The sequence below is a fragment of the Paenibacillus whitsoniae genome (assembly GCF_003955665.1).
In the GTDB taxonomy this organism is placed as follows: domain Bacteria; phylum Bacillota; class Bacilli; order Paenibacillales; family NBRC-103111; genus Paenibacillus_E; species Paenibacillus_E whitsoniae.
Genome location: NZ_RXHU01000040.1, coordinates 1 through 48,996, shown reverse-complemented (window position 1 = coordinate 48,996; position 48,996 = coordinate 1). Strand labels below are relative to the sequence as shown.

The following is a 48,996-nucleotide window of genomic DNA, read 5'->3' as shown; positions in this document are numbered from 1 at the left end:
AGATGTGTATAAGAGACAGTTCCACCAGTCCATCGGAAACTTTTCCGCATAGTAAAAGCCGACCATCGTCAGCGCCGACACCGCCCAGCCCCCAGTATAGATCCAGACGGCCAGCACAGCACTTTTCGCCGCCACTAACGGAACGAAGATGACGACGAAAATCCCGGCTGCGATCATGACCCAGAAGTTGGACTTCGTTTTGCCAATCCCCGCCATAATGCTTCCGCCGAGCCGTCCGACAGAAGAGAACAGCACGCCAAGCGCCATCAAGCGGATGTAAGTCGCCGAATCGCCGGTCGTGTAGCTGTTTCCGAACAGAAAACCGTTGATTTGATCAGGGAACAGGCAGATCAGCGCAGTCAGCGGATACAGGAGCAGGTTGTTATACCGAATGCAGCTCGTGCCGCGCCGTTTGCTTTCTTCCCGGTCTTGTGCGCTTTCGGCAACGAAGGGCAGGGTGACGATCATGAATGCCCAGGTGATGATGCCGATGAATCCGGTAATGCGGAATCCGTTCGCCAAATAGCCGACCGCCAGCACGGAGCTGGACCCCACCATCATGACGAGAAAAGGCTGCTGGAACGCCTTTGCTATATTGCCTGCCCAGGAGGGGAGCCCGTAGGCAAGCATGCTGCGGACCTCTTGCATTGGAAGGGCTCCGAACCATTTCGGTTTATGCACACGTTCAACTTTCAGGCAAATAATAAAGGCTGTCAGCAAAGCGCCTACGCCCATCCAGAGAGAAATATTTTCAAGCAGATTCAACGGACCTGGCGGCAGCAGGACGCCAAGAATCATGCCAAGCGTAGACAGCGCCGTCGTCGTGACCATAAAGAAAGCCTGCGTTCCGAAATCCCGGTTGCCGGAAAAAGAGGCTACACCGATATTGAGCATGGAGTTAAAAATAAACATGATCGCGCTGAGCATAATGGCGCCTCGCAGCGCCGGCAGATGGTAGTAATTGGCTAGCACGGGAGCCAGCGCGCACAGCAGGATACCGAACAACAAGCCGAACATCGTGCTGCCTGCGAACGCCACGCGAAAGTTCATTTGAACCGCTTCCAGCGGCTTTCGCGAGAAGGCGTAAATGAGGGAGGAATTAAAGCCGAAATTGAGAAAAAGAGAGGCCATGCCGAAAATTTGAAGAAGCAAATTGACTTCGCCGAACTTGTCGGGATCGTTCAACTCCCGAGCGAGCACGATGCTGCCTACGGTTTGCAGCATCTGGTTGATAAAGAGTCCAAGTCCGATGATGGACACGTTCCGAAGCAGAAATTGCTGGGTTTCAGTCAGCTTGATACGATTGGTAAGCACGGGGTCGGCCTCTTTTCCATAGGTGAGATCTAGCGTTGTCTTTAATTCACAGGGTATCAGACGCTTATCCGCTTGACAAACCAAGAAAAAAGAGAAAAGCGAAGCATATGAAAGCAATTCCAAGGATGCATGGGACTCCGATTTCATGTAAGAGAAATATGACGATATGCCGCTTACAGGAAAGGCGTAAAGCAAGCCGCAGGGCTTGCTTCTGCTGCGTTTTTTTATTTTTAAAATTTTGGGAGATGCCTTCAAACCGTTTACAAAGGATACGCGTTACCTTAGGTAGACCAATAAAGGAGGCAACTATATATGGGAATGGTTAAACGAGCAGGATATTTGTCGCTGTTTTTGCTTGGCGTTATCGGAGGAATGACAACATCTGCAGCATCTGCCGCCGAACCGCTGAACGTTCAAAGCGATTCGGATGTTGCCGCTCAGTTAGGCATCGTGCAAGGGGAAGGAAACGGAGTAACCGCAGCATATTTGAATAAAGCGGCTACCCGTCTTCAGGGCGCGATCATGTCGCTTCGCTTGCAGGGGCTCGAAAGTGAAGCACTGAGTTATCGCGGTGCGAGCCATTTTCAGGATGCAAGCGGACTGTCCAAGGAGAATCAAGCCATCCTCGGGTACTTGAGCGCGCATCCGGAACTGGGGTGGGAAGGTGCAAGCGGACAGCTGTTTAACCCGCTCGCGGGACTGACTGCCGGAGAGTATGACAAGGTGCTGCTGGAGGCGCTTGGCTACCGGCAAGGCGTGGATTTTGAATTCGCGAATGTGAGAGATTTTGCAGCGAAGATCGGATTAACAAGCCTAGCCAAGCAGTCGGATTTGAAAAATGTACATATCGTCAGCGGAACGCTGGAAGCGCTTCGATTGCCGACGAAGGGCGGCAAGGCAACGCTTGGCAGCTTGCTTGCCGAGAAGGGCAAGCTTGATCCCGCCATTCTTGCCGATCTTCAGAAGCCGACGCTCAGGCTGATGCAAAGCGATGCCACAGGCAGCTATTTGACGGATGAGAAGGGCATGACGTTATATTATTTTAGCAAAGATGTTGCGGATCCAAATGCTTGTACCGGTCAATGCTTGGCGAACTGGCCGGTTTACAGCAGCGATCACTTTATTGTACCAGCTCAATTTCAAGCCTCGGATTTCAGCGGCTTCACCCGGACAAACGGTAAGAAGCAGGTGACGTACAAGGGGTGGCCTCTGTATTTCTTTGTGAAGGATACCAAACCGGGAGATACGCTGGGGAACAACGTAAATCAGGTTTGGTTCACCGTTCAGCCGTCCGGCGGCGGAGTCGCGATCGGGACGAAGCCTGAGCTAGGCAACTATTTGACCGATGCAAACGGTATGACGCTTTATTACTACGAGCAGGATACGAAGGGGGTAAGCAATTGTGAAGGAAAATGTTTGGACAAATGGCCTGTCTTTTACTCTTCGTCCCTTTCAGCTCCGGCTGGTGTTGATCTAGCGGATTTTGGAACTTTGGTTCGTTCGAACGGGACGCTGCAAACGACTTATAAAGGGTTCCCGCTGTACTATTGGGTCGGCGACAAGCTCAGGGGGGATACGACGGGGCAGGATGTCGGGCATGTGTGGTATGTCGTTGAGCCTGCCAAGTTTGCGGGAACGAAAGCCGAGAACGCTGCGGTAAAAACGTCGAAGTAGGATTCGCTCCGAACCTCTGCTTAATCCTCGAAATGTGCTATTGCCAAGCGGATCCGCTGCCGCTAAGGTAGAAGAGAAAACCATGTCATTGTCGATTCGGGGTGTCGGAAACAATGCGCAATCGAACGGATGGGGAGCTTATGAAGCTGGTGATGAATAAGCATCACCCCGCCTTGGAAGAACTTTACGACCGTTATGCGAAGCTGGTGTACTCCTTTGCTCTGAAGTCAGCCAAAGAAGAACAAACGGCTAGAGAAATTGTTCAGCTTGTATTTACGCGGTTATGGACAACACAGAAAGGATATGACCCCGCTAAAGGCGCGTTCGTCAATTGGATCATTACGGTCACACGCAATGTGACGATTGACTGCCTTCGCAAGAAGCGAAAGGAAGATCAAAATCTGCACCTGGACCGCAGCCATTGGGAAGAGGCGTTCGTCTCCACCGCTCCCGAGCCGGATGCTGCGATGTCGAGCAAATGGCTTGGCGAGCAAATTCAGAAAGCTTATGTGCACTTATCTGAAAGTCAAATTCAATTAATCCATTGGATGTATTGGCAGGGTTATACGCTAAGCGAAATCGCCGTCCGTACAAATGAACCGATCGGCACTGTGAAAAGCCGCCTGCATCAAGGCTTGAAAATTCTTCGAAAGCATTTGACAACGTTGAGGGAGGGATGACGTGATGGAAGAACGCGAAATCGTGGATTGCAGCTATCTGATCAATTACTTGACCGGCGAATGCACAGAATGGGAACGTGCCGCCTTCGAACGGCATCTTCGCACGTGTGTCACCTGCCGGGAAGAATTAAAGGAGCTGAGCGAAGTGTGGGAGGCATTGCCGTTCGAGATCGAGAAAGTGGAAGTACCCGCTGATTTGAAAGCGGAGGTCATGGCGGCTACCAGGCCGCAGGCGGAACCTTCCCGCAATGAGCAAAGAGATTGGTCTCAAACCGGACAGATCGGGTCCAACAAGAAGCGAACGTATACCTGGGTGTATACGAGCGCTGCCGCTATTGTCATCGGGTTCGCTGCAGGCATTTGGTGGCATAGCAAGCCGCTTGTGCCGGAAGCGATCAGCAGCGCAGCCTTGAACCAGCCTGCCGAGATCGTCTCCACGTACCAACTGAAATCCGTTGAGGATACGATGCCGACGGCATCCGGGACCGTGTGGGTGCTGCAGAACGGAGATACTCATAATGTTGTCATTAATTTGCAGGGACTAAAGCCAACTGAAGGCGATTGGACCTATCAAGTATGGTACAACCGGAGCGGGAAGCGCTACAATTGCGGCACGCTGCGTGTCGACGGCCAGGGAGCCGGATTGTTGACGTATAGGATTCCAGTCAAAAGCAAGGAGCTTCGCATCGATTCCTTTGGCGTAACGCTGGAACCGGATCCGAATGGAAGCGCGCCACGGGGCAAAAAAATTTTGGGCACATAGCAAAGTTTCATCAAACCGAATTCTTGCTTTCAGCGTTTACTTGGTCGAGAGATCAATTTGACGATCATGAAGGAGGAATTGCAATGAAGAAACACATTGCCGCATGGATCATCGGCAGTAGTTTACTGGCTGCGCTGGCCGTTCCGGCTGCCGCTGCTGATCACAGCATGCCGATGCCGATGGGGGGCAGCCTTATGGCGTCCGCCGAGCAAGTCAAATCGGATATGACCATTACGTTGAACGGCAGTCCGCTGGCGCTCGATGAGTCGTATCTGATCGATGACTCGCTTTTTGTGCCATATCGAGCCTTTGCCGAAGGAATCGGCGCAGAAGTGGGCTACGAAGCGTCATCGCAGACGGTAACCGTTACGAAAGGCGGGAAGACGGTCAAGCTGTCAATCGGCTCCTCTGCTGCCGATGTGGATGGCACGCAGGTGACCATGGTCGGGCCGGCTCAGCTCATCAACAGTACAACGTTTGTGCATTCCCGTTTTCTGGCGGAAGTGTTCGGTGTTACCGTTCAGTACGACAGTGCGACAAGAACTGTGAATCTCGTTACGGGTTCGGATCAATCCGTTGCCAAGACATACTACATTAACATGCAGGGCTTCGCTTTCAGCGACACCGACATCACTGTTGAGGCGGGATCGACGATTGTGTTCACGAATAAAGACGCGGTGAAGCACAATGCGGTAGCTGATGATGGCAGCTTTCACACGGCTCTGCTTGGGGCAGGAGAGTCCGAAAGTGTTACGCTCACGCAGCCTGGCGTGTATACCTACTTCTGCGAGCCCCATAAGGATTTCATGAAGGGGAAAATTACCGTAAAATAAAAACAAATCCCATGGGTCTCCTGGTGAGATACGCCCAGCCTCAAGAAAGCGAAGACGATTCTAGGAGGTTGAACATGAAGGTCAAACGAATTGTCTGCAATATTGAAGCACAGGATACAACCGCAGCAAAACATTTTTATGAGGAAGTGCTCGGCCTTGATGTGTTGATGGATCATGGTTGGATTACCACTTATGGCTCACACGAAACAATGGATGTTCAGATTAGCTTCGCTTCGGAGGGAGGTTCTTCAACACTTGTACCGGATCTATCGATTGAAGTCGACGACCTTGACGAGGCGCATGACAGAATCCGGCGCGCAGGGATTCCGATTGAATACGGGCCGGTGAATGAACCGTGGGGCGTAAGGCGTTTCTATGTCCGCGATCCTTTTGGAAAGCTGATTAACTTGCTTGCTCACTGTTAAAGCGCGAAGGTTTGTGCAAGTTTACAAAAGTGCAGTGGTTCGCTTTCCAAAATGAGCCGTTGTCCGCTATGATACAGAGAGTACTGGAAGTGGAGGCATGCGGAACAATGGACATTAAGAAAGACGATTTGACTGGCGCTGAAGTGATTGCCCTAATAGCGGAACACTTGGAAGGCATGTTCGCCTCATCACCGCCGGAAAGTGTGCATGCCCTGAATCTTGACGGGCTGAAAAAGCCGGAAATTACATTCTGGTCCGTTTGGGAACATGGCGAATTGCTCGGTATTGGCGCGCTGAAAGAGCTGAGCCGGCAAGAGGGCGAAGTAAAGTCGATGCGGACGGCCTCGCAGCATCTGCGCAAAGGCGTAGCCAGATACATGCTCGATCATATCGTGAGCGAAGCGAAAAGTCGCGGCTACAAGCGGTTGAACCTGGAAACCGGTTCCATGGAAGCTTTTGCGCCGGCGGTGAGACTTTACGAGAGCTTCGGCTTTAAGGAATGCGAGCCATTTGCTGATTACAGCGAAGACCCGAACAGCTTGTTTATGACGTTGAACCTGTAGGCGGGAAGAAGAAAACAAGTAGCGGAGCAAGCGCAGAGGCTTGCCCCGCTGTTTTGCGTTCTCAGCGCAACCTACAAGTCATGCCTATGCATGATCAGAGAAAATCTATGAAACTTGTCTATGAACCTATTTTTTTTACCCTGTTATGGTATATAATGGCACGTATGACCGTTTGTCGCATTAACATTACAGGAGGCTTTTTATGAAAATAGGTTTACCTACCAAAGCTGCTTCTATCCTTGCGGCAGTCTTGATCGCCTGCGCCGCATTGCCTGCGTATGCGCAGGCCGGCAGCCTCCCGAGCGCATATCCGGACGTTCCGCCGGACCATTACGCCGCGCAAGCCATCGGCAGCTTGAAGCAGCAGGGCATCGTGGACGATGCCGAAGCGGACGGCGGCTTTCATCCTGATGAAGCCGTTACACGCGGCGATGCTGCCGTGTGGCTTGCCAGTGCGCTGCATGCTGCGAAGCCCAAAGCTTTGAATGGCTTTGCAGATGTGCCGGCTGCAAGCCCATATGCGGAGGCCGTGAACGCCCTGAAAGAGCTGAACATCGTGCAGGGGGACGGCGGCAACTACGAGCCGGACGCGCCGCTGACGCGCGAGCAGATGGCGAGCTTGCTTGTGCGCGCTTTTAAGCTGAACGATAACGGCATCCAGATGTGGCTCAAGGATGAAGCCGAGATCGGTCCGGCGCATCATGCCGATGTTGTCAAATTGAAGCAGCACGCGGTTACGGAGCAGCTGACGTTTATGCCAAAGGAGAAGGTGACTCGGGCGCAGCTCGTGCTCTTTTTATACCGCACCCTCACGCAAAAAGAAGAATTATCGCAAGGCGGCGTTTCGCTGGAGGAGCTTCTGCAGCTGCCGGATAAAATCCAGCTGCGACTCTCGCCGGACGGCACGATGCTGGCGTATTTGCACCCGTGGGAGAATCGAATGAATCTGTACATACAGAAAGTTGGGGAAAACGAAGGCATTCGTTTGACAAGCGCGAAGGTGGATAATATCCAGAGCATCTACTGGGTGACCGATCATGTGTTGGTGTACGGAATCGACAGCGGCGGGTCGGAGAATACTCACATCCACGCAATCCAGGTCGACGGCACGAATGATCGTGATTTGACGCCATTCAAAAATGTCAAGTCCAACTTGCTGGACGTATGGCCTGCAAAAGATGAAAGCAAGTATGAGCTGCTTCTGACGATGAATCGCCGGGATCCGAAAGCGATGGATGTCGTGCGGGTCAATCTGATGACGGGCGAGCCAACGATGTATGTGCAGAATCCGGGCAATGTCGAGCTTTGGACCATCGATAATTGGGGCGAAGTGCGCGCGGCGCTGGCGCAGGACGGAGAGACGACAAGCCTCTTGTATCGGGAGGATGACGGCAAGGAATTTGAGAAGATCGCGACGTTTGCGAAGGACGATACGTTTATCCCGATCATGTTCACTGCTGATAACAAGCAATTGTATGCGGCATCGTCGGTTGGCCGAGACAAGCAAGCGTTGGTTCGCTACGATCCGGTGGCCAAGAAGGAAGCGGAAGTGATCTATGCCAACGAAGACGCCGATGTGAACGATTTGATCTACTCTTATAAAAAGAAAGCGGTCCTCGCGGTCAGTTACGAAACGGAAGCGAAGCAGACGGCCTTTCTGGACCCGGAACTCAAGGTGAAAGCCCAAAAAATCGATGAGCAGCTCCACACCACGCACTGGGGCTTTGTCGGTTCCTTGGACAAAGATCTCGTCCTCTTGTACACGGACAGCGATAAATCGTACGGCAGCTACTATCTCTGGGATCAACGCTCAGACAAGATCGATAAAATCGCGGATATTGCCCCCCATATAAAAGAAGACCGAATGGCCGACATGAAGCCGATTTCATTCCAGAGCCGGGACGGCCTGACGATTCACGGCTACCTCACCCTGCCGAAGGGCGTCGTCGCAAATAAACTGCCGGTCATTGTGAATCCGCACGGCGGACCGTGGGCGCGCGATTCCTGGGGCTTTAACATGGAGGTGCAGCTGCTCGCCAGCCAAGGTTACGCAGTTCTGCAGCTGAACTACCGCGGCTCTGATGGGTACGGCAAGGCGTTCCTGCACGCCGGAGATAAGCAGTGGGGCGCCGCGATGCAGAATGACATCACCGACGGCGTGAACTGGCTCGTACAGCGTGGGATCGCCGATCCTAAGCGGGTCGGCATCTATGGCGCCTCCTACGGCGGGTATGCGACGCTGGCAGGCATGGCCTTCACGCCGGATGTGTACGCGGCGGGTGTTGATGTCGTGGGACCGTCGAGCCTGCTGACGTTCCTGCACACCGTGCCTCCGTATTGGGAGAACGGGCGGCAGCAAATGTATGCGCAGGTCGGCGATCCGGTGAAGGATCGCAAGCTGCTGGAGGCGGCTTCGCCGCTGCTGCATGCGGATCAGATCAAAGCGCCGCTGATGATCGTGCAGGGCGCGAACGATCCGCGTGTGAACAAGGCGGAGTCGGAGCAGATGGTTGCTGCGCTGCGCAAGCTGGATGTGGATGTGCCTTACATGCTGAAAGCCGATGAAGGACACGGCTACCAGAAGCTGGAGAACGAACGAGATTTCTATGAAGCCCTTATTCATTTTCTTAATCAACATGTGAAAAACAAAACGGAATGAGAAGAAAGAGCCGATATCTCCGCAGGTTTGCGGGGAGGATCGGCTCTTTTTTGCTGTGTGTCGCGTTGGGCGCAGGAATCGCGAAGCGGGAGGCGAATTGTGTAAGTCAGCCAAGCAGGTTGCTTCAACTGATTGAGTATACTTCCAAGAAGGCGGCTGAAACCATGCAATTAAGCGGTGCGATGAAAAGATTGCTGCTGATGAACGCGGCGTCGACCATTATTTTTAACTACATCGGCATCTTCGTCAATCTGTTTATTTGGGAAAAAAACAACAAAATCTCCGAGGTCGTCTGGTTCAATCTCGTGCTGTTCGTGATGTGGACGCTGGCATTCGGAGTAGGGTCACGCCTGTTGACCAGCTTTACGACGCGCGCCCTGATTCGCTCGAACGCGATTTGCGGCGGACTCGTATTCTTGCTGCTCTCCACGCTGGAGCTGGACAATCGGCTGCTGTGGATCGCCATTATCGCCATGCCGATCGGCATTATGTGGGGCTTCTACGCCTCCGCGCAAAACATTACGCTCAGCGTCTTCGGCAAAGGGCGCGACTTTGAGCAATACTTCTCGATGTCGAATATCATTAACCAGGTTATTTCAATTGTGAATCCGATTGCATTCGCCTTGATTATCAAGTGGATCGGCTATTCGGGTTCTTTCTTGCTGATGTTTTTGTTTGTGGCGCTGCTTATGGCCGTTTCGTTCTTCATTCCGACGATTACCTTGGCCGGCAGCACGGAGAAGCTGTTTCAAGGCGTTCGGTTTCGGCTCGTATTCTCGACTTCCGCATTGCGCTGGATGGTGCCGTCTTTGCTGGCTGCGGGCGTGTTCTTGCAATTTCAGATGCTGTTCGCGCTGGTGTTCACGTTTTCGGTGTCGGAGGATAAGCTGATTATCGCGCTGTTCAATGTGCTGTACGCTTCGTCGGCAATTGGCGCGATGATGCTGTATCGGCGGTTGCACGTGAAGGAGGGCCTCTGGCTCAAAATCGGCATGACGTTCTTAGCAGTCGGCATTCTACTGCCGCTGCTGCCGAAAGCGCCGATCCTGATCTTGTCGAATCTGTTCACGACGATCGGCATGTTCTATTTCGGAACGGTGTGGAACACGCGACAGTTCCGGATTATTTCGAAGCAGCCTGCGATGCAGCAGGCGCGCATTTTTCTGTGGCGGGAAGGGTTCCTGAACGTCTCCCGGATCGCGCTGCTCGTCGTGGCGCTGTCCGTGCAAGACCTGCACGGCGGCACGTTCTACCTCTTGATCGCGCTCGCGTTGGTGTGCGCTTTCATTGTACCCGTGTTCTCGGGGAAGAGCACTGAGATGTTTGAGCGGCAGGGGGAAGCTGGGAGCGCGGAGTCGAGGTAGTCGTGGGGGCCTAATCAAGACCCAATCCAGATCCAATCCAGATCCAATCTAGACTTAACCCATGCACAAGCATTCTCAGCCCAAGACCCATTCAAACCACATCCAAACCCGATCTAGCCAGTTCCAGACCTGACTCAGCCCCCGCCCCAGATCCGATAACGGTGGTGAACCACTCCTATTTGGGCGGGAGAGGACGACTTCAGCGAAATAGAAGTAGTAAACCACTTTTATTTGGAGCAAAGTTCGCCGAAATCGGGCTTTTTCCATGCGATAAGCGTGGTTTACCACGCTTATTTTCAGACAAAGGAGCGACTCGCGGAGAATAGAAGTGGTTACCCGCTCTTATTTGAAGTGAGACTGGTAGTAGGAGCGAATGGGGGAGGGCTAAGAGGGCCTGGCCCTAGCTAAAGAGACCGTTTTACGGGTATTATGGAAAATAAGAGGGTTTGCAAGCGGTTACGTACACGGAAATGGGCTAGTAGGAGGAAATGTAGCGGTGTTAAGAGGGCCTAGCCCTGGCTAAGGAGGCCTTTTTGCGGGGATTATGGAAAATAAGAGGGTTTGCAAGCGGTTACGTACACGGAAATGGGCTAGTTTGAGGAAATGTAGCAGTGCTAAGAGGGCCTGGCCCTGGCCCTGGCTAAAGAGGCCTTTTTGCGGGTATTATGGAAAATAAGATGGTTTGCAAACGGTTACATAGCAGAAGTGGGGGAAGGAGATTTGAGACGTAAGGAAGAGGTCAAGGTGTCTGGAAGAGAATAGGTGGGCGGTCGCACAATTGTGGGTGCAGCAGATGAAAATGTCGCGGGAGAGAGGAGCAGTTTAAAGTAGCTACTATTGCTGAACTGGCTGCGTTCTCGCAGCTAGTCTCGCCCTTAGAATGCAGAACAAGCCAGCACAGCACTGGCTTGTTCTCAATTTAAAGCATCCGCCCAGCCCTAAGGCAGCTGGATTGAGGCGCGGTACAGCTTGCTGTCCCACGTGACTTTGCTCTTGAGCGACTCCGCGACGAGGCGAAGCGGGACGTACATGCGGCTGTCGCTCATGATCTGCAGCGGCACAGGAACCGCCACGGTTTTGCCGTTCACGGTGGCGGTCGACTTGCCGTCCTGCAGCTGCAGCGTGACGCCGCCGCTGGTGATGGTCGCGGTGCGCGTCGCCGCATTCCACGCAAAGCCCGCGTTCATCGCATCGATGAACGGACGAATCGGCACAACGGTCGTCTCTCCGACAATATAACCTTTGTAGTCGGTCATGTAGCTGCCGTTGATTTCGATTTGCACGAGGGGCTTGTCCAGCTTGCGGACAACCAAGGCATTGCTGAGCTCGCGCCCCGCGTAGGTCATCGTGGTGCCGTTTGCATACAGCGCTGAGCTGGACCCGCCGTCCATGTTCATCGCTTCCTTCAGGCCAAGCGCGACCGCAATGGCGGCAAGCTGGGGCAAGGTTGCACTGGGGACGGTTCCCATCACAAGGCGATCGGAAGCGTCAATACCTACGAAACTGCGCGCAGCAGAGCTTGAAGTTACCTTCGGGTCGCTGAAGCCGTCGCGGCTGTAATTGATGTCCACGGCGCCGCCGCTAACCAGCTTCGGGCCAACGCCGATCGCAGCAAGCCACGACTTGGCGTCCATGCTCCCGTTTTCGCCTTTGGCGAGCAGCGAGGTCGTAACCCGATCTCCGAGGTCGACTTTCGTCAACACGTTGGACTTATTGTTGGCGCTGTTGCCGACAAACAACACGTAGCCATCGTCCGGTACAGGGACGGAATCCTGCGTAATTTTGGTCACGAGACCATCCTGAATGACGACTTTCGTTCCGCCGGGATATCCGATCCAACTGCCAAACTGCGGCGTGTACCATACAATCTGGTCGGTGCTGGCGTCGCCGTAATATTTGTTAATCCCCCAAGGGGAGATCGTATACGTACCGCCGCCCTCGCTTACCTTGACAGAAATATCGAGATCCACAAATTGAATATCCGGCACTTTATTTTTATCCAAAATCAGCGTTTGGTTCTCGCCGGAATGGATCGCTTCGCCTGACTTCACCAAGGAACCGTTGGGAAAGCGAATGTATGGGTTGGATTCATAAGCGTTAAAAAACGTACCATTAATCGCCGCTACAGCGTTCTCACGCTCGACAATGGACGAGAACGAGGCGTCGTGGCCGATACCGCCGTCTGCGAGCGCAGGGGCGAGTTCAAGCGTAGGATCCGTCAGATCGACGGTGACAACATTAACGGTAAAGTTTTTGCCTGCGGCATAAACGAGCTTCGTACTGGCGGTAACAGACGGAGAGTAAGCTGCAAAAGCGGATGTCCCGCCGGTCCATAAAGCTGTAGACAAAAGCAAAGCGGCACCAAGCTTGAATGATGAGCGAATGAACATGGATCGTATCTCCTTTTGTATCGGGTCGATTCGGCCAGCGAAAGGGGTATCTGGGTTGAATTAGGACTTCGGACCTGTTTCTCATATCATTCGAAGATTGGGGTGCTTTTTGTGTCGCTTTATGACGGGCAGGAGGAATTGGCAGGGCTTATTTTTTAGATTTTTTTAAAATTATAGTTTACCTGGCCCCCGTTATCTGATAATATAATCCCAACATTGAATTTGAAAATGCGATGAAGAGACGAGTAGATAAATACATTCTTTCACAGAGAGCTCCGGCAGCTGAAAAGGAGTAAAGCGTTGTTTATTGAAAAAAGACTCAGAGCAGCTCATCGGAACCGCGGGTCGGGGATGGTGTGCCAGGAGCTCCTGTTACAGAGCTAAAGTATAAGCATTGCATGCAATGCCGTACTTGAAGAGGCTGGCATGGCGACATGTTGGCGAATCTAGGGTGGTACCACGAGTCGATCAATCTCGTCCCTGAGACTTAATCAGTCTTGGGGGTGGGATTTTTTTGTTAGCGGATGTCGCAGCTGGCGGCGGGGTACACCAATTGCAGAAGAGCTGAATACGTTTTTAACATAAAGACCTTACATGAAAGGAAATGAAGTTCACATGACACAGAAACTAAAAGCAGGTATCGTTGGCGGCACAGGCATGGTTGGGCAGCGTTTTGTGCAGCTGCTGGATGGACACCCTTGGTTTGAGGTAACGGCGATTGCAGCAAGCGCTGGATCGGCCGGCAAAACATATGAAGAATCCGTGCAAAACAGATGGAAACTCGCGACTCCGATCCCGGAAGCGGTGAAAAAGATCGTCGTGCAGGACGCATCCAAAGTTGAGGTGTTTGCCTCCGAGGTTGATTTTATTTTCTGCGCGGTCGATATGCAAAAAGATCAAATCAAAGCGCTCGAAGAAGCTTATGCCAAAACCGGCACGCCGGTCATTTCCAATAACTCCGCGCATCGCTGGACGCCGGACGTTCCGATGATCGTTCCGGAAATCAATCCCGGCCACATGGACGTCATCGCGGCGCAAAGAAAGCGTCTGAATACAACGACAGGTTTTATCGCGGTGAAACCGAACTGCTCGATCCAAAGCTACGTGCCGGCGCTGAACGCGCTGAAAGAGTTTAACCCGACGACGGTTGTCGCATCGACGTACCAAGCGATTTCCGGTGCGGGCAAAAACTTTACCGACTGGCCGGAAATGCTGGACAACGTGATCCCATACATCGGCGGGGAAGAAGAGAAAAGCGAGCAGGAGCCGCTCCGCATCTGGGGCAGCGTGCAAGACGGTGCAATCGTGAAAGCGAGCTCCCCGCTCATCACCACACAATGTATCCGAGTTCCGGTTACGGACGGTCACTTGGCGACGGTGTTCGCTTCCTTTGAGAAAAAGCCGTCTAAAGAAGAAATTTTGGCGCGTTGGCTGAACTTCAAAGGGCGCCCGCAAGAGTTGGAATTGCCGAGCGCTCCGAAACAGTTCATCACGTATTTTGAAGAAGAAAACAGACCGCAAACGAAGCTGGATCGCGACATCGAGGGCGGCATGGGCGTCTCTGTAGGTCGTCTGCGTGAAGATTCCCTGTACGACTTCAAATTCGTCGGGCTTTCCCACAACACGCTGCGCGGCGCAGCAGGCGGTGCGGTGCTGATCGCGGAATTGCTGAAAGCCGAAGGTTACATTCAAGCCAAATAATGCTTTAACGTAAGACTGCTCCGTTCTGTTACAGGGACGCGAGCGGTCTTTTTTTTTCGCAGGGGGAGGAAATATGCTATGCTAGCAGCAACGCAAGGATGGGAGGAGACGTGAGGATGAAGCAGGTATTGGTTGCGGACGACGACGCGCATATCCGTTCGTTGGTGCGTTATGTGCTGAGCCGCGAAGGCTACGGCGTGCAGGAGGCGCAGGACGGGGAGCAGGCGCTTGAGCTGATGGGGGAAACAGCGATCGATCTGGCGATTCTGGACATTATGATGCCGCGTATGGACGGGCTGGCGGTGTGCGAAACGATTCGGAGCGAGTACGATATTCCGATTATTTTGCTGACGGCCAGGTCGCAACTGACAGATAAAGAGCAGGGCTATCTCAAAGGCACGGACGATTACGTGACAAAGCCGTTTGAGCCGGAGGAGCTGCTGTTTCGGGTAAAAGCGCTGTTTCGCCGCTATCAGCGGACGGCCAGCGACAAGCTGGTCTTGAACCGGATCGTGATCGATCGGAGCAATGTGGAGGTGACAGACGGCGAGAACGTACTGCTTTTGCCGATGAAGGAGTTTGAGCTGCTCTCCCAGCTCGCCCAGTTTCCAGGGCGGTTGTTCGCGCGCGAGGAGCTGATTCGCCTCGTTTGGGGCGCGGATTACGAAGGAGACGACCGCACGGTCGATGTGCATATCAAAAGGCTGCGGCAGCGCTTCGCCGATTATAACGACGATTTCGCCATACAAACCGTGCGCGGCATCGGCTATAAACTCGAGGTGAAGGACCGTTGAAATCCTTGTATGTTCGTGTGCTGTTTATGACGCTCGCCGTCATTTTGCTCAGCAGCATGCTGGGCTTTCTGTTGTCTAACATTTATTATCACGTAAAGCTCAAACCGTTCAATGACACCAAGTTGATTGGCATTGCGACGCAAATGTCGCAGTTTCTCGAACAAAATCCGGCGGAGATGGACCGTTATTTGGACAACGCAGCTGCGCTTGGCTATGAAATTTATGTCACTGACGGCCAGGGAGATCAGCGGTTCTACGGGCGCACTTTCCGGGAGCACGATTTGGCGGCGACGGCTGTGGCTGAGGTGCTGCAAGGCGGCGCGTATCATGGCGTTTCACAGTTTCCGAACAAGCTTTATATTTCAGGATTTTTTGAAAATACGCTGAGCAATACGGTCGGTGTACCTGTCGTACGGGGTGGTCACACCTATGCCTTGTTCGTACGGCCGGACGTTTTGCTGCAATTCGGGGAATTGCGGACATTTTTTGCGTTGATTTTTGCTTTGACGATCGCGATCAGCGTGCTTTGCTTCCTGCTCAGCACGAGGTATTTGGTCAAGCCGATCACGCGGCTGTCGGAGGCTACAAAACGAATAGCACAGGGGAACTACAACCTGAAACTGCCCGACAAGCGCAAGGATGAAATCGGCCAATTAGCGGGGCATTTCATGACGATGAGCCGGGAGCTGGAGCGGATTGAAGAAGCGCGGCAGCAGTTTGTCGCCAACGTTTCGCACGAAATTCAGTCGCCGCTCACGTCGATGCAGGGGTTTGCGCATATTTTGGCGGAGCGTGAGCTGCCGAGCGAAGAGCGTGAGCACTATGCGAAAATCATTGAGACGGAGACGAAGCATCTGTCCATGCTCGGCAAGCAGCTGCTCACACTGTCGTCGCTGGAGCAGGGAATAGAGGCGATGAACAAGGCCGTTTATCCGCTGCGTGCTCAGCTTCGGCAAGCCGTGCAAGTCATGCAGTGGCAGCTCGACGAGAAGGAGCTGTTTCTCAAGCTGGCGGTGCCGGAGACGGTCACGGTTTACGGGGACGAAGTGCTGCTCATGCAAGTATGGATGAATGTCATCGGTAATGCCATTCAGCATATTCCGGCAGGGAGTTCGATCGAAATCAGCGCGGAGAGCGGCAAAGCCGAGATCGTGGTTGAGATTCGCGATACCGGGGAGGGGATTGCCCCTGAGCATGTGCCGTTTCTTTTTGACCGGTTCTATCGGGTCGACCGCGCCAGAGAGCGCGCCTCCGGCCGCACGGGACTTGGACTGGCGATCGTCAAAAAAATCGTAGGGCTTCACGGCGGCGATATTACGGTTCATTCCATCCTTGGCGAGGGAACGACGTTTAGGATCGAGCTTCCGCAATTGTAATCGGCCGTTCATGCGCCGTTCATTTTCGCTTCCTAAACTGGAGATATAGTCAAAGGAGGGAAGCAAGATGTATCTCGCACTTCGTGAAATGAGATTTGCCAAAGCCAGATATTCGCTGATTGCCGTCATTATGCTGCTTGTGGCGTTTCTGGTATTGTTTGTAACAGGTCTCGCCAAAGGGCTCGCTTACGATAACGCAGCTTCGATTCAAAATCAAGCCGCCACGCATTATGTACTGGAACAGGGGGCGGAGCACCGCTTTACTCGCTCTCAGGTGAATGCAAGCTTGCTTGATCAGGCTGCTGCCATTGTCGGGGAAGAACATGCGGAGCCGTTTGGACTTGCGATGACGACCGTTGTTCCCAAAGGGGGGGCGCAAAAACTGGATGTCACGCTGATGGGCGTGAACCCGGCGGGGTGGCTGACGCCGCAGGTGGTGTCGGGCTCGGGGATTACGGCGGAGTCGTCCGGCGCTGTGCTCGTCGATCGGAAGCTGGCGGATGCCGGGGTGAAGCTTGGCACTGTGTTGGTGGATCAGGCGTCGGGCCTCAGCTGGACGGTGAGCGGGTTTGTAAAGGATGAATCATTCAGCCACTCGGCTGTCGTTGCGATGAATTTGCAGGATTGGGCGAAGCTTCAGGCTGCGAAGCCTGCGGTTAGCGGAGCTGGCGGTGAAGGCGTTCGTTATTCTTCTATCGCGCTGCAAGCGACGCATGCGCAAAGCGATCAGCTGGCAGCCGCACTGGGCGGCAAAGCTGAATTTATATCCAAGTCGGATGCGGTGTCCGCTATTTCTGGATACAAAGAGGAGCAGGGATCGCTGCTGATGATGATCGTGTTTTTGTTCGTAATTTCTGCGTTTGTGCTGGCTGTTTTCTTCTACGTCATTACGATCCAAAAAACGGGCCAATTCGGCATCCTGAAAGCGATTGGCACAAGGACACGCTATTTGATCCAAAGCGTAACGCTGCAAGTGCTTGTGCTGGCGATTGGCAGCCTGGCGATCAGTTGTGCCGCGGTGCTGGCGCTGGCGACGATTTTGCCTAGCGGTATGCCGTTTCAACTGACAGGGGCAACGCTGACGTTTACTTGCTTGGCTTTTATCCTGATGTCTGTGCTGGGCTCGCTGCTCTCTGTGTGGCAAGTCGTCCGCATTGATGCGCTTGATGCGATTGGGAGGGCTGCAGCATGATTAATCGACTGGAGATGAAAGGGATTTCCCGGAGCTTTGAAGATGGCGGCGTGCAGCGCATGATTTTGTGCGACCTTGAATTGCAGGTGAGAGCCGGAGAGTTTGTGGCGGTCATGGGGCCTTCGGGATCGGGAAAAAGCACGTTCCTATCGATCGCAGGCGCCTTGCTGGCTCCGACCGGAGGATCGATTGCAGTCGACGGGAAGCCGATTGTCGGCCTGGATCAGACCGGACTAGCCGATTTGCGGCTGCGCAAGCTGGGCTTTATTTTCCAAGGCTCGAATCTGATTCCATATCTGAAAGTTGCTGAGCAATTGGAGCTTGTCGCCAAGCTTGCCGGTGTGAAGGGTCGCGAAGCGGATGAGCGCACCGAAGATTTGTTGGGGCGGCTCGGAATGCAGCATCGCCGTGAGGCGTACCCGGAGAAGCTGTCCGGCGGCGAACGCCAGCGGGTGGCGATCGCAAGGGCGTTGATGAACGATCCGGCCGTTATCCTCGCAGACGAACCGACGGCAAGTCTCGATGGACTCCGCGGGCTTGCGGTCGTCGAGATGATTGCGCGGGAGGTGCGGACACAGGGGAAAAGCGCGGTGATGGTAACGCACGATGAGCGCGTGCTGCCGGCTTGCGACCGCGTGTTGTGGCTGGAGAACGGGCGGCTGGTAGCGCGTTAAGGATGATATTACTGTAAAGCGATTTTGACAAAAAGTTAAACTGTTTTGCCATACAACATCCCATTTCCGTTATGTTACGCTTATCGAAACAGACATGAAAAATTCGATAAGCGAAAGGGATGGGATGCATGCGTTCATGGGGATGGTGCAGCGGGATTGAGGATGCGGGTCAACTTCGGACTCTGGGCTTTGATTACATCGAATGTGCGGTCGTTTCGTTGAGCTTGGAAAATGAAAGCGAATACAAGGAGAGGCTTTCGCTGTTCCTTGAGAGTCCGCTGCCGGTGCGGGCGATGAACATCTTTTTCCCCGGCGACTTGAAGGTCGTGGGGCCGGATGTGGACGATGCGCGGATCGCACGCTATGTGGACAAAGCAGCGGAGGCTCTGCACCGGATTGGCGTGGAGACAGTTGTACTCGGCAGCGGCAAAGCGCGCCATAGCCCTGACGGCTGGGAGCCTCTGCGCGCTGCTGACCAGTTCCTCCGGCTGGTCAACCGCATGGCCGACGCGTTCGCGGGAACAGGCACAGTGCTGGCGATCGAGCCGCTGAACCGAAAAGAAACGAATCTGGTGACGACGATTGCGGAGGCCGTCTCGTTTGCTGAGCAAGTGAATCGGCCGGAGGTTCGAGTGTTGGCGGACTTTTATCATATGCAGGAAGAAGGAGATCCGTTGACGTCGCTGGTTGCGCACAGCAAGTGGTTGCGGCATGTTCATCTGGCGGATACGGGAAGGTTTAGCCCAGGCACGGGAACTTATCCGTATGCGGATTTTGCGGCGGCACTCAACCAGGCGGGGTATACCGGCACGATTTCGGCTGAATGTACGGTAAAAGATAAGGAGCAGGAGTTGCCGGTGAGCTTGGATTTTATGAGGAGGGTGTTTGAACGCTGATGGGAGTATCGTACCGGATCGGTTGCAGCGCTGCTCGTATGGTTGGTTGCGATCGCCTATGGAGGGGAAATAAGGCCTCCACGCGCCTGTTGATCTCACGTAGAAAAGGGTATAATAGTTGGCAGAACTTAACTTATCCCTCTAAAAAGGACTAATCCTTATGACAAATCACTCCTTATCGCATGAAATGGGCTGGAACTTCGATAACACGTACACGAAGCTGCCGTCTTCGCTGTATACCCCCTGCAAGCCGACGCGCGTGGAAGCCCCGGAGCTTGTGGTCTTGAACCGCGCCTTGGCGGTGGAATTGGGGCTTGACGCAGATGCGCTGGAAAGCGAAAAAGGCGCGTCGATTTTCGCCGGCAATCGGCTGCCCGACGGCGCGGAGCCGCTGGCGCAGGCATACGCTGGCCATCAGTTCGGGCACTTGAACCTGCTTGGAGATGGCCGCGCGATTCTGCTGGGCGAACACCTGACGCCACAAGGCGACCGCGTGGACGTCCAGCTCAAAGGCGCCGGGCAGACGCCGTACTCGCGGCGCGGCGACGGCCGGGCAGCGCTCGGCCCGATGCTGCGCGAGTACATCATCAGCGAGGCGATGCACGGCCTGCGCATCCCGACGACGCGCAGCCTGGCGGTGGCCGCCACCGGCGAGCCGATCTACCGCGAGACGGTGCTGCCCGGCGCGGTACTGACGCGCATCGCGGCGAGTCACCTGCGCGTAGGCACGTTCCAGTACGCCGCGCACTGGAAAACGGAGGCCGAGCTCCGCGCGTTGGCCGACTACACCTTGCAGCGCCATTACCCGGCGCTGGCCGAAGACGAGCAGCCATACCTCAGGCTGCTGGAAGCGGTTATCCAGCGACAAGCCGAGCTGATCGCCCGCTGGATGCTCGTCGGCTTTATCCACGGCGTCATGAATACGGACAACGTGGCGCTCAGCGGCGAGACGATCGATTATGGGCCGTGTGCGTTTATGGATGCCTATGATCCGGCGACCGTGTTCAGCTCCATCGATACGCAAGGCCGCTACGCCTACGGCAATCAGCCGTATATCGGCGGATGGAATCTGGCGCGCTTTGCGGAAGCACTGCTGCCGCTTCTCCACGAGGACGAGGAGCAAGCCGTGCAGATCGCGCAGGACGCGATTGCGACGTACTCCCCGCACTACCAACAGGCGTGGCTGTCAGGCATGCGGGCGAAGCTCGGCTTGTTTGGCGAGGAGTCAGAGGACAGCGCGCTTGTGCATGATTTGCTGGAGGCGATGAAAAGGCATCAGGCGGATTTTACGAACACATTTGTCTCGTTGACGTTTGACAGACCGGAGGATACGCCGATGCATGGCTCGGAGGATTTTGCCGGTTGGTTGAAGCGCTGGGAGGAGCGCCGTTCCCGCCAAGCGGAGACACGGGAAGCGTCGCAGCTCCTCATGCGCAGCAGCAATCCGGCGATCATCCCGCGGAATCACCGTGTGGAGGAAGCGCTGGATGCGGCTGCACAGCACGGCGATTATTCCATCATGGAGCGGCTGGTGGCCGCGCTCAAGGAACCGTATGCACACCGTCCCGAGCAGGCGGAATATGCGGAGCTGCCGCCGAAGTCGGCTTGCGGATACAAGACGTTTTGCGGGACATAGGCAACATCGGCGGATTAATCGCTTCGCTGTGCTGAGCAATCACGCAGGGTGAATGCGCAGCGGATGAAGCGTCAGGCGGCATGATGCTGTAGATGAGGCCCGGGGGATCGGTCGATCCTTCGGGTTTTGTTCGTTTGTGGAAGGAATCGCTTTCCTGGACGGCGAATGAATAAGCCAAATACAACCGAAAGAATGTGACGACATGACGACGATTCGCCGAAATTGGGCAGGCAATTACACGTATCACGCACAGCAAGTGGAAGTTCCCGAATCGATAGAGCAGCTTCAATCCATCGTGGCGGCCAGTGCCTCGGTGAAAGTTGTGGGGACGCGGCACTCTTTTAACGGAATTGCAGATACCACAGGGACCCACATCTCGTTGGAAAAATTGAACCGCGTTCTCTCGCTGGATCGGGTGAACCGTCAAGTGACGGTTGAAGGCGGCATCCGCTATGGCGAGCTGTGCCAGTATTTGCACGAGCAGGGCTATGCGCTGCACAATCTCGCTTCGCTGCCGCACATCACGGTCGCTGGCGCTTGCGCGACCGCGACGCACGGCTCCGGTGACCGCAACGGCAACCTTTCGACGGCTGTGGCCGCGTTAGAAATCGTGCAAGCAGATGGGCAAAAAGTTGTTTATACCCGCGAGCATCCAGATTTTGTCGGGGCGGTGGTCGGTATTGGCGCGCTTGGCGTGGTGTCGCAATTGACCCTCGACGTAGAGCCTGCATTCGAAATGCGACAGCATGTGTACGACCGACTGCCGCTTGCTGAACTGGCGGGCAATTTTGATGCGATTTATGGCGCGGCATACAGCGTCAGTTTGTTTACGGATTGGCGGAGCGCCTCGTTCAATCAAGTATGGGTGAAGGAGCGTCTCGAAGAAGGCTCTGAACCAAAGCCTGCGCCCGCAACGTTCTTCGGCGCTCAATTGGCGGCGAGCCCGCGGCATCCAGTGGAAGGCTGCGGGACGGAGAATTGCAGCGAGCAGCTAGGCGCACCGGGTCCTTGGCACGAGCGTATGCCGCATTTCCGCATGGCGTTCACGCCAAGCGCGGGGGAGGAGCTGCAAAGCGAATACTACGTGCCGCGGCACGCGGCGTATGAAGCGCTTTGCGCGCTGGAGAAGATCAGCAGCCGCTTTGCGGAGCTGTTGTTTGTGTCGGAAGTCCGCACGATTGCGGCGGACGAGCTGTGGTTAAGTCCTTGCCGCAAGCAGGACTCTGTCGCGGTTCACTTCACATGGAAACCCATGTGGAAGGAAGTGCGCGAAGTACTGCCGCTGATCGAAGAAGCGCTGGCCCCGTTTGAAGCGCGCCCGCATTGGGGCAAGCTGTTTACGATGGCGCCAGCGGATGTGCAGCGGCGGTTCGTGATGCTCCCGGCGTTCAAGGAGCTGGTGCTGAGTCATGATCCGCAGGGCAAGTTCAGGAACGATTTTTTGAGCATACTGGATTTGTAGGAAATCATGTTTCGTTTGTTGGGGTGAGCACAGATGTCAGAGGAGCCCATTTACATCCGGTTTCCTGAAGAGGCGGATGCAGAAGAATTAACAGACTTGTACAAGCGTAATCGGGCGTTTTTTGAACAGTTTTCCCCAAGTGTTCCGGACAATTACTACACGGAGGAGTTCCAGCGTCAAGCCATTGTGAAAAGCAAGGGGGACATGGCGGCTGATCAACGGTATTCGTTTTTGATTTGCCTCAAGGAGGATGATCGGATTATTGGCACCGTTGGACTGTCCTTTGTGGCCCGAGGATCGCTGCAAAACTGCATGATCGGATATAGCCTGGATCAAGCCTATAACGGCAAAGGGTACACGACGGCAGCTGTAAAGCAGGTAGTCCGCTATGCGTTTGAAGAGTTGAAATTTCACCGGATTTATGGGGAAGCAGCTCCGCGAAATGAAGGCTCGATCCGTGTGCTTGAGAAAGCTGGTTTTCATAAAGAAGGCATTGCCCGAAGCAATGTGAAAATCAACGGGGTTTGGGAAGATCATCAGGTGTTGGCGATCATCAACCCGTCCGGTGACGTCTAATTCAAAGCAGAGACAAAAGAGCTGCAACTTTCATTCGCATGAATGAAGGCTGCAGCTCCTTGACATTAATCCGTAATATTGTTCATGTAATACGCGATAATATCTTTGCGGCGGATGATGCCGAGGAAAATGCCGCTTTCGTCGACAACGGGCACGAAGTTTTGGTCGGCCGCTTTGGCCAGCATATCTTCCATGAAAGCGTCGATGGAGACGGATTCGTTATGGATGTTCTTCTCAATATCGGCGACCGGAAATTGATCCATATTCTCAAAGGTGAGCCCCGGCGTATCTTTCAGGGTCCACAATATATCGCCTTCGGACAGCGTGCCCGCATATTTGCCTTCATCGTCTACGATCGGCAGCGCGGTATAGGTATGCTTCTCTAGTTGTTCCATGGCTTCTTTCATCGAAGAGGAGGAGCGAATATAGGCAACTTTATCTTTTGGAAATAAGAATGAGGCAGTTTTCATAAGCGTCGTTACCTTTCTCTGAATTTTCAAACGTCTACTACTATTAAACCATATTTTGAAGCAAAAAGGGGTGAAAGTTCCTGGCAATCGTCGATTTGTAGCTAATCATGTCCCTGAAAGCAAAGCCTGTATGCTCGTCTCCTGTAAAATGTGCAGGAAATTTCTCATAATTAGGCCTATATACATCGTAATCATGTAAAACATACAAGTCATTTCTCGGCTTTGTGCCTCTTTTTCGTGAAAATGAGGGGACAAGCAGGAATTTACTGTAGGAAATGCAGGATGGTTCAGAAAATCGCACCATTTTTCAGAATTTGATGTAGGATATGAAGCTTCTCACAACTGGACTTTAGCCAAAAGTCACTAAATGCCCTCCCAAGGATCTTGTCACTCCCAATCTTTAAGCCATGAACGGGCTGATCCCCGCGTATATATAGCGTAACAACAGTTGAGGGGAGGTGCGGCGGTGACTAGTGCAGGCACGTATTCAGGCTACCGACCTCAGCATCCGGTACGGTTTATAACGGCGTCCGCCTTATTTGACGGTCACGATGTTTCAATCACCATTATGCGACGAATTTTGCAGGCAGGAGGCGCTGAAGTCATCCACTTGGGGCATAACCGCTCCGTGCAGGAGATCGTGCAGGCCGCTATTCAAGAAGATGTGCAGGGAATTGCGGTCTCCTCGTATCAAGGCGGACATGTGGAATTTTTCACATATATGATCGATCTGCTGAGGGAAAAAGGCGCCTCACACATCCAAGTGTTCGGTGGCGGCGGCGGTGTCATTCTGCCATCGGAAATTCAGAAGCTCCAGGCCTACGGCGTTGCCCGGCTGTTCTCGCCGGACGATGGTCGGCAGCTCGGGCTGCACGGCATGATCGCCTGGATGCTCCAGGCATGCGATTACGCGCTGCCGCTGCCGGCAGCAGGAGATCCCCCGTTCACGACGGCGGATCAACAAAAGATCGCGCGGCGCATCACCGCCGCCGAGCGTGCTTGCGCGGCGGGCACGCCGCCCGCGCCTCCTGCGGCTGCGGACGCGCCCAGCGCCGCCGCCCCGGCTCCTGCGCAGCTAGCCGCGGCAAACGCCGCCGGCACGCCGACGATGCCATCGCCGGCCACCCCACAACGCGCCCCCGTCGTCGGCATCACGGGCACCGGCGGCTCCGGCAAAAGCTCGCTCACCGACGAGCTCGTGCTGCGTTTTCTCCGGCACTACCCGGCGCAGCGTGTCGCGGTGCTGTCGGTCGATCCGACCCGGAAGCGCAGCGGCGGAGCTTTGCTAGGTGACCGGATCCGCATGAATACCGCGAGTGACGAGCGGGTGTACATGCGCAGTCTAGCCACACGAAGCTCGGGCAGCGAGGTGTCGGCTGCGCTTCCGGGCGCGATTGCCGTGCTGCAGGAGGCAGGCTTCGATCTCGTGCTGGTCGAGACGAGCGGCATCGGGCAAGGCGACGGGCGCATCGCCGAGCTCGCGGACGTGTCGCTGTATGTCATGACCAGCGAATTCGGCTCTCCGTCACAGTTGGAGAAAATCGACATGCTCGACTGCGCCGACTTGATTGCGATCAACAAATTCGAACGCCGCGGCTCGGAGGACGCGCTGCGCGACGTGCAGAAGCAGGTGCAGCGCAATCGCGGACTTTTTCACACGCCGCCCGAAACGATGCCCGTATATGGCACGCGAGCCAATCAGTTCAACGATCCCGGCGTCGACGCGCTGTTCAGCGCACTGATGGGGATCATCCATACGAAGCTCGGCTACCAATGGTCAATACCTCATTGTACCGCGAACCGGCCGAAGCCGCAAATGATCGTTCCTCCGGAGCGGATAAGATATCTAGGAGAGATCGCGCAAACCGTCCGTGCTTACCATGCGGAAGTTGAACAAGAAGCGCAGCTTGCCAGCAAACATTATCAAGTAAGCGGTGTGATTCAGGCGCTGCGGGAGGTGTCAGCCGACGCTTCTGCGCACGCGCAGACCGCCGCTGTGATGCACGAGCTGCAGCGCAATCTGGAGGAGCAAGTGAAGCCCGAAACGCTGCATCTGCTCCGTAGCTGGCCTGATCTGAAGAAGCGATATTCAGCAACAACCATGACGAGTCAAGTGCGCGGCCGCGACATGGTGACGGCGCTTACTTCTCAAAGCCTGGCCGGCACAGACATTCCCAAAGTGTGTTTGCCGCGTTTTCATGACAGCGGCGATGTGCTCCGCTGGCTGCTGCGGGAGAACGTGCCGGGTGCGTTCCCATACACGGCGGGCGTGTTTCCTTTTAAACGCACGGCGGAAGACCCAAAACGGCAGTTCGCCGGCGAAGGGACGCCGGAGCGCACGAATTTGCGCTTTCACTTCCTGTCGAAGGACGACGCGGCCAAGCGCCTCAGTACGGCGTTCGATTCCGTTACTTTGTACGGAGAGGACCCTGATGAGCGGCAGGATATCTACGGCAAAATCGGCGAAAGCGGCGTTAGCATCTGCACGTTGGACGATATGAAGAAGCTGTTCGACGGCTTCAATCTGTGTGATCCGCTAACGTCAGTTTCAATGACGATTAACGGTCCGGCGCCAATCATTTTAGCGATGTATCTGAATGCAGCGATTGATTTTGAACTGGCGCGGTCGACACGCGAGGCGGGCCGGGAGTTAACGCCGCAGGAAGTGGAACAAGTTCGCGCCCAGACGCTTAGGTCTGTGCGGGGTACGGTGCAGGCGGATATTTTGAAGGAGGATCAGGGACAGAATACGTGCATCTTCTCCGTGGAATTCGCGCTGCGGATGATGGGCGATATTCAGCAGTATTTTATCGAGCATGAGGTGCGGAACTATTATTCGGTCTCGATTTCCGGCTATCATATTGCCGAGGCGGGGGCGAATCCGATTTCGCAGCTGGCTTTTACGCTGGCCAACGGCTTTACGTATGTGGAATATTACTTATCGCGCGGCATGCGGATCGACGACTTCGCGCCGAACTTGTCGTTCTTTTTCAGCAACGGGCTTGATCCGGAGTATACGGTCATCGGACGGGTGGCGCGCCGTATCTGGGCTGTGGCGATGAAGCACCGCTACAAGGCGAACGAGCGCAGCCAAAAGCTCAAATATCATATCCAAACGTCAGGCCGTTCGCTGCATGCCCAAGAGATGGATTTCAACGACATTCGCACGACGCTGCAGGCACTGATCGCGGTTCTCGACAACTGCAACTCCCTGCATACGAATTCGTATGACGAGGCGGTGACAACCCCGACCGAGGCGTCGGTCCGGCGCGCCATGGCGATTCAGCTCATCATCAACAAGGAACTGGGCCTTATTCAAAATGAAAATATGCTGCAGGGATCTTTTTTCATCGAGCAGCTGACGGATCTGGTAGAGGAGGCGGTGCTGCAGGAGCTGGACCGGATTAGTGATCGCGGCGGTGTATTGGGCGCCATGGAAACGCACTATCAGCGGGGGAAGATTCAGGACGAATCGATGCACTATGAGATGAAAAAGCATTCCGGCGAGCTGCCGATCGTCGGTGTCAACACATATCTCAATCCGTCTGCGCCGGAAGGGGATGCGGGGATTCCTGTCGCCAGGGCTACGACAGCGGAAAAAGATGCGCAGATCCGCCATCTCCGGGCGTTTCACGAACGACATCAGGCGGAAGCGCCGGCCGCGCTCGCGAAGCTGCAGGAAACCGCGCTGACGGGGGGCAATATTTTCGAAGCGTTGATGGAGACGGTCAAAGCTGCAAGCTTAGGACAGATGACGCAGGCGCTGTATGCGGTCGGCGGCAAATATCGGCGCAACATGTAGAGAAAAGGGACAGTAACAACCAGCTTGGAAGGCTGGAGTTCTGTCCCTGACTGATTATTAGCGATACACCACGCGCGGTCCTTGCTGAAAAGCGCCATGATGCTCATCATCGTCCTCATCGTCGTCAATATCCAGCCCGCTGGCGAGAATTGTGTCGTTCGCCACAGTTTCTTGATCGTTCGGCTCCATGGTTGACCTCCCTTGCTATGTAAGGATAGTGGTATTGTATTCCCTATCTGCCTGGGAAAACCCTGCCGCTGGAAAAAAATATTCACTTTACTTAGTTGAATTATAGATATTAAGAGTCTATAATATACGTAAAAGGAGGCGAGACCATCATGATCTACGATTGCGCCATTATTGGCGGCGGCCCGGCTGGGCTGAATGCCGCATTGGTATTAGGACGAGCAAGGAGAACGGTAGCGCTATGCGACAATAACCGGCCGCGAAACCGGGTGACGCATGCTTCGCATGGCTTTATCACACAGGATGGCGTGACGCCGTCCGAATTTCGCCGTAAGGCGTACGCGGACGTGCTGAAATATCCGTCGGTCCAGCATTATGCGGTGCCTGTTACGGAAATTATAAAAGAACAAGGCACCTTTACAGTTGTTGTGGAAGGGTCCGAACCGATTCGGGCGCGAAAAGTGCTGCTGGCTGTAGGCTTGGATGAAACACTCCCGGATCTGCCGGGCGTTGGGGATGTATACGGCACGAGCGTGTTCCACTGCCCATACTGCGATGGCTGGGAGCTGCGCGATCAAGCGCTCATAGCGATCGGCGATCATCCGCGCATTTTTCATATTGCGAAGCTGCTGTTTGGTTGGAGCCGCGATGTCGTCATATGTACGAACGGGACCCAGGTTTTGGATGACGAGCAGAAGCGCCAGCTGAGCGCCAAGGGAATCCGCGTAACCGAGCAGCGCGTGGCGGCACTGCACAGCGAGCAGGGCAAGCTGACGGAAGTGGAGTGGACGGACGGCACAAGGCTTGCCCGCAGTGGCGGCTTCGTCATGCCGCAATGGACGCCGCACACGGTGCGCTTCGCTTCGCTAGGATTTGACACGAACGAGTGGGGCGGCATCAAGACAAATGAACTCGGCGAAAGCTCGGTGCCCGGCTTATTCGCCGCAGGAGAAGCCGCGACAGGCATGGGGGCGCAGCTGATCACGGCAGCGGCATCCGGCAGCATGGCAGCTATGGGCGTCAACACGGCGCTGATGGAAGAAGCGTTTCAGGAATAACGAAGACGATAAGCAAGGAGAAGAGCTGAGATGAAATATTCGAAAGCGACGGATTATGCGCTGCATACGATGCTGTTTTTATCGGTCGTCGGTCCGGATAAACCGCTGGGTGTGCAGCTGCTCGCAGATAAATTTCAGGTGTCGCCGACGTATTTATCCAAGATTTTAACCAAGCTTGTCAAAGCTGGCATGGTCGAATCGGCGTCGGGCGCGAACGGCGGGTACCGATTGAAACGAAACTGGGAATCGGTGTCGTTCCTCGATATTATTCATGCGATTGAAGGGACGGCGTCCTTGTTCGACTGCAGTCTGGATCATGGGCCGGAGTGCCAGGTTCAGCAGATCGTGCTGGAAGCCGAAGCGAAAATGGAGACGCATTTGCGCAGCCAGACGCTGGGGGAATTGGCAAAGCGGAGCAGCTTACTTTTTAAAGGAGGTCAGATGTCGAGTGACGAAGGAACTGTTTGACGAAGCTTTATGGGAGCGGACATGGCGGGAGGACCCCAATACCGCGGTGAAGAAAATGAAACGATCGGGCGTCGACCCGACGCGCGCGTTCGATGAGAAGGCGGCTGTCTTCAACGAGCAGTCGTTCAATGAAGAAGGCAAGCGGCGAAGCCGGCGCATTATGAATTGGATCGAGGGGCAGGGCGTTAATTTTGAGGGGGCCTCGATTCTGGATATAGGCGCAGCTTCTGGCGTATTTTCCATCCCGTTTGCCGAGCGCGGCGCTCATGTCACGTCGGTGGAGCCCAACGAACCACTTGCTCAGTTGTTTAAGGAGAACGCTAAGAAGCTGAACGGTCCGGGTTCCACCGAGCTTGTGACGGATGCGTTTGAGGACATCGACATTGAAGCCAGAGGCTGGAAGCAGGCGTTCGATCTTGTCTTTGTCTCCATGTGTCCGGTCGTTTCGGACTGGGCAAGCGTGGAGAAGGTGCTGAGCTGTGCGAAAGGGTTTTGCTACATCAGCACGATGGCCGGCGGTCGGGAGAACAGCCTGCTGGGCGAGGTATGGCCGCTCGTGTCCGATCGACCTTATGGGTCGACGCATCTGGAATTCGGCTATTTGCAGCATTTGCTTTATTTGAAAGGATATTCTTACGAATCGCTGGTGAGCCGCGAATTGAAAACAACGATCCAGACGCGCGAAGAAGCGCTGAAGGAGCTGATGAATTGGCTGCGCATGGCAGACACGCTGGATGCGGATCGCAAGCGCGACATCATCGCCGAGCATTTGGCGCGGCGGTATCCGGATGACCGCGTCGTCGCCCATGAGGGCGGACGCTTCGGCAAAGTGCTGGTCCGGCTGGGAGATCAGCGCATGTTTTCACGGGAGTAGGCCGAGGACTAGAGGGCAGGATTGCTGACATTTGAACGAGCGAAATAGGTGGAAAAGCCTTATATACATGCGGCCAATCTGATTTGATCAGGTTGGCTTTTTGTGCTTTCGGCGACCGAGCTTCCAGTTTTATGAATAGAAAATGAGACTTCTGGCAAGCTAAAAAGAAAAGATATGGGAGCTCATGATGTTTTTTCCTCAATTATTCAAAAGACAGCGAAAAGGGCGGCTAGTATTGGCCCCTCCAGAAATGACGGCGAATTCCAAAGTGGAAGTCGATGTTGCAGCAAGGCTCCCTTGGTTTGAGGAGCAGCTCAAGAACTGCGCGGACATCCAATTTCATACCTGTGAAATCGGATCGCACCCTTGCGTGTTTATTTTTATCGACGGGCTCGTCAACCAGGACATGCTGCAATCGCACATTCTGGAACCGCTGCTGCTGAAAATGCAGTTTTCGTCGACCGGCGAAATGGTATCCGAAATTGTACAACATAAACTGCTTCCGGTATCCTCCGTTCAGGGGATCCAGGATGTTAGTGCTGCGCTGCATGATATTTTTGAAGGAGGCGTCCTTCTACTTATTGAGAATGAGCCGCAAATGGTCATATTCCCCCTGCGGGCAACAGAAACGAGAGCGATATCACAATCGGAGAATGAAAATGTCATTCGAGGACCTAAGCAGGCGTTCGTTGAGGACTTGGACATTAATGTGTCGTTGATTCGTAAAATTGTTAAAAATCCGCTGCTAAAGGTCGAAAAATTCAAGTTTGGCAGCTATACGAATACCAACGTTGTGATTTGTTACATCGAAGGATTGTGCCAGCAAAAACTGGTCGATGAAATGAAGGAAAGACTCGGCCGTGTCGATATCGATGCTATTCTGGGCAGTTCGTACATTGAAGAATTTATCGAAGACAATCCGTATTCGCCGTTTCCGCAAGTGCAGTATACGGAAAGGCCTGATATCGTCTCTGCCGCCCTCCTGGAAGGACGAATCGCAGTTATTGTAGACGGGACGCCAATTCCGATTATCGCACCGGTAACGCTGTATATGCTGCTGCAGTCGCCGGAAGATTATTATCAGCGCTTCGTTGCGGCGACGTGGATTCGGTGGATTCGTTACTTATTTCTGTTAATTTCATTTTTGCTTCCGTCGGTCTATATCGCAGTCACGACATTTCACCCCGAGATGCTTCCGCCAAATCTGCTGATCGCTGTGGCGGCGGCAAGGGAAAACGTACCGTTTCCCGCCATAGTCGAAGCCTTTATCATGGAATTAACCTTTGAAGCGCTGCGAGAGGCAGGATTGCGAATTCCGAAGCCGATCGGCCAAACCGTATCCATTATCGGTGCTCTCGTTATCGGTCAAGCAGCCGTACAAGCAGGGATCGTTTCCGCACCCATGGTTATCGTCGTCTCGATTACAGGGATTGCCTCGTTCGTTATTCCACATTTCGATCTGGGCTTGACGTTTCGGCTTCTGCGTTTCCCTGTCATGTTTCTGGCGGCTTCGCTGGGGCTATATGGGGTCATTCTGGGTATTCTTCTCATCTATTTGCACTTGGTGACGCTTCGCTCTTTCGGTACGCCTTACCTTACGCCGACATCCCCGATCCGGTTCGGTGACTGGAAGGATGTTTTCATGCGTGCTCCAATATGGCTGATGAGAAAGCGGCCAGTCTTATTTGGAACAAGCGGCGGGGAGCGTGTTGCTTATAAACCAAGACCACAAATTCCAGAGGATAATGGTGATTAACTATGCATCGCTATCGCAAACTGCTGTTGATTGCCTTAGCAGGAATCAGTGTGCTGTTATTGACAGGTTGCTGGTCTAGAATTGAAATCAACGATAATGCTTTTGTCACAGCCATGTATGTCGATCGGCTGGATAACGATCAGTATGAGGTTTCATTAGGTTTTCCTTTGCCGAACCGCATGGCAACAGGTGCGATGACGACGAACACTAGCACGGGAAACGCCTATTCGATCGTGAGCAAAAGGGCGGAGAGTATTGCTGTGGCGATTCGAAAAATCCGCTCAGATCTATCCCGTGAAATTACATGGGGGCATTGTCGGGTAGTCATTGTGGGCCGCAAGATGGCAGAGCAAGGCATCGGCCCAATGCTGGAATTCGCTTCACGTGAGCCCAGCTTTCATTCCAAAAGTTTTCTCTTTGTCTCGCCAACGAAAGGGCAGGATATATCCAAGTTAACGCCGGTGTTCGAGCGTCTGCCGTCAGAAGTCATCCGTGAGTATGCCCAACGGCATGTCACGCTCGGTGCTACAATCAAAGACTTTTTGCAAGCCGAAGCAAGCGGAGGAGATATGGTAGCAGGGATGCTGACCATCGGCAAAATTGAAATGGTAAGCGAAAAAGGGAAGCTCAGCACATGGGTCGGAACGGACGGAGCGGCGGTATTCAAAGCCGGTGTCCTGGTGGGAGAACTCGATGTTATGCAGATGCGCGCCGGTTTGTGGATGCAAGGGAATATGAAGAGCTCGCTCAATTCCTTGCGTTCGCCAACGGATCATAAAATGATCTCCTTTCTCATTCAATCTTCAAAGGCGTCCATCAAGCCGCATGTTGAGGGCGATCGAATCTGGTTTACGATTGATGTAGAAGCGGATGACGACATTATTTCATCTGAATCGCAGCTTAACTTGTTGGATCCGGAGAATATTAACATGCTTGAACGCATGTTATCCGAGCAATTGAACGGGCGCATCCTGAGAGCTATCAAAGCTACGCAAGCGTTAGAGGCGGACGCCTTTAATTTTGGACGCATTCTGGAATGGCACTATCCGAAAGTGTGGGAGAAGAACAAGAATCAGTGGCGGGAAATGTATAAGAACTGTGAATTTGTCGTGAATTCAAAAATTTTTGTTCGACGAACAGGCACTGAGAAAAATTCAATGGCAGCGAAATGACCAATTGTGTAAAGAGGGGGACGGAGCATGATTCTGATGACGATTCTCTTCGTTGCAATCGGAACCTATGAATTTCATTACATGTACAAGAGAGGGCGGAAAAAGAGAACGTATTGGATTGTCGCCTTGAGTATGCTTGCCGCCTATCTTTTGGATATGTCGGTCTATACGATTCGTGACTTGCCTGGGTTCAATCAAGCAATCAGCTTTTTCTTCAAATTCTAAGACCGAATGGGGGAGGGAAAGGACCATGATGTTGCAGCGGGTCAGTCAGCTGGAGCTTGGCTTATTGTTTGTACTCTTTAATTTCTCGACGGGCGCTGGCTTCATGCTGGGACCGCTATCTGCCGTTTCCGGCTTTCAAGGCTGGCTGATCATTATCATCGGACATGTCGGCGGTTTGGCAATCGCCTTTCTTGCTTATCAATTCGCCAACTATAGACCAAACGATTTTTTAGCCCACTACGGTAAAGATCTTCTAGGCCGATGGCTTCACGTCGCTATGATGGCGTGCTATTGCTTTTTCTTCCTCCATATAGCCAGTATTGTTCTTAGGCAGACGACGGACTTCATGATCCAGATTTACTTGCCGTCTACGCCGAGCTGGGCAATTGGGGGTTCGTTCGCACTGGTGATTTGGCTTGCGGTCCGTTCAGGTCTAGAAGCGATCTTTCGGTGTGCGGCAGGGTTTTTCTTCGTTATTTTCGTAACTGCATCTTTCGTGCCGTTTCTGGTGGGAAAGGAATTGAATTACCACAGTGCCATTGCGCTGATCACCAATTTCGATGCAAGTCAGTTGGCTTATGGCAGCTATCCGTTTATCCCGTGGTTTGGCGAAATGTTTCTCATTCTATTTATTTTTCCTTTTCTTGCGGAGCCGGAGAAAACGAGGCGTACCTTGGTGCTGTCTTCTTTGTGCAGCATCTTTTTCTTTGAAGTTTACTACTTGCTGTGCATTTTATTATTCGATAAGCATTTAATGGCTGAAATTACGTACCCGATTCTTGAAATGCTGCGATTCATCCGCATTGGCGACTTTTTGGAAAATCTGGATCCGATCGTAGTGGCAATCTGGATCGCCGGGCTATTTATCAAGATCAGTTTGTTGCTCTATGTTTCGGTGCTCATCTTTGCGCAGCTGTTCAAGCTGAAGGATACGCGGCCGTTATCTTTTCCGTTTGCCGCGATCATGGTGGGTCTTGCGATGAATGTGGTGAAAAACCAAATGGAAATGAATGATTTTCTCATGCATGCTTGGGCCAATTTTGCTTATTGCATCGAATTTTCTCCCATCATCTATTGGGCCTCTTTCAAACTGCGAAAATTATGGAAATCCAAGGAAGCACCGAACGAATCGGTCATCGAGAGTTGATGCATATCCATGATAAAAGGGGTGTTCAAAGGGAGTGATGATCACCCTTCGGACAACCCCTTTGTCTTATTCGGCAGCAGGCTGCAAATTTTTGAACTGATTGGAAAACATCCGGTAATACGTGCCTTCTTTCTCCATCAGCGCACCATGACTGCCTTGCTCGGCGATCCCGCCTTTATCGATGACCATGATCGTATCGGCATCCCGGATCGTGTTCAGCCGGTGCGCGATGATGAAGCTGGTGCGCCCGCGCATGATCCCAAGCAGCGCTTCCTGGATGTGCAGCTCAGTCCGCGTGTCGATGGAGCTTGTCGCCTCATCAAGAATGAGAATCGACGGATCCGCGAGGATGACGCGCGCGATCGCCAGCAATTGACGCTGCCCTTGGCTCAGATTGCCGCCATTCTCGGAGAGAGGCGTATCGTAGCGCCCCGGCAGCCGATGAATAAAGGCGTGCGCATTCGCAAGCTTGGCCGCCGCTTCGACTTCAGCATCCGTTGCGTCCGGCTTGCCATAAAGGATGTTCTCCTTGATCGTACCGGAGAACAAATACGTGTCCTGCAGCACGATGCCGAAGGCTCTGCGTAGACTGTCGCGGGTGTAGGTACGGATGTCGCGCCCATCAATCGTAATCGTGCCGCTCGACGCATCGTAGAAGCGCGTCACGAGATTGACGATCGTCGTCTTGCCCGCGCCCGTTGGCCCGACGAGAGCAATGGAGCTGCCGGCCGGGGCATCGAAGCTCACATTGCGCAGGATTGGCACATCAGCCCGATACCCGAAGGTTACATTCGTGAACTCGACGTGGCCGATCGGCTTCTGAAGCTCGATGGCGTCGGGCTCATCCGGCACTTCTTCGGCTTCGTCGAGCACCTCGAACGCGCGTTCGGCGCCGGCGACGCCGGACTGCAGCACGTTATACGTGTTCGCAATGTCATTCAGCGGCCGCACGAACTGGCGCGAATAGCTCAGGAAGCTGGCGATGACGCCGACGGTGATATGCCCTTTGACGGCGAGCACACCGCCGACTACCGCTACGGCGGCAAAACCGATGTTATTAATGACACTGAGCAGCGGCATGAGAAAGCCTGACCAAATTTGCGCCTTCAAGCCAACTTCGAACAGTCGGCCATTCACTTCATTGAATTCACGGATCGCCTGCTGCTCCCGGTTGAACGCTTTGACGACGAGAAGTCCTGTTACCGTCTCTTCAATATGTCCGTTAAGCTTGCCAAGCTGCGCCTGCTGCTCTTTGAACAATTTGCTGGTTCGCTTCGTAATCGTGCGCGCCAACAGGAAGACAAGCGGCACGGTGATGAGGCTTGCGAGCGTGAGCAGGGGGCTGAGTACTAGCATCATGACCAACGAGCCGACAATGGCGATCGAGCCGGTCATGAGCTGGGTCGTCGCTTGCGAGATCGTATTGCTTACGTTGTCGATATCGTTTGATAGCCGACTCATCACATCGCCGTGCGAACGGCTGTCGAAGTAAGCAAGCGGCAGCTTCTGCAGTTTGGCAAACATTGTCTGCCGCATGCGCATGACGACGCGTTGGGCGAGGCCCGCCATGACCCAGCTTTGCAGGAATGTCAGTCCGGCATCGCCGACATAGGTACCGATTAACGCGAAGATCGTCACGTTCAGCACATTGTAGTCTACTGTTCCGTTCGCCATCGCGTCGACGGCAACGCCGATCAGATACGGCCCGCTCAGCGTCAGCAGCGCGTCAGCCAAGATGAAAATGAAGACGACTGTGAGCCACTTACGCTCGGTGCCAAGGTACGACCAGAGCCGCCTTAACGTGCCTTTGAAGTTTTTGGGCTTGACGACTGGCGCCCGTCCGCCGCGGCCAATAGGGCCGTTCAGCACAGGAACGTCAGGCTTCTGGCCGGCGGTGTCATTCCCCTTGGACATGAGGTGTCAGCTCCTTTCCGAACTGGGATTGGAAGATTTCGACATAGACCCGGCAGGAAGCCATTAGCGTGTCGTGCGTGCCGACGCCGACGACTTCACCGTCGTCGAGCACGATAATTTTATCTGCATCCATCACCGAAGAAATGCGCTGTGCGATCATCAGGCAAGTCACACCTTGCGCATACTGCTTGAGCGATTCCTTGATGCGGGTCTCCGTCGCAGTATCTAGGGCGCTTGTGCAGTCGTCGAGAATTAGAATATCGGGCCTGCGAATCAGTGCGCGGGCAATGGAAAGCCGCTGCTTTTGGCCACCGGAGAGGTTAACGCCTTTTTGCCCAAGCCGAGTTGCATAACCTTCTGGAAAAGTCGCGATAAAGGGGTGCGCTTCCGCCATCACGGCCGCCTGCTCAATTTCTTCCTGCGTGGCCGAAGCGAGGCCATACCGCAGGTTGTCGCTAATCGTGCCGCTGAAGAGGATCGTCTTCTGCGGTACGATGCCGATTCGGTTGCGGAGCAGCGCAGGATCGAGCTCTTTCACATCGACGCCGTCCACCTTTACCGTGCCGGAGATGGTGTCGTAGAAGCGGGGGACGAGGGAGATGAGCGTGCTCTTGCCTGCGCCGGTGGAACCGATAATGCCGACAGTTTCGCCGGGGAGGCAGGAGAACGTCACGTTCTTCAAAACAGGATCGCCCCCAGCGCCTTCGTAGGCAAACGTGACATTTTCAAAGTCGATGCGGCCTTTCGGCGAGCTCTCCGGTAAGGTTGCCTCCGAGTTCCACGTAAGGGTGCTCGATTCGCCAAATACTTCCCCAATCCGGTTGGCCGATGCTTTCGCGCGCACGAACATGTTGAACACCATGGAAATCGTCATAAGTGCAAACAAAATTTGCGTCATATAGTTGACGAACGCGACGATGTGGCCGACCTGCATCTGATGGTGGTTAACGCGCCAGGCGCCGAGCCAGATCACGGCAACGATCCCGAAATTCACTGTAAGAATAATGGCCGGGTTAAAAATAGCTAGCAACCGCGTGACCGAGATAGACGTCGCTTGATAGGCCGTGTTCGCCTGTGCGAATTTGTGCGATTCGTGATCGAAACGATTGAACGCCTTGACGACGCGGACGCCAGACAAATACTCGCGCATGACCCGGTTCACGCCGTCTAGCGCTTTCTGCACACGGATAAAACGGGCGAAGCCGAACTTCAGGTTCAGGGCTACGAGTCCAAGCACGATCGGGACGACGATGATCAGGACAACGGCCAGATTCGCATTAAGCCGAACCGCCATAATGAGACTGCCGATACAAAGCAGCGGGGCTTTGACGAAAATGCGCATCAAGCCGTTCACAAAATTTTGCACCTGTGTGACGTCGTTCGTCAGGCGGGTAATGAGCGAGGCGCGTTCGAAGCGCTCGATGTTATTAAACGAGAGCGATTGCATATGCGCGAACAAATCCGCGCGAAGCTCCGTCCCGAATCGCTGAGACACGTGGCTCGCCACAATGTTGCGCATGGATGCCGCCACTGCGCCGAACGCGGTAATGAGCAGCATAATGCCGCCCATCCGCAGGACGTAATCCATCCGGCTCTCGGCAACGCCGTAGTCGAGAATACGGGACATCATTGTTGGCTGGAGCAGATCTGCGAGCGCTTCCAACGAGACGAAAAGCACGGCAACCAGAAATAGCTTCCAGTACTTTTTCACATACTTCTTCATAAATGTCATGGGGTACACTCCTCAGTATGTGGTCAACCTCTTCTCTTAGTAGATACACCGATTCCTAGGAAAGGTCATCCTTTTTTTTCGCGAGTGGTTGAAGGCTGTCAAAGCTTAGCAGCCTCATCGGGGATGAACGTTAAGCATAATTGTTCCAGAATCGTTTCCGGCGACAAGCCGCGCCCCTGACGCTGAAATAAATACGCTTCGCTGCCCAGCGCATGAAGAAGCATATCCGCTTTGAACACGCTGTTTACGCCGCCGGGTTTCGTGCCGTGAATTTCCTCAAACAGCAGGACCAGTTGCTGGTGCAATTCTTGATAGATGGGGCTATACGCGCGTTTTCCGGTAGGCGGGGATGCGTTCTCGATGCCTTTGAGCAGCTGCGCTTTTTTCTCGCGGAAACGGAGGAAAAAGCCGAGCAGCCGCCGCAGCCGCCCTCCTGCCGGCTCCTCTTTATGGGCTTCCATGGCTTCATAAATGTCGTCGAACAGCATATCGACGCTGTCTTTAATAAGATCCTGGCACAGCTCGCTCTTGTTGCGATAGCGCCGGTACAAGGTGCCAGGACCGATCTGCGCTTCTGTGGCGATCTGATTCATGGATACCTGCTCCACACCGTGCAGGTCGAACAAATGCAGGGCCGCATCAATGATGCGCTGCCGATTCTCCGCTGCGTCGCGGCGTTCATTGCGTGGGGGGGTTAGTCTATAGTCCGACATTGCTGCGTTTCACGTCCTTCGGATTCGGATTGCTGGCTTGGATTGACAAACGGAGAGGTCTCCGCTTATTATCAAGTGGAGAGGTCTCCGCTTAATCATATCGCAAGTAACCGGCGTCTGCAAGTGGTTTTGGCGCCTTTAGAAGGAGGGATGAAGTACGTGCCGATTTGGAAAAGGAACGTCTACGTATGCTGGTTCGGCATGTTCGTTACCGGCATCGGCATGAGTCAGATTGCACCGGTCATGCCGTTGTTTATTCAGCATCTTGGCGTCAACAATCAGGATTTGATTGCCCAGCTATCGGGGTTTGCGTTCGGCATTACATTTATTCTGTCTGCCATCTTCTCGCCGATTTGGGGCGCAGCGGCGGATCGAGTCGGCCGCAAGCCGATGCTGCTGCGGGCTAGCTTGGGCATGGCTATTGTCATCGGCTGCATGGGTTATGCGCCAAACGTCTATGTGCTGATCGGGCTGCGCCTGCTGCAGGGGATCATCACCGGCTATAGCACAGCCTGCACGACGCTGATCGCCACGCAGACGGATAAAACGAATGCCGGCTGGGCACTTGGCACATTGTCGACCGCCAACGTGTCGGGCGGCTTGCTTGGCCCGCTGTTCGGCGGTTTTATCGCCGAGCATCTCGGCTTCAAAGCCGTCTTCTTTATCACCGGTGGCTTCATGTTCATTGCGTTTCTCACAACGGCGCTGTTTGTGAAAGAAACGTTCAAGCGCGAGGAGCGGGAACGGCAAACGATGCGTGAGCTGTGGAGCCGCATTCCCGAAAAAAGCTTGACGATCGCGCTGTTCATCTAGTTCTTTATTTTGACCGTGTCGCTGTATTCGGTAGAACCGATCATCACGATTTATATTACGAACATGTCGCAGGCGACCGCGCATGTCGCGTTAATGGCAGGGGTGGCGTTCTCCGCCTCCGGTCTTGCCACAATTATCGCGGCGCCGCGACTCGGCAAGCTGTCGGATCGCATCGGCGCGCATAAGGTGATGTTAACCGCGCTCATTGTCGCAGGCGTTTTGTTTATCCCGCAAGCGCTGGTGCACAACTCTTGGGAGCTGACAGGGCTTCGCTTTCTGTTCGGCCTAGCCGCAGCAGGCTTGACCCCGTCGATCAACGTTTTGATGAAAAAAATTACGCCTGCTGCGTTGACTGGCCGTGTGTTCGGATTTTCCATGTCTGCAGGGTATTTGGGTGTCTTTGTCGGCGGTATTTTGGGTGGGCAGGTCGCAGCGTGGCTGCGGATTCAGGACGTCTTTTACATCACGGGCGCTTTGCTGCTCTTGAATGCTGTGCTGGTCTACTTCTGTGTTGTTAAAAAGTTAAATAGATTGAACAATCAGCAGGTTGCAGCTTGAAAATCCGTGGGACAGGGGAGATACGAGGGTGAAATTTCAGCAAATCAGCAAGCATATTTGGAGTGTCCGGGCGTGGATGATTATTCCGTGCCATGTCTGGCTGGTCGTGGAGGAGGAGGGGATCACGCTGGTTGATGCGGGCGTACCTTGGATGGCAGGGAGCATTCAGAAGCTAATCGATCGGCTTGGAGCCGGTCCGCTGCGGCGCATTGTGTTGACGCACGGGCATCCGGATCATGTCGGCTCGATTAAGAAAATTGTGCAAGCGAGCCCGGTGCCGATCTATGCGCATCGCCTGGAAATTCCTTACGCGGAAGGCGATCTGCCTTATCCGGGGAAAAGCAAGCCTGCCCCACAGGTGGCCAAGGGGCTGCTGCGGCCGCTGACGGAGCTGGCGGATGGCGAGATAGCGTCAATTGGGGCGCTGCGCCCATTTTTTACTCCGGGGCATTCGCCCGGCCATGTCGTGTATTATCATGAACAGGACGACGTGCTGCTGACCGGGGATTTGTTCAACTCGAAGCGCGGCAAGCTTCTGCCGCCGCGGTTCACGCCGAATCCAGATGAGGCGCGGCGCAGCGCGCGCATTGTGGAGACACTGAAGCCGCATCGCCTGGAAGTGTGCCATGGCGATACGGTGTACCGTCCGGCGGAGCAGATGGACGACTTTTTCAAAATCGCCAAGAGGTGATAAATGAGGCTGCCGGATGCCGGCAGTCTTTTTTTGCGGGCGAACGAGAGAAAGCTCGTCGTTACAAGCCACATGCTGAATGAAAATGGTGGGAGCGCTTGGCGTGAAACCCCGGAAATTGGCGGGAAGCGGGATTTTTCGTTGTAACGGTTGCGACAGCGGCTATTTAGTCAAAATCGACGAGATTTCGTCTAGATTGATGGACCGTCTAATTTCGCGGCGCCCACAGCATGATGGATACGCCGACAATGCAGATGGCTGCGCCCAGCCAGTCGTAGAGATCCGGCGCTTTCTTATCGATCAGCCAGCCCCACAGGACGGCTAGCACGATGAATACGCCGCCATACGCCGCATAGACGCGCCCGAACGAAGGAAAGCTTTGCAATGTCGGGATGATCCCGTAGAGGACAAGTACAAGACCGCCCACAATGCCGTACCAGAGCGGCTTTCCTTCGCGCAGCCAGAGCCAGACGAGGTAGCCGCCGCCGATTTCCGCCAGTCCGGCAGCAAAAAAGATGATGAATGACATGAACATGATGGTGTACACCTTTCTATGTAAGAATGTAGCGTTATGTCCACTATAGACAAGCGCCATTCATCTGTAAATGAAAGGATGCCGTGAGGATAAATAGGGGCGCAGGTTGGAAAAATAACCGCATACCGCAGGAATGAGGTAGATAAGGAAGGAGCCGTTGAACGCTTATGTCATGGATCAAACGCATGTTAATCGGAAGACCGCTCAAGTCAGCGGAGTTGGGCGAGCAAAAAATCAATAAAACCAAAGCGCTCGCCATCCTGTCCTCCGATGCGCTTTCCTCCGTGGCGTATGGCCCGGAACAAATCTTACTTGTGCTCGTCACGGTAGGGGCGGCAGCATTCTGGTATTCCATCCCGATCGGGGTAGGGGTCCTGGTTCTCCTAACCGCACTCATTCTGTCATATCGGCAAATTATATATGCGTATCCGCATGGCGGAGGGGCCTATGTCGTCTCAAAAGAAAACCTGGGCAAATATCCGGGTCTCGTCGCCGGGGGTTCGCTTCTGGTGGATTACATCTTGACGGTTGCCGTGAGTGTGTCAGCCGGGACGGACGCGATTACGTCAGCTTTTCCCAGCTTGCATGCCTATAGCGTTGGGATTGCCATTATATTCGTGATCCTCATCACGATTTTAAATTTACGAGGCTTGACGGAATCTGCCTCGATTCTTTCGTATCCCGTCTATTTATTCGTAGCGGCGCTGTTTATCCTGATCGGTGTCGGTGTGTATCAGATCGCGACTGGCCGGTTCTCGCCGGACTTGCATGCTTCTCTTGGCACAGAAGTGGCAGGTATCAGCTTGTTCCTGCTGCTGCGGGCATTTGCTTCCGGCAGTTCCGCGCTGACTGGAGTTGAGGCGATCTCTAATGCGATCCCGAACTTCAAGGAACCGGCCCCTCAAAATGCAACCAGAACGCTTATTGCCATGGGGACGCTCCTAGCGATTTTATTTTCGGGCATCGTCTATCTCGCTTACGAACTCGGGGTCAGTCCCAAAGCTGAGGTGACGGTCGTTTCGCAGATTGCGGAGGAGATTTTTGGCCGCGGCTTTCTGTACTTTTTTATCCAGGGCACGACCGCGCTGATCTTGATTCTCGCCGCCAACACCGGTTATTCCGCGTTTCCGCTGCTTGCTGTCAATCTCGCGAAGGACAAGTTTATTCCGAAAATGTTCACGAACCGCGGCGACCGCTTGGGCTATTCCAACGGCATCATTTTCCTCGGCATTTTCTCGATTATTCTCATTCTGGCGTTCGAGGGGCAGACGGAGCATCTGATTCCGCTTTACGCCGTCGGGGTGTTCATTCCGTTCACGCTGTCGCAGACCGGGATGATGATGAAGTGGCTCCGCACCCGGCCCAGCGGCTGGGTAATTAAGCTTGTCATCAACACGACTGGCGCGGCGATTTCCTGCATTGTGTCGCTCATGTTCTTTTTTACCAAGTTTGGGCAGGTGTGGCCTGTACTGATTTTTTTGCCGGGCATGGTGTGGATTTTCTATAAAATCCGCAAGCACTACGACACCGTTGGGGATCAGCTGCGCATAACGTCGTGCGAGCCCGTGCCGCCGATTGAGGGCAATGTGGTCATTCTGCCTGTCGCCGGCATCACGCATGTGGTCGAATACTCGCTGAATTACGCGAAATCGCTCTCGCCGCATCAGATTATCGCCGTTTATGTACCATTTGAACGGGAAGAGGAACTGGCTTTTCAGGAGAAATGGCAGAAGTGGCAGCCGGATGTGCGGCTCGTCACGTTGCTGTCGCCATATCGCAGCATCATTACGCCGCTCAGTAAATTTATTGACACGGTGCAGCGAAAAGCAAGTGAGTCGCATTATCAGGTAACGGTCATCATCCCGCAGTTTATTCCGCGAAAGGGATGGCACAACATTTTGCATAATCAGTCCAGCATCTTCATCCGCACGCATCTGCTGCTCAGCCGGAATGTGATTATTACAACGGTGCCGTATCGATTAAAGAAGTAAGCGCGTGCTATAATGGGGGATGGCTGAGGATGCGGGAGGTGCGGCGCGGGTGATCGAGCTTGTGGGAACTTGTGAGAAGTGCAAGCGGCCGGTGTACTGCCGAGATGGATTTATTGACGGGATCGTGCAGCCGGACAAAACGGTGATTTGCTTCGCGTGCTCGGAGGATGGGGCGAATGAAGGGAAGAAAAAAAGCTGACCCCGCGGGTCAGCTCGGTGAGCAGCGTCACAGTTGACGCTGTTTTTTTATTTTTCGCAGCGCGATGAACTGCTTCCATTGGAAGTACATGAAGCATCCCAGGCAGAAGCCGCACAGTGCGAGCACGACGGCGACGGTCAGCATGGCGAGTGCGATGTAGGCGAGAATCGTCCAACCAACAGCGTACGCGGCCAACGTCACGGTGAGGAACAGGATAGCTAACAAATTGTTAAAGCGCAGCAGTTCGCGGCTCTCTGTTTTCGTACTGACCGGGTACATGGAAGCGAAAATATGCACAAACGGGTTATACCTGACGCCGAACTGGCGGGAGATGAGCTGAACCGCGAGCGGAATCAGTAAAATCCACACCTGCTGCAGCAGAACGGTTGCAATGATACTTAGCAGAATCCCTGTCTGGTTGCCGCGAACGAGATGCAGAGGGACATCATCAACGCAGGATAAATCAAGTTGGCTTCGTTGTGAAGTCATAGAGAAACCTCCGTTCATAGGACGTGATGGTATCTCCATTATACAATAATTCCGAGTAATCCGATATACTTTTATTTTGAGGGGCGTCGATTGATTTTTGCCTCAGGCTGTGTTATGATCCAACTAATCTAAACGACGAAATGAGGCTGAAGATGGATATGTAGGATTTCTTGCGATTGGATTCTGAAATAGAACAGTGAACAGCATGTGTTCGCATGTTTTATTTTGATCTGGCAAGAAAGCAGCATATCTTCTTCAGCTTATTTAAATATCCTCTTCGATCCCCCGATTTGCCGGGGACGATTTGCTGTATTTAATTTGAGCTGTGAGAAAGCTACTTTCTTGCGGCTCTTATTTTTTTGTACAGGGAGGATACGCCTATGTCATTGATTAAAGTTACGAATCTCACGTTTGCCTATGAGGGCAGCTACGATACTATTTTTGAAAACGTCTCGTTCCAGATTGATACGAGTTGGAAGCTTGGCTTTACGGGCCGCAATGGCAGGGGAAAGACGACGTTCCTGAACCTGCTCTTGGGTAAATACCCTTACAGCGGTCATATTTCCGCGCAGGTCGGCTTTGATTATTTCCCTTTCCATGTGGCGCATTCGGAATGGCTTACAATGGACGTCGTCAGCGACATCGATCCCGATTACGAGCATTGGATGCTGATGCGCGAACTGACGCAGCTGCGCGTGTCGGAGGACGTGCTGTACCGGCCGTTCGATTCGCTGTCGCAGGGTGAACAGACGAAGGTGCTGCTCGCAGCTTTATTTTTAAAAGATAACCGGTTCTTGCTCATCGATGAACCTACGAACCATTTGGATATGGAAGCCCGTGAACTGGTCAGCGATTATTTGAAATCGAAAAGCGGCTTCATTCTCGTCTCGCATGACCGAGTATTTCTGGACAACTGCATCGATCACGTGCTGTCGATCAACAAGACAAATATTGAGATTCAGCGGGGGAATTTTTCCGATTGGTGGGTGAACAAAGAGCGACAGGACAACTTCGAACTGGCGGAGAACGACAAGCTGAAAAAGGACATCAAACGGTTGTCCGAAGCTGCGCAGCGTACGAATCAATGGTCGCACGAGGTGGAAAAGACGAAAAACGGCACTCGCAACTCCGGCTCCAAAGTGGATAAAGGGTACATCGGTCACAAAGCTGCGAAAATGATGAAGCGCTCGAAGTCGATGGAGCACCGGCAGCAGGCTGCGATTGAGGAGAAGTCCGGCTTGCTGAAAAATATCGAGACCGCTGAGAGTTTAAAGCTGGCGCAATTGGCCTATCATGCCCGGGAGCTCGCTGCGCTGGATCATGTGTCTCTCTACTATGGCGAGCGGCAGGTGTGCAGCGATGTTAGCTTTACGGTCGAGCAAGGGGATCGGATTGCGCTCTCCGGAAAAAACGGCTCCGGTAAATCCAGCATCCTGAAGCTGTTAGTAGGCGAGGACATCGCGCACACAGGTACGCTGCGTAAAGGCAGCAGGCTGAAAATCTCTTATGTTTCCCAGGACACGTCGCAGCTACGCGGCAGCCTCACGGACTTTGCGCGCGAAGCGGAGATCGACGAAAGCTTGTTTAAGGCGATTTTGCGCAAGCTGGATTTTGCTCGCGTGCAGTTCGAGAAAGACATGTCCGCTTTCAGCGGCGGTCAGAAGAAGAAGGTGCTTATCGCTCGAAGCCTGTGCGAGCAGGCGCATTTGCACATTTGGGATGAGCCGCTCAATTTCATCGATGTGCTGTCGCGCATGCAGATTGAAGAACTGCTGCTGGAGCATGCGCCGACAATTGTGTTTGTGGAACATGATCGAGCGTTTTGCGATCATATCGCCACGAAGATTGTGGAGTTGTAAGGGAGGGAGCTCGCGGCGCTTTTGGCGTTAGCGGGCTCTTTTTATTATTTTCAATATTTTGGAAGGGTGATAAGATGGAAGGGATAAGGAAGGAGCGTGGGTGAGACATGAAAAAGATTGTGGCGGGCGGTTTTTTCCTAATTAGCGGGATTCTGCTGTATCTTGGGATTCGTATTCCTGCCGGTATCACTGCTGCCAAACTTGGAGGCTGGGAAACACCGCCAGGTCGATACGGCACAGCTCTGGAAGCAATAGGCGGAGCGGGGCCTGCTAACATCGCCATCATTTTTATCATTTTGGGGACGGTTATGATCGTGCTCGGGGCTTTCAGTGAAGAACTAAGGGCGATATGGAAGAAAGTAGCCGATAAGGGGCGGGAGCTGGCGGAATGAAGATGGAGTGGAACGGCTTTCTGATTAGTGATGATCCACGATTACGGTTAATTCGCGAAAAGGAACTTGAAGATCTACTCGACTTGTACAAGCATTTAAACAAAAATGATCCGGAGTTAACAAGGGGCCAAGCTTTACATGAACTGTGGCAGGACATCATCTCAGATCGCAATATGAACACCAGAACGGTGTTAAGACCGCATTTATTATCAACTACGTTTAAAATGCTACGAACACTATGTAACAAAAACGTCAACCACGGAATTCATTTCCATGATTGACGTTCCTTTCATAATAAGGACTGCGTTAGCCTAGCGATCTTCCAAGACGCTCCTCCAAAATCAGGCGCAGCTCATCAGGGATCCGTTCAAACTCCACTCCTTTCCCCAGAAACAAAAGCCAATCCGCGTAATACGCCAGCTCCTCAGTATCGGTCACATCCAGCTGAACATTGAAAATTCCGCTCGACTGAAACATCCCTGTAAAGGACAAAATAATTCCCGGCGGGTGCAAACGTTTAAAGCGCCGAATCCCAGTCGCATCAAGCTTCACAACGAGATTGGAGCTGCGTGCGCCTACCAGTTTTTTGTGTAAAATCTCTTGCTCCGACCACTTCATCGCCTCTTCGGATATGGCCGAATCCCGCAGCATCTCAACAGGCAAATAACGAAACTCATCCCTATCAAAATCATAAACCTCGACAAGCCACCGAGCGTTCGAGTTGAAAATATGCAACAGAAAAACGTCCATCAACTGGGACGTGCCGGGACTCAACTCATAAGTCAAGCGTAAGTGTTTATCCCGCACGGCAAGTGAAATCAGCTTGTTCAACTCCGCAGGCGCCGCATCGTCGAGCTCCAAGAGATTTGGGTTGGCAGGATTTGTATCTTCAAAAAGCAAAATATTATTCAGCTCGATGAGCTCGTCTTGCTGGGTTTGCGACGCGATACCAATGAGTTTTTCAGTGATGGAGCGGCGATTGTGCAGGTAGGGCAGCTGCGAATTTTTCGAGGCGATGAAGCTGATGAAAATCGCCTTCAACTCTTCAGGCGTGAAGCGGACGGCAGGCAGATACTGATTTTGCAGGACATGGTAGCCGCCGCCGCGTCCAAGTTCAGTAGTCAGCGGAAAACCAAGCGCCTGAATCTCGTTAATGTCGCGGATCGCCGTCGCGCGGGAAATTTTGAATTCCTCCTGAATTTCGGCAATCGTAAAGTGTGCGCGGTTGTTGATGTAGCGCATGATCAGGTTCACTCGTTCAGTTTTTTTCATAATCGATCCTCGATAGTAGAAAGTAGATAATATTTTACTTTTTTTGGTTCTAAATAAAGGGTATCATTTTTTGATACATTTAACAATTAGAATCAATCTTGTGAAAGATAAACCCGCAGAGGAGCGAATAAAAAATGTCTACCTACACAATCAAATCCATCTCAGAAAACTACAAAATGACAGCATACGGTGTTCTACTGGAAGATTACAACGACTGGGCAGGCAATGCAGCAAAAACAGCAGCGAAAAAAGCAGAAATCACGGAAAACGGCAAGCTTGCTGAACTTCTAGCGCTTGCTGACGGGCAAGAATATCAAATCAACTACGTCGTCGACGGCAAAGCTTGGCGCGGCTTCGGCGTGATGGGTGAGTTCGACGTGGAAGGCGCGGCCGTACTCGATTTCCTTGCTGGCGACTACATTGTCGTGCCAGGATCAGGGGCTGACAAAGACCGCCTTGCTGATGAAATCACAGGTAAAGTTTTCGGCGGCTTGCTTCAAGAAATCACCGACTACAAATATGTGGGTCCTGGTAACGCAACATTCGTCAAAGCAGCTGGCAACGGTGAATTCTACGGCGAAATGTGGCTTCGTGCAAAAAAAATCGAAGGCTAAAGGAGCGCGCACATGGCAGCGTACACACTTGAACACAAGAAATCATTCACATTAACCGGATTTGGTTTTTCAATCAGATCGAATTTCCAAGACATGGCAGCGATGCAAAAGGAAAAAGCGGAGTTTTGGGGCGGACTCAAAGCTGACGGGCGTTTTGATAAACTCAAAAATGCCGCCAAAGACGATCGCGAATGGTCAGTTAATGAGGTTTATCAAGGCAAGCCTTGGAATTATTTCGCGGTTGAAGCCAGTAAGTCAGTAGCTGACGCAACGCGTATGATCGAGTTCCCGGATAGCGAGTACATTGTCGTCGCAGGAAACGGGGACAAGGAAACATTATTTGATCAGCTGACTTACCGTGCTTTTGGCGAGGTCCTGTCCAAAATCACGGACTACGCATACATCGGCGGTCCAAATGCGACGTATCGCAAAGATAACGGAGACGGCACGTTCTACGGTGAGTTTTGGGTGCCTGTGGTTAAAAAGTGATAAGGAAAAATCCTGTGAAAACAGGATTTTTTTATTTCCTAGCGAAAAAGATAGCGTTATCAAATACGGGGAGGGAATTCGATGCATCCCATTTTAAATCAGATCGGCACGGTATTCATTCCTGTTAGCAACATTGAACACGCGCGGGATTGGTACTGTGACATTCTCGGTGTACCCGTTGAAGGGGAAATTCTGTTCGGGCATCTCTTCGTTGTCCCGATGAAGGGGACGAGCCTTGTGTTGGACAGCAAAATTTATGCGGAAGACCGCGTGTTTCGCGTGCCTGCGTTTCACTTGAATACGACTGACATTGATGCGGCGTACGCCTTCATGAAAGAGAAGCAAGTGAATCTCTTAACCCCGATCGAACATCAGCACTGGTTTAATTTCAAGGATCCGGACGACAATGTGCTGATGGTGTGCAAATGCTAAGGGCGGCATAGAAGCTGACCAGAGTCAGCTAGGTTAGGAAGCTCGATTCCTGCGATTAAGCAGGAATTTCTCGCAAAAATGCCGTTTTCAGCAAGATTCCTGCGAAAAGGCAGGTTTTTCTGCCGAACGCGCTCCAAAAGAGGGTTCTCGCCCGAAAAACCTGCTGAATCGCA

Annotated in this window: 46 protein-coding genes and 1 other annotated feature; of the genes, 36 read left to right on the top strand and 10 right to left on the bottom strand. The window is 53.4% G+C overall.

What is annotated here, in order from left to right:
- Positions 1 to 1,314, bottom strand: a 1,314-nt coding sequence (locus EJQ19_RS14425) for an oligosaccharide flippase family protein (RefSeq protein ID WP_241242907.1), incomplete at its 3' end; no start/stop codon positions are given.
- A gap of 312 nt (positions 1,315 to 1,626) precedes the next feature.
- Here EJQ19_RS14425 and EJQ19_RS14420 point away from each other — a divergent pair.
- The 8 genes from EJQ19_RS14420 to EJQ19_RS14385 all read left to right on the top strand — a co-directional run bounded on the left by EJQ19_RS14420 (position 1,627) and on the right by EJQ19_RS14385 (position 10,275).
- On the top strand, positions 1,627 to 2,988 hold the full coding sequence (locus EJQ19_RS14420) for a hypothetical protein (RefSeq protein WP_126141935.1): 1,362 nt from the start codon (positions 1,627 to 1,629) through the stop codon (positions 2,986 to 2,988).
- Positions 2,989 to 3,101: 113 nt separating this feature from the next.
- A complete protein-coding gene (locus EJQ19_RS14415) occupies positions 3,102 to 3,668 on the top strand; it encodes a sigma-70 family RNA polymerase sigma factor (RefSeq protein ID WP_126141934.1) in 567 nt (188 codons plus the stop codon).
- 4 nt (positions 3,669 to 3,672) lie between these two features.
- A complete protein-coding gene (locus EJQ19_RS14410; RefSeq protein WP_126141933.1) occupies positions 3,673 to 4,431 on the top strand; it encodes an anti-sigma factor in 759 nt (252 codons plus the stop codon).
- Between the two features lie 83 nt (positions 4,432 to 4,514).
- Positions 4,515 to 5,264, top strand: coding sequence for a stalk domain-containing protein (locus EJQ19_RS14405; protein ID WP_126141932.1), 750 nt, complete (start codon positions 4,515 to 4,517; stop codon positions 5,262 to 5,264).
- Between the two features lie 74 nt (positions 5,265 to 5,338).
- A complete protein-coding gene (locus tag EJQ19_RS14400) occupies positions 5,339 to 5,689 on the top strand; it encodes a VOC family protein (RefSeq protein ID WP_126141931.1) in 351 nt (116 codons plus the stop codon).
- Between the two features lie 107 nt (positions 5,690 to 5,796).
- Positions 5,797 to 6,252, top strand: coding sequence for a GNAT family N-acetyltransferase (locus EJQ19_RS14395; RefSeq protein ID WP_126141930.1), 456 nt, complete (start codon positions 5,797 to 5,799; stop codon positions 6,250 to 6,252).
- A 202-nt stretch (positions 6,253 to 6,454) separates the two neighbouring features.
- Positions 6,455 to 8,911, top strand: a complete 2,457-nt coding sequence (locus EJQ19_RS14390) for a S9 family peptidase (protein ID WP_126141929.1) — start codon at positions 6,455 to 6,457, stop codon at positions 8,909 to 8,911.
- Positions 8,912 to 8,961: 50 nt separating this feature from the next.
- Entirely contained in the window at positions 8,962 to 10,275 is a 1,314-nt protein-coding gene (locus EJQ19_RS14385; RefSeq protein ID WP_126141928.1) for an MFS transporter, read from the top strand.
- A gap of 938 nt (positions 10,276 to 11,213) precedes the next feature.
- On the opposite strand, the gene EJQ19_RS14380 is transcribed toward EJQ19_RS14385, so the two are convergent.
- Complete coding sequence (locus EJQ19_RS14380) at positions 11,214 to 12,665, bottom strand: stalk domain-containing protein (RefSeq protein ID WP_126141927.1); 1,452 nt, start codon at positions 12,663 to 12,665, stop codon at positions 11,214 to 11,216.
- Between the two features lie 224 nt (positions 12,666 to 12,889).
- Positions 12,890 to 13,150: a binding site (T-box leader), on the top strand.
- Positions 13,151 to 13,280: 130 nt separating this feature from the next.
- Between EJQ19_RS14380 and asd the strand changes: the two genes are divergently transcribed.
- The 9 genes from asd (at position 13,281) to EJQ19_RS14335 (ending at position 22,972) form a co-directional block, all read left to right on the top strand.
- The gene (gene asd, locus EJQ19_RS14375; protein WP_126141926.1) at positions 13,281 to 14,366 is read left to right on the top strand and encodes an aspartate-semialdehyde dehydrogenase; all 1,086 of its coding nucleotides are present in this window, start codon (positions 13,281 to 13,283) and stop codon (positions 14,364 to 14,366) included.
- A 116-nt stretch (positions 14,367 to 14,482) separates the two neighbouring features.
- Entirely contained in the window at positions 14,483 to 15,160 is a 678-nt protein-coding gene (locus tag EJQ19_RS14370; protein WP_126141925.1) for a response regulator transcription factor, read from the top strand.
- Positions 15,157 to 16,536, top strand: coding sequence for a sensor histidine kinase (locus tag EJQ19_RS14365; RefSeq protein ID WP_126141924.1), 1,380 nt, complete (start codon positions 15,157 to 15,159; stop codon positions 16,534 to 16,536). The genes EJQ19_RS14370 and EJQ19_RS14365 overlap by 4 nt, the downstream gene beginning before the upstream one ends.
- A 67-nt stretch (positions 16,537 to 16,603) precedes the next feature.
- Positions 16,604 to 17,728, top strand: a complete 1,125-nt coding sequence (locus EJQ19_RS14360) for an ABC transporter permease (protein WP_126141923.1) — start codon at positions 16,604 to 16,606, stop codon at positions 17,726 to 17,728.
- Positions 17,725 to 18,402: an ABC transporter ATP-binding protein gene (locus EJQ19_RS14355; RefSeq protein WP_126141922.1), complete on the top strand. Its 678-nt coding sequence runs from the start codon at positions 17,725 to 17,727 to the stop codon at positions 18,400 to 18,402. Before EJQ19_RS14360 ends, EJQ19_RS14355 begins: the two co-directional genes overlap by 4 nt.
- 128 nt (positions 18,403 to 18,530) lie before the next feature.
- Positions 18,531 to 19,298 carry a sugar phosphate isomerase/epimerase family protein gene (locus tag EJQ19_RS14350; protein ID WP_164716554.1) on the top strand — a complete coding sequence of 256 codons (768 nt, stop codon included), beginning with the start codon at positions 18,531 to 18,533 and terminating at the stop codon, positions 19,296 to 19,298.
- Positions 19,299 to 19,458: 160 nt separating this feature from the next.
- Positions 19,459 to 20,934, top strand: coding sequence for a protein adenylyltransferase SelO (locus tag EJQ19_RS14345; protein ID WP_126141920.1), 1,476 nt, complete (start codon positions 19,459 to 19,461; stop codon positions 20,932 to 20,934).
- A 202-nt stretch (positions 20,935 to 21,136) separates the two neighbouring features.
- Positions 21,137 to 22,396, top strand: coding sequence for an FAD-binding protein (locus EJQ19_RS14340; protein ID WP_126141919.1), 1,260 nt, complete (start codon positions 21,137 to 21,139; stop codon positions 22,394 to 22,396).
- 33 nt (positions 22,397 to 22,429) lie between these two features.
- A complete protein-coding gene (locus EJQ19_RS14335) occupies positions 22,430 to 22,972 on the top strand; it encodes a GNAT family N-acetyltransferase (protein ID WP_126141918.1) in 543 nt (180 codons plus the stop codon).
- 65 nt (positions 22,973 to 23,037) lie between these two features.
- On the opposite strand, the gene EJQ19_RS14330 is transcribed toward EJQ19_RS14335, so the two are convergent.
- Positions 23,038 to 23,442 carry a CBS domain-containing protein gene (locus EJQ19_RS14330; RefSeq protein WP_126141917.1) on the bottom strand — a complete coding sequence of 135 codons (405 nt, stop codon included), beginning with the start codon at positions 23,440 to 23,442 and terminating at the stop codon, positions 23,038 to 23,040.
- Between the two features lie 466 nt (positions 23,443 to 23,908).
- Between EJQ19_RS14330 and icmF the strand changes: the two genes are divergently transcribed.
- Entirely contained in the window at positions 23,909 to 27,244 is a 3,336-nt protein-coding gene (gene icmF / locus EJQ19_RS14325; RefSeq protein ID WP_241242906.1) for a fused isobutyryl-CoA mutase/GTPase IcmF, read from the top strand.
- A 57-nt stretch (positions 27,245 to 27,301) separates the two neighbouring features.
- Here the strand turns inward: icmF and EJQ19_RS32850 are convergent, their stop codons facing one another.
- Complete coding sequence (locus EJQ19_RS32850) at positions 27,302 to 27,433, bottom strand: hypothetical protein (protein WP_277600943.1); 132 nt, start codon at positions 27,431 to 27,433, stop codon at positions 27,302 to 27,304.
- 149 nt (positions 27,434 to 27,582) lie between these two features.
- Between EJQ19_RS32850 and EJQ19_RS14320 the strand changes: the two genes are divergently transcribed.
- From EJQ19_RS14320 to EJQ19_RS14290, 7 genes are all read left to right on the top strand, one after another.
- Positions 27,583 to 28,488, top strand: a complete 906-nt coding sequence (locus EJQ19_RS14320) for an NAD(P)/FAD-dependent oxidoreductase (protein WP_126141916.1) — start codon at positions 27,583 to 27,585, stop codon at positions 28,486 to 28,488.
- Positions 28,489 to 28,518: 30 nt separating this feature from the next.
- The gene (locus tag EJQ19_RS14315; RefSeq protein ID WP_126141915.1) at positions 28,519 to 28,956 is read left to right on the top strand and encodes an RrF2 family transcriptional regulator; all 438 of its coding nucleotides are present in this window, start codon (positions 28,519 to 28,521) and stop codon (positions 28,954 to 28,956) included.
- A complete protein-coding gene (locus tag EJQ19_RS14310) occupies positions 28,937 to 29,830 on the top strand; it encodes a class I SAM-dependent methyltransferase (protein WP_126141914.1) in 894 nt (297 codons plus the stop codon). Before EJQ19_RS14315 ends, EJQ19_RS14310 begins: the two co-directional genes overlap by 20 nt.
- A gap of 235 nt (positions 29,831 to 30,065) precedes the next feature.
- A complete protein-coding gene (locus EJQ19_RS14305; protein ID WP_241242905.1) occupies positions 30,066 to 31,586 on the top strand; it encodes a spore germination protein in 1,521 nt (506 codons plus the stop codon).
- Between the two features lie 2 nt (positions 31,587 to 31,588).
- The gene (locus EJQ19_RS14300; protein ID WP_126141913.1) at positions 31,589 to 32,758 is read left to right on the top strand and encodes a Ger(x)C family spore germination protein; all 1,170 of its coding nucleotides are present in this window, start codon (positions 31,589 to 31,591) and stop codon (positions 32,756 to 32,758) included.
- A 27-nt stretch (positions 32,759 to 32,785) separates the two neighbouring features.
- Positions 32,786 to 32,983 carry a hypothetical protein gene (locus EJQ19_RS14295; protein ID WP_126141912.1) on the top strand — a complete coding sequence of 66 codons (198 nt, stop codon included), beginning with the start codon at positions 32,786 to 32,788 and terminating at the stop codon, positions 32,981 to 32,983.
- Positions 32,984 to 33,008: 25 nt separating this feature from the next.
- Positions 33,009 to 34,130, top strand: coding sequence for a GerAB/ArcD/ProY family transporter (locus tag EJQ19_RS14290; RefSeq protein ID WP_126141911.1), 1,122 nt, complete (start codon positions 33,009 to 33,011; stop codon positions 34,128 to 34,130).
- A 66-nt stretch (positions 34,131 to 34,196) separates the two neighbouring features.
- On the opposite strand, the gene EJQ19_RS14285 is transcribed toward EJQ19_RS14290, so the two are convergent.
- The 3 genes from EJQ19_RS14285 to EJQ19_RS14275 all read right to left on the bottom strand — a co-directional run bounded on the left by EJQ19_RS14285 (position 34,197) and on the right by EJQ19_RS14275 (position 38,489).
- Entirely contained in the window at positions 34,197 to 36,044 is a 1,848-nt protein-coding gene (locus EJQ19_RS14285; RefSeq protein ID WP_126141910.1) for an ABC transporter ATP-binding protein, read from the bottom strand.
- Positions 36,028 to 37,776 carry an ABC transporter ATP-binding protein gene (locus tag EJQ19_RS14280; protein ID WP_126141909.1) on the bottom strand — a complete coding sequence of 583 codons (1,749 nt, stop codon included), beginning with the start codon at positions 37,774 to 37,776 and terminating at the stop codon, positions 36,028 to 36,030. The genes EJQ19_RS14285 and EJQ19_RS14280 overlap by 17 nt, the downstream gene beginning before the upstream one ends.
- A 98-nt stretch (positions 37,777 to 37,874) precedes the next feature.
- Entirely contained in the window at positions 37,875 to 38,489 is a 615-nt protein-coding gene (locus tag EJQ19_RS14275; RefSeq protein ID WP_126141908.1) for a TetR/AcrR family transcriptional regulator, read from the bottom strand.
- A 159-nt stretch (positions 38,490 to 38,648) separates the two neighbouring features.
- Between EJQ19_RS14275 and EJQ19_RS32565 the strand changes: the two genes are divergently transcribed.
- The 4 genes from EJQ19_RS32565 to EJQ19_RS31830 are packed head-to-tail and all read left to right on the top strand — an operon-like array spanning position 38,649 to position 40,698.
- On the top strand, positions 38,649 to 39,302 hold the full coding sequence (locus tag EJQ19_RS32565) for an MFS transporter (RefSeq protein ID WP_241242904.1): 654 nt from the start codon (positions 38,649 to 38,651) through the stop codon (positions 39,300 to 39,302).
- A gap of 15 nt (positions 39,303 to 39,317) precedes the next feature.
- Positions 39,318 to 39,860, top strand: a complete 543-nt coding sequence (locus tag EJQ19_RS32560; RefSeq protein WP_241242908.1) for an MFS transporter — start codon at positions 39,318 to 39,320, stop codon at positions 39,858 to 39,860.
- 28 nt (positions 39,861 to 39,888) lie between these two features.
- Positions 39,889 to 40,551 (top strand): MBL fold metallo-hydrolase, encoded by a 663-nt coding sequence (locus EJQ19_RS14265; RefSeq protein WP_126141907.1) that lies wholly within the window; start codon positions 39,889 to 39,891, stop codon positions 40,549 to 40,551.
- A 3-nt stretch (positions 40,552 to 40,554) separates the two neighbouring features.
- The gene (locus EJQ19_RS31830) at positions 40,555 to 40,698 is read left to right on the top strand and encodes a hypothetical protein (RefSeq protein ID WP_164716553.1); all 144 of its coding nucleotides are present in this window, start codon (positions 40,555 to 40,557) and stop codon (positions 40,696 to 40,698) included.
- Between the two features lie 61 nt (positions 40,699 to 40,759).
- On the opposite strand, the gene EJQ19_RS14260 is transcribed toward EJQ19_RS31830, so the two are convergent.
- Positions 40,760 to 41,086 carry a YnfA family protein gene (locus tag EJQ19_RS14260; RefSeq protein WP_206438421.1) on the bottom strand — a complete coding sequence of 109 codons (327 nt, stop codon included), beginning with the start codon at positions 41,084 to 41,086 and terminating at the stop codon, positions 40,760 to 40,762.
- A 167-nt stretch (positions 41,087 to 41,253) separates the two neighbouring features.
- Here EJQ19_RS14260 and EJQ19_RS14255 point away from each other — a divergent pair, with 167 nt between their 5' ends.
- Complete coding sequence (locus tag EJQ19_RS14255) at positions 41,254 to 43,077, top strand: APC family permease (RefSeq protein ID WP_126141906.1); 1,824 nt, start codon at positions 41,254 to 41,256, stop codon at positions 43,075 to 43,077.
- 49 nt (positions 43,078 to 43,126) lie between these two features.
- The gene (locus EJQ19_RS31825; protein WP_164716552.1) at positions 43,127 to 43,276 is read left to right on the top strand and encodes a hypothetical protein; all 150 of its coding nucleotides are present in this window, start codon (positions 43,127 to 43,129) and stop codon (positions 43,274 to 43,276) included.
- 27 nt (positions 43,277 to 43,303) lie between these two features.
- Here EJQ19_RS31825 and EJQ19_RS14250 read toward each other — a convergent pair whose 3' ends face one another.
- Positions 43,304 to 43,765 carry a DUF4395 domain-containing protein gene (locus EJQ19_RS14250; RefSeq protein WP_126141905.1) on the bottom strand — a complete coding sequence of 154 codons (462 nt, stop codon included), beginning with the start codon at positions 43,763 to 43,765 and terminating at the stop codon, positions 43,304 to 43,306.
- Between the two features lie 380 nt (positions 43,766 to 44,145).
- Between EJQ19_RS14250 and EJQ19_RS14245 the strand changes: the two genes are divergently transcribed.
- A complete protein-coding gene (locus EJQ19_RS14245) occupies positions 44,146 to 45,624 on the top strand; it encodes an Lsa family ABC-F type ribosomal protection protein (RefSeq protein WP_126141904.1) in 1,479 nt (492 codons plus the stop codon).
- 107 nt (positions 45,625 to 45,731) lie between these two features.
- Entirely contained in the window at positions 45,732 to 46,016 is a 285-nt protein-coding gene (locus EJQ19_RS14240; protein ID WP_126141903.1) for a hypothetical protein, read from the top strand.
- A 306-nt stretch (positions 46,017 to 46,322) separates the two neighbouring features.
- Here EJQ19_RS14240 and EJQ19_RS14235 read toward each other — a convergent pair whose 3' ends face one another.
- Positions 46,323 to 47,288, bottom strand: a complete 966-nt coding sequence (locus tag EJQ19_RS14235; RefSeq protein WP_241242903.1) for a helix-turn-helix transcriptional regulator — start codon at positions 47,286 to 47,288, stop codon at positions 46,323 to 46,325.
- A 134-nt stretch (positions 47,289 to 47,422) separates the two neighbouring features.
- On the opposite strand from EJQ19_RS14235, the gene EJQ19_RS14230 reads away from it, so the two are divergent.
- From EJQ19_RS14230 to EJQ19_RS14220, 3 genes are all read left to right on the top strand, one after another.
- Positions 47,423 to 47,902, top strand: a complete 480-nt coding sequence (locus EJQ19_RS14230; RefSeq protein WP_126141902.1) for a hypothetical protein — start codon at positions 47,423 to 47,425, stop codon at positions 47,900 to 47,902.
- 12 nt (positions 47,903 to 47,914) lie between these two features.
- Positions 47,915 to 48,391: a GyrI-like domain-containing protein gene (locus EJQ19_RS14225; protein ID WP_126141901.1), complete on the top strand. Its 477-nt coding sequence runs from the start codon at positions 47,915 to 47,917 to the stop codon at positions 48,389 to 48,391.
- Between the two features lie 81 nt (positions 48,392 to 48,472).
- Positions 48,473 to 48,823, top strand: a complete 351-nt coding sequence (locus EJQ19_RS14220; RefSeq protein ID WP_126141900.1) for a VOC family protein — start codon at positions 48,473 to 48,475, stop codon at positions 48,821 to 48,823.
- The last annotated feature ends 173 nt before the right edge of the window (positions 48,824 to 48,996 follow it).

Coding starts and splice junctions, on each gene's coding strand:
- EJQ19_RS14360 (WP_126141923.1), top strand. CDS start 16,604: ATGTATCTCGCACTTCGTGAAATGAGATTTGCCAAAGCCAGATATTCG.
- EJQ19_RS14275 (WP_126141908.1), bottom strand. CDS start 38,489: ATGTCGGACTATAGACTAACCCCCCCACGCAATGAACGCCGCGACGCA.
- EJQ19_RS14340 (WP_126141919.1), top strand. CDS start 21,137: ATGACGACGATTCGCCGAAATTGGGCAGGCAATTACACGTATCACGCA.
- EJQ19_RS14345 (WP_126141920.1), top strand. CDS start 19,459: ATGACAAATCACTCCTTATCGCATGAAATGGGCTGGAACTTCGATAAC.
- EJQ19_RS14230 (WP_126141902.1), top strand. CDS start 47,423: ATGTCTACCTACACAATCAAATCCATCTCAGAAAACTACAAAATGACA.
- EJQ19_RS14395 (WP_126141930.1), top strand. CDS start 5,797: ATGGACATTAAGAAAGACGATTTGACTGGCGCTGAAGTGATTGCCCTA.
- EJQ19_RS14415 (WP_126141934.1), top strand. CDS start 3,102: ATGCGCAATCGAACGGATGGGGAGCTTATGAAGCTGGTGATGAATAAG.
- EJQ19_RS14355 (WP_126141922.1), top strand. CDS start 17,725: ATGATTAATCGACTGGAGATGAAAGGGATTTCCCGGAGCTTTGAAGAT.
- EJQ19_RS14245 (WP_126141904.1), top strand. CDS start 44,146: ATGTCATTGATTAAAGTTACGAATCTCACGTTTGCCTATGAGGGCAGC.
- EJQ19_RS14255 (WP_126141906.1), top strand. CDS start 41,254: ATGTCATGGATCAAACGCATGTTAATCGGAAGACCGCTCAAGTCAGCG.
- EJQ19_RS14420 (WP_126141935.1), top strand. CDS start 1,627: ATGGGAATGGTTAAACGAGCAGGATATTTGTCGCTGTTTTTGCTTGGC.
- EJQ19_RS14320 (WP_126141916.1), top strand. CDS start 27,583: ATGATCTACGATTGCGCCATTATTGGCGGCGGCCCGGCTGGGCTGAAT.
- EJQ19_RS14295 (WP_126141912.1), top strand. CDS start 32,786: ATGATTCTGATGACGATTCTCTTCGTTGCAATCGGAACCTATGAATTT.
- EJQ19_RS14220 (WP_126141900.1), top strand. CDS start 48,473: ATGCATCCCATTTTAAATCAGATCGGCACGGTATTCATTCCTGTTAGC.
- EJQ19_RS14260 (WP_206438421.1), bottom strand. CDS start 41,086: ATGTTCATGTCATTCATCATCTTTTTTGCTGCCGGACTGGCGGAAATC.
- EJQ19_RS14350 (WP_164716554.1), top strand. CDS start 18,531: ATGCGTTCATGGGGATGGTGCAGCGGGATTGAGGATGCGGGTCAACTT.
- EJQ19_RS14290 (WP_126141911.1), top strand. CDS start 33,009: ATGATGTTGCAGCGGGTCAGTCAGCTGGAGCTTGGCTTATTGTTTGTA.
- EJQ19_RS14250 (WP_126141905.1), bottom strand. CDS start 43,765: ATGACTTCACAACGAAGCCAACTTGATTTATCCTGCGTTGATGATGTC.
- EJQ19_RS14280 (WP_126141909.1), bottom strand. CDS start 37,776: ATGACATTTATGAAGAAGTATGTGAAAAAGTACTGGAAGCTATTTCTG.
- EJQ19_RS14285 (WP_126141910.1), bottom strand. CDS start 36,044: ATGTCCAAGGGGAATGACACCGCCGGCCAGAAGCCTGACGTTCCTGTG.
- EJQ19_RS14225 (WP_126141901.1), top strand. CDS start 47,915: ATGGCAGCGTACACACTTGAACACAAGAAATCATTCACATTAACCGGA.
- EJQ19_RS14300 (WP_126141913.1), top strand. CDS start 31,589: ATGCATCGCTATCGCAAACTGCTGTTGATTGCCTTAGCAGGAATCAGT.
- EJQ19_RS14410 (WP_126141933.1), top strand. CDS start 3,673: ATGGAAGAACGCGAAATCGTGGATTGCAGCTATCTGATCAATTACTTG.
- EJQ19_RS14400 (WP_126141931.1), top strand. CDS start 5,339: ATGAAGGTCAAACGAATTGTCTGCAATATTGAAGCACAGGATACAACC.
- EJQ19_RS14370 (WP_126141925.1), top strand. CDS start 14,483: ATGAAGCAGGTATTGGTTGCGGACGACGACGCGCATATCCGTTCGTTG.
- asd (WP_126141926.1), top strand. CDS start 13,281: ATGACACAGAAACTAAAAGCAGGTATCGTTGGCGGCACAGGCATGGTT.
- EJQ19_RS14335 (WP_126141918.1), top strand. CDS start 22,430: ATGTCAGAGGAGCCCATTTACATCCGGTTTCCTGAAGAGGCGGATGCA.
- EJQ19_RS14330 (WP_126141917.1), bottom strand. CDS start 23,442: ATGAAAACTGCCTCATTCTTATTTCCAAAAGATAAAGTTGCCTATATT.
- EJQ19_RS14235 (WP_241242903.1), bottom strand. CDS start 47,288: ATGAAAAAAACTGAACGAGTGAACCTGATCATGCGCTACATCAACAAC.
- EJQ19_RS14315 (WP_126141915.1), top strand. CDS start 28,519: ATGAAATATTCGAAAGCGACGGATTATGCGCTGCATACGATGCTGTTT.
- EJQ19_RS31830 (WP_164716553.1), top strand. CDS start 40,555: ATGAGGCTGCCGGATGCCGGCAGTCTTTTTTTGCGGGCGAACGAGAGA.
- EJQ19_RS14405 (WP_126141932.1), top strand. CDS start 4,515: ATGAAGAAACACATTGCCGCATGGATCATCGGCAGTAGTTTACTGGCT.
- EJQ19_RS14380 (WP_126141927.1), bottom strand. CDS start 12,665: ATGTTCATTCGCTCATCATTCAAGCTTGGTGCCGCTTTGCTTTTGTCT.
- EJQ19_RS32850 (WP_277600943.1), bottom strand. CDS start 27,433: ATGGAGCCGAACGATCAAGAAACTGTGGCGAACGACACAATTCTCGCC.
- EJQ19_RS14240 (WP_126141903.1), top strand. CDS start 45,732: ATGAAAAAGATTGTGGCGGGCGGTTTTTTCCTAATTAGCGGGATTCTG.
- EJQ19_RS14390 (WP_126141929.1), top strand. CDS start 6,455: ATGAAAATAGGTTTACCTACCAAAGCTGCTTCTATCCTTGCGGCAGTC.